Source organism: Gordonia sp. NPDC003950, from assembly GCF_053605205.1.
Map to the genome: position 1 here is coordinate 1 of NZ_JBSGIT010000028.1, position 57,671 is coordinate 57,671.

The following is a 57,671-nucleotide window of genomic DNA, read 5'->3' on the forward strand; positions in this document are numbered from 1 at the left end:
ACGGGCACTTTCCTGACCGCCGATGGGCAGTCCTTATTGGCCGTCAGCGGGCACTTTCGTGACCGCCCATGGGCAGTTTTTCATGTCCGCTGACAGGCCGCACGTGCGCTCACCGAGCAGAGGTTCAACTTGATCAAATCGCGCACAGTCGCCGGCCTTGTGCATCTCAAGTACGGGCCGCGCCGCGAACCGCTGGTCAAGCTCATCATCGCGATGGCGTTCGCCGTCGTGAACGTCCGCGAGATCGAGCGATTCGAAGCGTCGAATCGTGACCGCCCTGAATCAATCGCCGCGAAATGGCGCCGGCTCGAAGCGGACCTCGGACAGGCGCCGATCCGAATGCCCAACCGCACATGACCTACTGACGACAGCAACATGACTGAGGGCGGCCCGATGCCCGGGCCGTCCTCAGTCATGTCTTCGGCCCCGGGAAACCAATCGAAGACTAGCCGCCTATCTAGGTGCCAGAACTCTGTGAGCGGCTCTGCGCTGGGCGAACCGCAGTTCAGTTTCTATGACCCCGCCCGGCGCCATCTCCGCTACGACCAATCCAGGCCCGCGGCCTGCACGCAAAGATCGCGTGTCCAACGGCAGAAAACTCGTCGGAGATTCGGCACAAACTAGCCGGATTCCAGCCCAGGAAATACTACCGCTGCAGGCATGATGAACTGGTCACCACGAGCAGCTCAGCTCACCCCAACGCGGTCGGCTCTCGCCGCCGCGATTTCTCTTCATTCGCGCATGCTTTGCAATAGCTGCGTGCACGCGGGAGTGCCGCGTCGACGAGAACCACCCGCGCCAGTCGATGATTCGTCAGTGGCAAGGATGTCAGGCGACTCACCGGCCGAGTCAGGCTTGCGCGCCTACGAGATGCTCACCGAAGAACGCGAAGACGCGCTCGTACGCATCCGCCGTGGCCGTGGCGTCGTAACCGAATCCGACGATCCGGGCGATCGGCTGCCCGGGCATCTGATTGGCAAAACTGTGGCCCACGCCCTGGTACACCTTGACGTCGTTGGCGATTCCCTTGCGGTCCAGGGTCGTTCGGAGGCGCTTGCCGTTGCCGATGTTGAGCGGATCACGGCTGCCGAAGCTCGCGACGATCGGGCACGCCCCCTCCACCAGCGTGTCGTAACGCGGAAGGATCGACGGATAGAACGGCGCCGACGCACCAAAACCTTTCGGTGACACGAGAAGTGCGAATCCGCCGCCCATGCAGAACCCGGCGACGCCGATCTGTCCGGTGCAGTCGTTTGTCAGGGCGGCGAGGTGATCGCGGGCGGCAAGGATGTCGTCGACGGACCGGCCGTTGCCGGCAATCAGATCCCGCATCACCGACCGTATGCACCTCACGCGTCCGCCCCGCGAATACATATCGGGCGCGATCGCCAGATAGCCGGCATCGGCGAAACGCCGGGCCGTGTCGCGGAGGTCGTCGGTGACGCCGAGAGCGTCATGCACGATCACCACGCCGGGCCACGGGCCCGGCGTCGACGGTGTCGCCAGCACCGCGTCGATGCTGCCGTTCGGGGTGGTCACCTGTGTGTCCGGCATGCACTGTCTCCCTACGCCGAGGTTTGGTCCGTGCTCGCCGATCGTAACCGGCACACCACCCCGGAGTGGTCACTCAGTGCCCCACCGTCGTCGCGTCCCGGCCAGGTCCGCATCCCCACACAGTCGAGCGTCGACGCGATGTGATCGATCAGCGGCCCGTGCTCGACGTCCCCGGCCGTGTGAACGGTGAACGGCGCCAACACCTGAGACAGACGCTCGGCGACGCGGACGGGTTGCCGACCGCGCGGAATCCGTTGATTGAAGTCGCCGGCCATGATCACCGGCACGTCGGGCTCACACCCGGCCACGATCTCCGCGATCTGGTCGCAGCACTCCAGATGCTCGGACCAGTTGGGGGTGTCCTTGCGGCCGGTGGTGACGTGCGCGCTCATCCACGGGATGCAGACGCCGAGTATCTGGACGAGTCCGATCGGTGTCGTTGTCCGCGCGGCCACCACCCGTCCGTTGCCCGCCCCTCGATCACACCGGACGACGTCGGTCAGCGGCCACCGCGACCACAACAGCGTCTTGCGTCGATGAACCGGAGCGTCGTAACCCCAGTCGGTACCGGCATCGACCGCGTGACCACCGTCGGGAAGCAACCAGTGTTGCCCCTCCGTGATCACCAGGATGTCCGCGTCGAGGTCGGCGATGTGGGCCTTCACCCGGACTCCGCGTCCGGAGTGCGGCGCCCACTGCGTGTTCCACGAGGCCACGGCGATATCGGTCATCACACGAGACAACACCACGCACCGCGGCCCTTCAATCACCCCGAGATTTAGGAGTGCCTCACCTATAGTCTGCTTGACAGATATCGGTAAGTCAGCGGAACCGCCAGGTGGTGCACGTGAGCGTCGACACCGCGGAACCTGCGGCGCGGCCATCCGCGCTCTCATCCCCGGGCGCCCGGCTGGGGTCGTTGTCGCACGCGGCGATCCTGCTCATCCTGATCGGCGTCGCCGTCGGCCTCACCTTCGTCGGCTTCTTCGTCGGATCCGGTGACTACACGATCGCCGACGCCTGGCACGCCCTGTTCAACACCGGTGACCCGACGACGCTGGAGGTCATCCGCAACAACCGGGTGCCGCGGACCCTGCTCGCCCTGCTCGTCGGTATCGCCCTCGGCGCGGCCGGCACCATCATGCAGGGCCTGACCCGCAACCCCCTCGCCGATCCGGGCATCCTCGGCGTCAACTCCGGCGCCTACTTCGCGATGGTCGTCGCCACCGTCGCGTTCGGCGTCACCGGCACCACCGGCTACATGGTGGCGGGTGTGATCGGCGCCTTTGTCGCGGCGACCGTCGTGTACTTCGTCGGCTCCCGCGGCATGTCCGGGACCAGCCCGGAAAAACTTGTCCTCACCGGTGTCGCCGCCGGTTCCATCTTCAGCGGCATCGGCTTCGGACTCACGATGATCCACCCGAAGTCCTTCGACACCATCCGCTCCTGGCAGGTCGGTACCCTTGACGGCCGCGGCTGGCCGGAGGTGTCGGCAGTCTGGATCCCGATCCTCGCCGCCGCGGCGCTCTCGATGATCCTGATCCCGTACCTCAACGGACTGGCCCTCGGCGACGATCGCGCCCAGGCCCTCGGTATCCCGGTGCGCCGTGTCCGCCTGGCCGGGTTCGTCCTGCTGACCGTGCTGTGCGGCACCGCCACCGCGGCCCTGGGCCCGATCACCTTCGTCGGTCTGATGGTCCCGCACGTCGTCCGGATCCTCTTCGGCCCGGACAACCGGTGGCTGTTGCCCGTGAGCATGATCGTCGGCCCCATCGTGATGGTCGGTTCCGACCTCGTCGCCCGCGTCGCCACCGCCAGTGAGCTGCCCGTCGGCATGGTCACCGCCTTCATCGGTGCACCCGTCCTGATCGCGCTGGTCCGCAAAAAAGGAGGCACCGGCGAATGACGATCAAGGAGCCCGCACCCGAAACAGAGGCGACATCAACCGAGTCCGCGCGATGGCCGCGACGCGTCCGGTTCATCCGAGTCGCCGGGCTGAGCCTCAAGGTCGACATGGCGGCCCTGGCCATTTCCGTCTTCTTCGTCCTCGCGGCCTTGGTGGTCGCGGTGTTCTCGATGGGTGTCAGCACCACCGACAGCCCGAGCCTCGGCTTCGTCCAGACACTGAAAGTGCTTGCCGGACAGGTCTCCGGCGCACCCGCCGACCTCGTGGCGGCCGCCCTGCCCACCGTGGTCATCGCCATGGTCGGTGGCGCCGCACTCGCCCTGTCCGGGGCCATCTTCCAGACCATCACCCGAAACCCGTTGGGCAGTCCCGACATCATCGGATTCACCACCGGCGCCTACACCGGTGCGCTCATCGCGATGCTGGTGATGAACCTCGACTACACCGGTGCCACCCTCGGCGCCCTCATCGGTTCGTTGCTCACCGCCGCCGCCGTCTACTTCCTCGGCATGCGTGGCGGCACCAGCGGATACCGCTTCGTCGTCGTCGGCATCGGTATCAACGCGATGCTGGTCGCGTTCAACGGCTACCTCATCGCGACGGCCAACCTGCAGAACGCGGCGTCCGCGGCCGCCTGGGGGATGGGCAACCTGCACGACATCCGCATGTCCGACACCCTGCCGGTCATCATCGGCCTGATCATTCTCGTGCCGTTCCTCATCGTGGTCGCGCCGCACATGCGGATGTTCGAACTCGGCGCCGACTCCGCCCAGTCCAAGGGCGTCGACGTCAACCGCACCCAGGTGATCCTGCTGGTCCTCGGCGTCGGATTCGCCGCCGTCATCACCGCCATCGCCGGCCCCATCGCGTTCGTCGCGCTGGTGGCCCCTCAACTCGCGGCCCGGATCTCGCCGAGTCCCGGCATCCCGCTGGTGACCTCGGCGGCGGTCGGTGCGGCGCTGCTGGTCAGCTGCGACGCCATCGCCCGCACCATCCTCGCGCCCACTGTGCAACTGCCCGTCGGCGTCGTCACCACCTCCCTCGGCGGGGTGTACCTGCTCGGCTTGCTCATCGCCCAGTCACGAAAGGCCCGGCCATGACCGCAGAACCGGCCGCACAACCGACCACCGCCGCGGCCACCGGGCGGCTCACCGGCGAGAACCTCGTCGTCGGCTACGGCGAACACACCATCATCGACGGCCTCGACGTCGTCGTCCCCGACGGATCGTTCACCGTCATCGTCGGCCCCAACGCCTGCGGCAAATCCACCCTGCTGCGCGCGTTGTCCCGGCTGCTCGCCCCGACCGGCGGTGCGGTCCTCCTCGACGAGAAGAACGTGAAGTCGTTCGGCGGCAAGGAGTTCGCCCGCGAGGTCGGGCTACTGCCGCAGCAGTCCATCGCGCCCGAGGGCATCACCATCATCGATCTGGTGTCGCGCGGACGGTTCCCGTACCAGACGATGTTCCGGCAGTGGACCGACGACGATCAGGCGGCCGTCGACTTCGCGCTCAAGGTCACCCGCCTCACCGACCTGTCCCAGCGGCAGGTGCAGGCCCTGTCCGGCGGTCAGCGCCAACGGGTCTGGATCGCGATGGCCCTGGCGCAGCAGACACCGATCCTGTTGCTCGACGAGCCGACCACCTACCTCGACCTCGCCCATCAACTCGAGGTGCTCGAACTGTGCACCACGCTCAACGGCAGTGGCACCACACTTGTCGCGGTCCTGCACGACCTCAACCAGGCCGCGCGGTATGCCACCCACATCATCGCCATGCGCAGCGGCGAGATCATCGCACAGGGACCACCGGGCGAGGTGATCACCGCGGCAATGGTGGAACGCACCTTCGGGGTGCGATCCCGCATCATCGACGACCCGGAAACCGGTACGCCGCTGGTCATTCCACTCGGCGAGGGCGCGGTGTCCTTCGACGAGGTGCCCGGGGACACCGCGAATCTGCGTGCCAAATCCTGACATTCGTACCACCACATCGATCAGAGGAGATCACATGTTCCCATCACCACGACGGCTGCTGAGCCTGCTGGGAATCGTGCTCGCGGCACTGTTCGTCGTGACCGGCTGTGTGCAATCGGATTCGACCGAGAATCAGGTGTACTCGAATCCGTCGGAAACCCCGGACCTCGGCCTGCCGGACAATCCGCGCGTGGTGGCCCTGGGCTGGTCGGACGGCGAGATCGCGCTGAGCCTCGGTGTGAAACCGGTCGCCATCTACGACTGGATGTCCTTCGGCGAGGCCAACAAGGGTGTCGGATCGTGGGCGAGCGCCGAATTCGGGGACTCGACGCCGACGATCATCTCCGCCGCCAGCGCCGGCGACTTCAACTATCAGCAGATCAAAGAACTCAACCCGGATCTGATTCTCAACGTCCGCGCCAAGGCCGACTCCAAGGTCACCGACAGCCTCAAGGCGATCGCCCCGGTGGTCACCGCCCCCGAGGGAACCCCGGATTACGCGATCAACTGGAAGCTGCAAACCCAACTGATCGCCAACGCGCTCGGCAAGTCCAGTGAGGGCGAGCGACAGATCGCCGAGACCACCGACCTGCAATCGCAGATCCGTTCGCAGGACCCGAACTTCGCCGGCAAGACCTTCGTCTGGGGTACCAAGTTCGGTACCGCCTACGGCGCCTACCTGCCTGGTGACGCCCGCTTCGACACCATCGCCGAACTGGGCTTCGTCGAGTTCGGGCCGGTGAAGTCGCTGCAGGCACAAGGCTTCTTCGCCAGCGTCCCGGTGGAGAAGGTGTCCTCCCTCGATTCTCAGGTCGCGGTCTTTTCCACCATCGGTATGCCGTTGGCCGACCTACAGAACGACAATCTGATCAATTCGCTGCCGGTGGTGCGCGACGGCCGGGCGATCGAGCTGGGGGAGACCGACCCGATCGCGCAGGCCATGTCGGCCGGCACACCGGAATCGTTGCGATTCGCGCTCAACGGACTCACACCGCAGCTGGCGGCGGCAGCGGCGAAGGTGCAGTAGGGCGCATCACCGTCCCGGTGGCGGCGGGCCACCGGGAGGGGTGTCCTTCGACGCCACACCGGGCCGGGCGATGAAGTCGGTCGCCGACGGGTCGGCTCGCTGATGCGTCGGGGTGGCACCGGTTGCCGGGCGCGCGGTCGCCGGGCCCGCGGGAGAACGTTCGCTGCGGTGCGTCGTCCACCCATTTGTCTGCGGTGGTCGCGAGGCCGTCGGTGCCGCCGGGGCGGGCGGATATGCGGGAGGCGGAGGCGGCATGGTGGTGGCCGACGGCCCGACCGCGGGTGCCGGTATCGGCGGCAGCGGGGCCGGTGTCGGGGCAGCGGGCGTCGGGGGCGCCGGCGTGGGGGCGGACACCGGCGGACCGGCAGCCGGGGAACTCGGCGCCGGCGAGATGGGTGTCGGCGAGAGGGGTGCCGGTGAACCGGGAGTACGTGACCGATCGACCAGCATCTGCGCCAGGATCATGTGGGCGAGCGCCTCGACCTGCGGTCGTTCGACGGCCGCCGCGGGTGCCGCCGAACTCTGGCCGCCGAAGCTGCGAATCCGCAACCCGACCGATCCCGCGGTGACGATCATGATCACACCTGCGATCCCGAAGAGCAGAAACATCACGAAACCGACCCCATGCCCCGCGCCGACGATTCCGGGGAGGATCAGCATCAGCAATCCCAGCAGAATCGAGCAGGTTCCCCAGAACAGTCCCCGCGACGACGTGTGATTGCCGGCCGCGACATCGGAAATAGTGTTCAGCGGAACCGAATTCGTGTACCCGCCATGCGGTATCACCGCGAACAGGGTATGCGGTTCGGACATGTACACCCGCTGATCGGTCAGGATCACCGTCACCTTGAGGTGCCGGAGGATCAGGCGAGGCGTGAACTCGGCATGGTGGATGACGCGTTCGCCGGGCAGTGGGGTGAAGACGGGAACCGACACGGGGCCTCCAGAAGTGCGATCGATGGAGATGTACTCCGGTGGCAGGGAGCGCCCGTAGAAGTATCACCCGTGGATCGGTCGTCCGCGCGATGATTCCTTCGATCGGAGGAACGCCCGACGAGTCCTCTCAGCCTCCGTGCGACGCCGCCCGATCGGGGCCACACGAGTAGTCCGCTACTCACATTCGGTGCAGGTCAGGCCACGTCCCACAAAGAGATGAGTGAGTGGTGCGCCCGAGCGTGACCGCCTCCTACGGTGGGTGCACCCAGCCACACCGAACCCGAGAGACATCATGAGACCACCCCAGCAGCACCAGGGATTCCCGTCGTACCCACTTCCCGGACGCCCAGTTCCCGGACGAGCCGTCCACCCGGCTCACGCCCACGGGGCCCAGCACAGTCGGTTCCAGAGCGGTGAGCCGACGGTCGTCGTCTCCCGAACTGCTTCCCACGGCCCGATGGCCCCGCGATTCGACGCCCCACATCCGGCCGACCAGATCCCGGCTGCGCGCGGCCACCATCTTCCGCCGTCGGCACCCGGTCTCACCGACGCGTCGCAACCTCAGGCACCGGCAGTGGTGTCGCGAGCCGTCGGCGTGATCGCGTGGGGGATCGTCGGCGCGGGCCTGCTGACCGCGGTCGCCGCCTTCCTGCCCTGGGTCAGCGGCCTGATCACCGTCAACGGGATCGGCACCTCCGACGTCGGTGCCACCGACGGGATCATCACCCTGGTGCTCGGCGCCCTCGCCGCCGTACTCGGCATGGTGAGTGCCCTGATCCGGAAGCGATCGGCGATCCACCCGATCGCCGGCATCGTCGCACTGCTCGCGGGCGTGCTCACCGTCATCGTCGCGGTCGTCGACATCGGCAGCGTCGGAGATCTCGCCGCCCTCGGCGTGCACGTCGGGATCGGCCTGTGGTTGACGGCGCTCGCCGGGGTCGTCCTGACGCTCGTCGGGATCGGCGCCATCGTCAAACGACGGTGATCATTGCCGAACGGCGGTGATTCTTCCCGCACCGAACCCTCGGCATAGCGCGCCCACTTTGTTAGCGTGGCCTAAGTCGCTTCGGCGACCGACCACTGCAACGAAGATGGGGGCGTCATGTCACGTGGGTTCGGCGGAGCGGTCATGCGCGCGTTCGGTGCGCGCGACCATCTCGTCACGGTGACCGGAACCGAACATCGAACCTCGCACTGCATTCGGGTCCGATTCACCTCCGACACCCTCTTCGACGAGGCGCTCGCCGGCCCGACGTCGTGGGTCCGCGGCTGGTTCCCCGACGGCCAGGGACGCGAGCATCAGCGCGGCTACACCTTCTCCGAGGCCGACGCCGACGCCGGGACCTTCGCGATCGACTTCGTCCTGCACGAGCCGTCCGGTCCGGCGGCGCAGTGGGCCCGGCAGGCCGAGTCCGGGCAGACGTTGTCGGTGATGTACATGAGTTCCACCCCGTTCGAGGTGCCCGAGGAGAACCGGCCCGCCGGATATCTGCTCATCGGCGATTCCGCATCCGTCCCGGCGATCAACTCGATCATCGCCGCGGTCCCCGACGACATCCCCATCGAGGCCTACCTCGAACAACACGACCCGGCCGACCGCGACCTCGCCATCGTCACCCATCCGCGGCTGCGCCTGCGGTGGGTCGGTCGTGCCGACGCCACCTCACTCGCCACGTCACTGGAGAATCGTGACTGGTCCAACTGGTACGTGTGGGCCGGACCGGAATCGGCCTCGCTGAAGGAGATCCGAAAGCGCCTCAAGGAATTCGGCTTTCCCCGGTCCGAGATCCACGCGCAGGCCTACTGGGCCCGCGGCAAGGCGATGGGCACCGACCGCGGTCCGGAACAACAGGGCCCCGACACCAATGCTGAGTCCGTCGGCGGCGACGTCGTCGTGACGCCGGTGGTCGCAGCGGACGGCGCACCGGGGGCGTCGGCCGAGGCCGTCGCGGAGCTACCTGCACCCGAACCCGCGGCTGCGCAACCGGCGGCACAGCAGGGTCAGTGGCGTGCGGCGGCAGCCGGCCGACTCCTCGCGCCACTGCGGCCCACGCTGATGCTGGCCGGCGTGCTGCAGCTGATCGTCACCCTGGTGCAGCTCGCCCCGTACGTGCTGCTCGTCGAACTCGCCCGGCGGTTGCTGACGGACGCCGACACCTCACAACTGTGGTTCATCGGCCTGCTCGCGTTGAGCCTGCTGGGGGTGGGGGTGCTCCTGGAGACGGCGTTGCTGTTCTGGCTCCACACGGTCGACGCCCGGTTCAATCGTGATCTGCGACAGAGTCTTCTGACCAAACTCGCCCGAATTCCGCTGGGCTGGTTCACCTCCCGCACCGCGGGCTCCATCAAGAGCCTCGTCGCCGACAACACGCTCTCACTGCATTACCTGGTGACCCATGCCGTCATCGACGCGGTGTCCGCGGTCGTCGCCCCGATCGCGGTGCTCGTGTACCTGTTCACCGTGGACTGGGGACTGGCCCTGATCCTGCTGATCCCGGTGCTGGGATACCTGATCACGCTGTACCGCATGGTCATCCAGTCCGCCGCCAAGATCCCGGTCTCGCAGACCTGGGTGGAACGGATGAACGGTGAGGCCTCGTCCTACCTGGAGGCGCAGCCGGTGATCCGGGTGTTCGGTGGCGTGATGGCCTCACGGTTCACCGAGCAGCTCAACGCCTACATCGAATTCCTGGAGGACTGGCAGCGTCCATTCATCAAGGCCAAGACGGTGATGGACCTCATCACCCGTCCCACCACCTTCCTGTGGCTCATCGCCGCCGTCGGAACCGGATTCGTCATCTGGGGCTGGATCACCCCGATTGACCTCATCCCATTCCTGTTGCTGGGCACCACCTTCGGGGCGCGCCTACTCGGCATCAGTTACGGCCTCGCCGGGCTGCGCAGCGGCGTGATCGCCGCCCGCGACATCCAGAACGCGCTCGACGAGCCCGAGCTCGCCACGCTCGATCAGATCCCACCGACGGCAGAGTCCGCCGCCGATCACGACGTCGTCTTCGACGGTGTCGACTTCTCCTATCGCCCCGGCATCCCGGTCCTCACCGACATCTCCCTCACCCTCGCGCCGGGCACGGTGACGGCGCTGGTCGGCCCGTCCGGGTCCGGCAAATCGACACTCGCCGCGCTGCTCGCGAGGTTCCACGACATCGACGACGGCACCATCACGATCGGTGGGCGCGACATCCGGACGATGGACGCCGACGAGCTGTACCGCCTGCTGGGGTTCGTCTTCCAGGACACCCAGCTGGTGGCCGGCACCGTCGCCGAGAACATCGCACTCGCCGAACTCGACGCGACCCGCGAACAGATCGAACGGGCCGCGCGCGCCGCCAACATCGACGACCGCATCCGCGCCATGTCCAACGGATATGACACTCTGCTCGGACCGGACGCCGCACTGTCCGGTGGTGAACGTCAACGACTTACCATCGCCCGCGCGTTGCTCGCCGACCCGCCGGTCCTCATCCTCGACGAGGCCACCGCCTTCGCCGACCCCGAGTCGGAGTACCTCGTGCAGCAATCATTGAGCAGGCTCGCCGTCGGACGCACCGTGCTCGTCATCGCCCACCGGCTGCACACCATCTCCGACGCCGACCGCATCGTCGTCCTCGACGGTGGTCGCATCGCCGAGTCCGGTACCCACGACGAACTGATGGGATCGGCGGGCCGCTACCGAGCGCTCGTCGACGCGTCATCACAGGCAGGGGCAATCCGATGATCCGCACCGTCATCTTGCTGCTTCCACCGGGGTCACGTTCGCGGGTGCGACTTTTCACGCTGCTGACGATTCTGTCGGTGATCGTGCGTGCGGTCGGTGTGGTGATCCTGGTGCCACTGGTGAGCGCACTGATCGACGGCCGCCACGGCGCCGCCCTGGCCTGGGTAGGGGCGTTGACGGTGGCGACGATCCTCGGATGGGTCATCGACTGGGCCGGATCCCGGGTGTCCTACGACCTCGGCTTCACCCTGCTCGACCGCGGGCAACGCACCGTCGCGCATCGGCTCTCGCGCACGCAGCTGACCTGGTTCAGTGCCGACCGCACCGCCGACGCCCGGCAGGCCATCGCCGCCACCGGCCCCGACCTGGTCGGTGTGGTCGTCTACATGGTGGTGCCGCTCATCGGGGTGATCCTGCTGCCGATCGTCATCGGGCTCGCCCTGCTGCCGATCGCCTGGCAGCTGGGTCTGGTGGCGCTGGCCGGTGTGCCGCTGCTGTTGGCGGCGCTGTGGGGTAGTGAGGCGATCAGTCGCCGCGCCGACCGGGCGGCCGACGCGGCGAATGTCGCGGTGACCGAGCGGGTCGTCGAATTCGCCCGCACCCAAACCGCATTGCGTGCCGCCCGTCGTGCCGATCCGGCTCGCGGTCTGGCCGGTGCCGCCGTCGCCGAGCAGCACGGCGCCACCCTGCGCTTGTTGCTCATGCAGATTCCCGGGCAGGTGCTGTTCAGCATCGCCGCGCAGGTGTCACTGTTCGCGTTGGCCGGAACCGCCGCATGGCTGACCGTGAACAGAACGTTGTCGGCGGCCGAGGCGGTCGCGCTCATCGTCGTCGCGGTGCGATACCTCGAACCGTTCACCGCGCTCGGCGAACTCGCCGGCGGACTGGAGACGATCCGGCTCACCCTGAACCGGATCCGCACGGTCCTCGACGCCCCGACCAACGCCGAGGGCGCACAGAGCCATCCGACACCGAGCACCGCACCACGAATCACCCTCGAGGGCGTCGGTTTTCACTACGGCGACCCCGAGCAGCCGGTCATCGACAACCTCGACCTGGTGATCGAACCCGGCTCCACGACGGCCATCGTCGGACCGTCCGGTTCCGGTAAGTCGACGATCCTCGGCCTGATCGCCGGCCTGTATCAGCCGACCTCAGGCCGCATCCTGTTCGACGACGTCGACGCCGCCGACCTCGATCAAGATGCGCGTCAGGCACTCTCCAGCGTGGTCTTCCAACGCCCCTATCTGATCGAGGGCAGTATCTCGGCGAACATCAACGCCGGCGATCCCACCGCGGATGGCAACGCGGTGGACGCCGCGGCGCGACTCGCACGGGTTGACGAGATCATCGGACGCCTACCCGACGGTGCGGAATCGGCAGTGGGGGAGGGTGGTTCGGTGCTCTCGGGCGGTGAGCGTCAACGCATCAGCATCGCTCGTGCGTTGCTGAAGCCGGCGCCGGTCCTGCTCATCGACGAGGCCACAAGCGCACTCGACAACGAGAACGAACGAGCCGTCGTCGACGCACTGTCGGCGGAGGACCGTCCCCGCACGCGCGTGATCGTCGCCCACCGACAAGCCGGAATCCGCCACGCCGACCGGGTGGTCGTCCTCGACCGCGGCCGCATCATCGAAGACGGTACCCCCACCGAACTCCTCGCCGCCGGTGGGCTTTTCGCTCGCTTCGCCGAACACCAGGCCGCCACCACACGCTGGAAACTCACCGACGTGACAACCTGAGCGGCCCGCCGCGCCGCTCCCGTTGAGGGAGACCTCCGCCACCCGACAGCACCTCGCGGCCCGCACCGCGAAGGTGGTCAACGCCCGCATCTGTGCTCGGGATCCGCGTCGCCGCGGTCAGCAGGGGGTCGCGCCGCGGTCAGCAGGGGGTCGGGGCGTTCGCCGAGATCCAGGGCCTGCCCGGCACGCACCTGGCGTGCGAATGCGGACTCGATGACTGCGGTTGCGATGCCTCGACCTCGACAAGCTCGGCCGGCGGACACGCCGCAAGCTCGCACGAGGCGACCGGCGGATGGGGTGCTTCGTCGGATGGACCGATTCGTCAGGCGGGGTGGGTCGCGTTGACCGGCGGAGTTCACGCCCGCCGCGCGTCCCACACCCGCTCGGCCTCCCGCTTCCCGATCACCTTGGCCAGCGGGATCCGGTCGATCTGGTCGACCGTCAGGACCGACTCGGGTCGCCCGATTCGGGACAGGTCCGCCGGCGACGGCTGTTGCACGTCGGCGGCGGCTTCGCAGAAGTCCCAGCCGGTGATGCTGTCGTGTACCCAGGTCCGGTCGTCCGCGGCGCGTTGATGATCCTCGGACACGAACCAATTCGCCACCAGCACTGCAGAATCCGGCAGCAGTGTCCACAACTTGATCCGGTCGATCCGTGGACGGGCATCCGGGCGGGAGATCGCCAGCCAGTGCACCGACTCGTCGTCCCGATCCAGAATCTGCCAGTACCGCCATTTGATGTCCACCACACGGCCAGCGTATTCACCTCAGCATCTGGCACGCTGACTCGCATGCCCCCGCACGTGCCCATCCCCGACAACCCGGTGATCTTCGAGATCAACACCTGGCCGTGGCTGACCGGACTGGCCGCGACACTGGGCCGGCCGGTCACCCTCGCCACCGTGCCGGAAACCGTCTGGGATTCCCTCGCTGCCGGGCCGGTCGACGTCGTGTGGTTCATGGGAGTGTGGCAGCGCAGTCCGGCGGGTGTTGCGATCGCCCTCGCCGACGAACCGCTCATGCAGTCCTTCCGCGCCGCCCTGCCCGACCTCACCGACGCCGACGTCGTCGGATCTCCCTACTGCATCCGGGATTACACCGTCGACGCCCACCTCGGTGGCCCCGACGGTCTCGCCGCCGCCCGCCGAGCCCTCGCCGACAGGGGCATCGCGCTGCTCCTGGACTTCGTCCCCAACCACCTCGCCACCGACCATCACTGGACCGTCGATCACCCGGAACGCTTCATCGCCGGAACCGATGCCGACATCGACGCACATCCGACGGAATTCGTCCGCGTCGGCACCCACGTGCTGGCCAACGGCCGCGATCCCTACTTCGCGCCGTGGCGAGACGTGGTGCAGATCAATGCCTTTCACCCCGCTGCGCGGCACGGAGCCATCGACATCCTGCGCCGTGTCGCCGATCAGTGCGACGGCGTGCGCTGCGACATGGCCATGCTGATGTGCACCGACATCTTCGCGCGGACGTGGTCGGGCCGGGCAGGCGAGGCCCCCGCCACCGAGTATTGGGCCGAGCTCATCCCCACCATCCGTGCCGACCATCCGGAGTTTCGGTTCATCGCCGAAGCATATTGGGGCACAGAGGGATTACTTCGCGAGCAGGGCTTCGACCAGTGCTATGACAAGGCGTTCACCGACGCCCTCGAACACCACCCGCGTGACATTCCCCGAATGATCGCCGACGCGTCCGACCGTGACGGCAAGGTGCACTTCATCGAGAATCACGACGAACCCCGAGCGCAGGCGGTATTCGGCCAACGTCACCGGACCGCGGCGATCACCGCGCTCACCCAACCCGGCGCGCGCCTGGTCTACGACGGTCAGGCCGACGGCCGCACCATCCGCCTGCCCGTCCAGCTACGCCGCGAACCCGACCACACCCCCGACACCGAACTCCGGGAGTTCTACCGGCGACTTCTCATGATCCTGTCCGAAACAACGCTGCACACAGGAGATTTCACCGCGCTGCAGGTTCTGGGCTGGCCCGACGATCCCCCCGGTCCGGGGTTGGCCGCCTGGTCGTGGACCGGACCGGGCACCCGCCGGCTGTTCGTGGTGAACCTCGACGACGCACCCGGAGTGGGTCGTGTGCACACCGCGTGGCCCGATCTCGCCGGGACCGCGGCCACACTCGTCGACCCGATCCACGAAGAGTCATTCGACCGTCCCGCCGATCCCGATCAGAACATCTTCGTCATGCTCGCCCCCTGGGCCGCGCATGTCCTGCGCGTCCACATCGAGAGCTGAACTCAGCCCCCACCAAACACACACCGCACGAGCACTCGGCAGGCCCCGGAAACAGAACTGTGATGCCCACCACGTGGGTGTACAGTCGTGCACACAAGCCACGCCGAGGGGAGCCCGATGAACCTTCTCCGCTGGAGCAAGCGGCCCGCGGCAGATGTCAGTGCCAAGAAACCGCAGGTCAACATCGTGCGGGGGCTGGTGGCACGCGCCACCACGCCGCTGCTGCCGGACGACTATCTGCACCTGATCAACCCGCTGTGGTCGGCGCGTGAGCTGCGGGGGCGCATCGTCGACGTCCGCAAGGAAACCGACGTCTCGGCCACCGTCACCATCAAGACGGGCTGGGGTTTCCCCGCCGACTACAAGGCCGGGCAGTATGTCGGTATCGGACTGGAGGTCGACGGCCGCTGGCACTGGCGCTCGTACTCGCTGACCTCGTTCGGGACCAACACCGACAACACCATCTCCATCACGGTCAAGGCCAACCCCGACGGCTTCTTGTCCACCCACCTCGTCGACGGCGTCGCACCCGGCACCGTCATCCGGCTGGCAGCTCCGAAGGGTGACTTCCACCTTCCGGACCCGGTGCCCGACTCGATCCTGTTCCTCACCGCAGGCAGCGGCATCACCCCGGTGATGGGCATGTTGCGCGCGATGCGCGCCCACAGCCAAAGCCCCGACACCGTGCACATCCACTCCGCACCCACCCGCGACGAGGTGATCTTCCTCGACGAACTCACCGATCTGCACGAGCAGGTGCCCACCTACGAACTCCAACTCCAACTCACCCGCGAGGATGGCAAGTTCTCGCTCGCCGACCTCGACGCCCAGGTTCCCGACTGGCGGGAACGGACCTGCTGGGCGTGCGGCCCGGTGGCCTTCCTCGACGACGTCGAATCCACCTACGAGGACGCCGGACTGCGCAAGCAACTGCACGTCGAACGATTCGCCATTGCCCGCACCGACGTCGGCGGCGAAGGTGGCACCGTCACCTTCTCGAAGTCCGGCAAGACTGCCGAGATCGACGGCGCCACAACCCTTCTGGTAGCGGGGGAGAACCTGGGGATCCAGATGCCGTTCGGTTGCCGGATGGGCATCTGCCAGACCTGCGTGGTACCGCTGGTGCAAGGCTATGCCCGCGACCTGCGCAACGGCGAGGAACGCCGCGAAGGGGAGCGCGTGCAGACCTGCGTCAGCTCTGTGTCGGGTGAGTGCACCCTCGACCTGTAGACCTCACCGAGGTGACGGTCCAGCCCACGGCCGTCGCGCCTCATCGTCCACCGAACCAGACCCGAGGAGTCACATGGCGATCACCGACATCGACGAATACGCCCACCTCACCGAGGCCGACGTGGAAGCACTCGGCGCCGAACTCGACGCCATCCGCCGCGACATCGAGGAGTCCCGCGGAGATGCCGACGCACGATACATCAAGCGCATCATCACCATTCAACGATCCCTCGCCGCCGGCGGGCGTGTCGCCCTGCTGTTCAGCAACCGGAAACCGGCCTGGCTGCTGGGCACCGCGATGCTCGGCGTCGCCAAGATCGTCGAGAACATGGAACTCGGCCACAACGTCATGCACGGCCAATGGGATTGGATGAACGACCCCGAGATCCACTCGTCGTCGTGGGAATGGGACACCACCTGCCCGAGCGTGCAGTGGAAACACTCGCACAACTTCGTGCACCACAAGTACACCAACGTGGTCGGCATGGACGACGACGTGGGCTACGGCATCCTGCGCGTCACCCGCGATCAACCGTGGGAATGGTGGAACATCGGCAACCCGGTCTACAACCTGACCCTCGGTACCTTCTTCGAATACGGTGTCGCACTGCATCATCTGGAGACGGAGAAGCTCCGCAGCAAGGAGAAGAGCTGGCGGCAGGCGGCCAAGGACCTGCGCATCATCGGACGCAAGGTCGGCAAGCAGGCGGCCAAGGACTACCTGATCTTCCCCGCACTGTCCGGGCCGAACTGGCGTACCACGATCACCGCGAACTTCACCGCCAACATCATCCGCAACTACTGGTCGTACATGGTGATCTTCTGTGGTCACTTCCCCGACGGCGCCGAGAAGTTCACCGTCGCCGAGTACGAGGAAGAGGATCAGCCGCGCTGGTATCTACGACAGATGTTGGGATCGGCCAACTTTCGGGCCGGCACCATGATGCGGTTCATGAGCGGCAACCTCAGTCATCAGATCGAGCATCACCTGTTTCCGGATCTGCCGAGCAATCGGTACGAGGAGATCGGTGTGCGGGTGCGGGAACTGTGCGACAAGTACGACCTGCCCTACACCACCGGAAGTCTGCTGCATCAGTACGGCCAGTCGTTCCGCACGATCCTCAAACTCGCCCTGCCCAATGCATTGCTGAAGGCGACGTCCGACGATGCCCCGGAAACCGCGTCGGAGTTGCGTTTCGCCGTACTCGACGGGATGAAACTGCACTTCGGTGTCGATCCGGACACCGGAAAGCGGCGCGGACTGCGAACGGCGTTGCGCGAATTGAAGAATGCTCCGTTGCACAGCACGCCGACATAACCTGGGGTGATGATCACCGGCGCCCACGTCGTCATCTCCAGCACCGACGCCGAGGCCGATCGCGCGTTCCTGCGTGACGTCCTCGGCTGGTCTCACGTCGACGCCGGCGGCGGATGGCTGATCTTCGCGCTGCCACCGGCCGAGGTCGCGGTGCATCCCGCCGAGTCGGCCGCCCACGAGCTCTATCTGATGTGCGACGACGTCGAGGCCACGATCGCCGATCTCGCCGGTCAGGGCATCACCTGCGGTCCGGTCAGCGATCAGGGGTGGGGGTTGCTCACCGGCATCCCGCTGCCCGGCGGTGGGACGGTCGGACTCTACGAGCCGCGGCACCCGATCGCCGCCCATCCCTGATCGGGCCCTGGACCGGCAGTGCACCGGTGACAGGCGAGCTCACAACATGTGCACCTTGCGGTAGATCTTCGCCGCCGCGGGGGTGAGCAGCCCCACCTCGTCGAGGAACTCCATCAGGTGGGCACACCCTGTGCGCACCATCGACTGGAAGTGATGATTGCGCCGCATCTCGGCGATCGCCCGGTGATGGTCGAGGCCGGCATCCTTGTAGGCCTGCGGCCGAACGAGACTGGTGAAGATGTACGACGCGGACAGCGCGATGTAGAAGGCGCTCCACCGTCGGCGGACCGGACCGACGTCTCGCATCGCCGCGCGCACCTGTTCACGCGCGAACTTCATGTGCCGTGACTCCTCGAGCACATGGATCTCGTTGACCGTGCGGATGAACGGCAGCACGCGTTCGTCGCGCATGCAGCCCCGCTGGAACACGTCCAGGATCTCCTCGGCCACCAGGATTCCGGTGTAGGCGACCTCGTCGGACACCGTCGCCATGAACAGTTTCCCGAACCTACCCAAGCGTGGATGCGGTTTGTAGGACGTTCCGACCATCTTCTCGCTCGCCCTGGCGAACATGATCGAATGTCGGCACTCGTCGGCGATCTCGGTGAGTGCGAACTGGAACTCGGGCGTGTGATAGTCGCCGAGGTACTGATCGCGGATCACCACGGCCTGCAGCATCATCTCGAACCAGATGCCGATGGACATGATGGACGCGAACTCGTGGCGGGTGAGCGTGACGCGTTGGTCCTCGCTCAATTCGTCCCAGTAGGGCGTGCCGTAGAGCGTGGACCATTCCGGGCTGCAGCCGTACTTGGTGGGGTCCATCGGCTCCGACCAGTCGATTTCGGTCATCGCGTTGCGTGACAACCGCGCGGCCGAGTCCAGGAGCCGGGCGGAGACCTCGTCGGAACCGATGTCCACTCGGGACGTGGGAGTGACAGTCATGCCACAATGACACCACCTACCGTACCATTGGTCAATGGCGAAGAATGATCCGGTCTTCCCCCGGCTATCGGCGGCCGACGGTCAGCGGCCGGTAGGTGCCGAGAGCCAGCCCGATCACCGCGGCGATCCCCACCGCCGTCATGATCTGCCGCGGCTCCGGGTAGGAGGTCCCGACCAGGATCGCGCTGCTGATGACGGTGAACACCCACGCCAGCGCGCGCAACGCGATCGCACCGCGCGGCGCGGGAGTCGCCGCGTACGGATCGGGCAGCAGGGCACCGAGCCCGATCACGATGAGCACCGAGATGACGATGTCGCTGGGACGATGCCAGCCGTCGGCGATCAGGCCGAAGGTGATCACCGACGCCCACGTTCCGCCGAGCGCGATCACGAACGGCCGCAGCCACTTCGGTGACGCAGCGATCAACACGACCACACACGAGGTCACCGCGGCGGCGTGGCCGCTGGGTGCGGAGTTCGACGTCTCGAGGATCCAGTCATGCAATTGTGGGCGGATCAGCACGACGTCGCGCAACACGCGTGCGATCACGGCGATGAGCAGGGGAAAGAGCAGAAGCGTCGCGGTTGTCGCGATCGACCGGCCCCAGCGCACCCGCCCGGTGAGCGCCGGTAGCGACGAGCCGACGATCACCAGCACGGCAGCGGCGAACCACACCCGGACGTCGGTCACCACGGCCACCGTCACCGGATAGGGCACGTGCGCCACCGCCGACGACCGCCGCACCGCGTCGAGGACGTACTGGTCGACGATCTGTCCCCACGACGTCCACACCGCCACCCAGTAGACGGCCCCCGCGAGGGCGAGCGCCACCACCGCGACGACGACGGCACCCCACAACCGCGACGGCCTGGCGTCGTCGTGACGGGGTTCCGCCTCGGGCGGCGCGGCCAGGACACTCATATGTCCACGGTAGGTCAGGTTTCTGGGAAGACCCTGGGCGACAAGCCGAGCACCGGAAAGAGGTGCAGATCTCACCTCAGGAAACATGTTTCGTATGAATCAACACCGCGGTAATGCTTGCGTAACAGTCCGCGGGTCTACTAACAGGCAACAAGTTTCCTCTAGTGATCCAAACCGGGTCGCAGACCGATGAAAAGGAGAACACCCATGACCGTCGACGCCACGAGTGCACTGGCCTTCCGGGTCACCAGCGACGCCTGGACGAACCTGCCGAAGATGCCCGACGCAGACTACCCCGGTACCGAGGGCTTCATCGGCGACGTGTACGAGAATCCCGACGGCAGCGAGATGTGCTCGGGCTACTTCGAACTGCGCCACACCGACGCCCCCCTCTACTACGAATACGAGTACGACGAGATGAAGGTCGTGCTCGAGGGTGAGTTCCTGCTGGAGAACAAGGAAACCGGTCAGAAGACCGTCGCCAAGGCCAAGGACGCCATCTTCTTCCCCAAGGGCTCCAAGATCTACTTCTCCACCCCGAGCTACGCGCTGGCCTTCTACGCCGGACACCGCGACTCCACCCCGCTCTGAACCATGACCTCCGAGCTCTCCGCCGGCACCGCCGCGCAACTCCCGTTCACCAGCCTGCCGGTGTGGGCGCGGCCCGCCCCGGATGACCCGCAGCGGGCGACGACCACGGGGCCGACCGTCACCGGCACGTCCTACGTGCTCGTGGGAGTGGGCGATGCCGCCCACGACGCGCAGGATCGCCGGGTTCCGGCGTTGCCTGCCCGGGCATCGATCAGCCGGATCCGAGCCGAGGATGCCGCAGACGCCGCCGAGCGCCTGCAGCAGGCGCTGGCGACCGCAACCGTCGGGGTGCGGGTGCTCATCGCCGGACCGGTCGGCGCGTGCCTCAAGGTGCGTGCCGCGGCGGTGGCGGCGGGACTCGAGGACGACGAGATCAGTGTCGACGTGGTCGGATCCGGGCCGATCGACGTGTTCTGCTCCCACTGCCGCACCGTCACCACCGCCGACGCCGGAATGGATGACCTCGTCGACTGCGCCGGATGTGGCCGAGAACTCCTCGTCTACTACCACGTGTCCCGGCGTAAGGGTGCCTTCCTCGGTTTCATGGCCGACGCCGAATCGATTCCGGACCCCACCACACCGACCTCCCAGGAGCTACCGGTATGACCACCGCCGCAGAACCTGCCGTGGACAGCCCGTCCCGCATGGCAGACGACGGCACCATGACGCTGACCGTCACCTCGATCACGCAGTCCGCGAGTGACATTCGGACGTTCACCTTCGCCGCCTCGGACGGCGCGACGCTGCCGGGCTTTGTCCCCGGCAGCCATCTGGTGGTGCAGGCCGGCGAGCACGCCAACGCCTACAGCCTCGTCTCCGACGGCACCGCACCCACCGAATACGCCATCTCGGTACTGCGGGTCGCCGACGGCAACGGCGGATCACGCTGGATGCACGACGTCCTCACCGAGGGCGATGACATCGCGGTTCATCTGCCGCGCAACGCCTTCGCGCCGATCGCCCGCGCCGCCAAACATCTGCTGATCGCCGGCGGTATCGGCGTCACCCCGATGGTGTCGCACCTGCGGGCCGCCCGGCGGTGGCATCGCGCCACCCAGGTGCTCTACACCCACCGCGCCGACAATGCCGCCCACCTCGACGACATCACCGCGCTGACCGACGGTACCTGCGAACTCTTCACCGCCCGAGACACTTTCATCACCCGACTTGACGAGGTTCTCCGCGATCAGCCGATCGGCACCCACCTCTACGTCTGCGGCCCGGGCCCGATGATCGACGCCGTCGTCGACGCGGCCACCGCGGCCGGCTGGCCCGACTCGCGAATCCACTTCGAGCGCTTCGGTATCGACGCCCTCGATGCCGGTGACCCGTTCCGCGTGCACCTGTCGGGCAGCGACACCACCGTCGATGTGCCGTCCGGCACCAGCATGCTCACCGCGATCGAGAACGCCGGTGTGGCCGTTCCCAATCGATGCCGTCAGGGTGTGTGCGGCGAATGCCGCATCCCGCTGTCCGGCGGCACCCCGATCCACCGCGACCTGTACCTCACCGACGAGGAGAAGACCGCGGGAGACTGCGTGATGCCATGCGTCTCCCGTGCCGATGCCGGCGCCATCCTGGAGATCCCCCTGTGACCACCGAACTCGTGACACCCTCAGCCGCCACCGCGGAACTCATCGCCGGGTTCCCTTTTCCCTTTCCCGAGGACCGCTACCGCTACAGCACCAATGTGGAACCCGCCGGTGCGCCGACCACCACCCCGGCCGGTCAGTGGGGCGCCACCCTCGTCGACATCGACTCCGAGTACCACCACGAACTCCGTTCGCGCGCTGAGGTTCTCGCCTCCGATCCGACTCGTCACGCGATCCTGCCGCATATGGTGCCCGCCGCCTGGGACGCGATGCTGACGTTGATGCGGGAGCTGTCGACGGCCTACCCGGCCGAGATGCATCTGGACGCCACCGGTCCCGACACGTGGCACTGGTGCAACGATCTGCTCGGCATCGACCTCGACTTCACCTACGGCGACCCCGTCACCCTGCCGGACGAACCGTTGCGCTACATCGCCTCCCAGGTGCAGGAAGACATCGCGCTGCTCGACCAGCGCGACGGACAGCTGTTCGTCGACGCCGGCGTGATCACCTTCGCCGCCGACTGGAGCTTCGGCTTCGACGTCGGGATGAGCTTCCTGGAGATCCACGGCCCGGTGCCGCGGGTGAAGAAGCTCGGCGTCGTCACCCGCGCCCACGAATTCCTCAAGCGACTCCAGCCGCACGAACCGTACCGTCGTACCAACTGGACGTTGACCATCGGACGCCGACTCGACGTGTCCACCGAGATCTATCCCGAGTGGGGCCCGGATCGCGAACGCATCCAGCACGTCGATGACGCCGAGTTCGGCAAGCTCGTCCACCTGCGGGTGGAGGTTCAGCACCTCATCCGGCTACCCGATTCGGGTGCGCTGATGTTCCTGATCCGCACCTACATGCTTGCCCTGGAGGATCTCGCCACCATCGAACCGTGGCGGCGTCGCGCCGCCGAGGTGATCGCCGAATTGCCGGACGACATGGCCGATTACAAGGGCATCATCAAGTACCGGGAGCGTGCCGCGGCATGGCTGCGCACCGCCGAGCCGACCGTCCCCGTCGCCCAGGGTCTGCCGGACTGGCCCGCCACACCGCCCGCCGTCGACACCGATGCCGCGGAGTTCCTGATCGTCGCCGTCGGACACGACGACCACGCGTCGCACGTGGCCCGCACCTGGATCAACCAGGCATCCGAGGTCGGCCCGACCCGCATGCTCGTGCTCGATTCCCTCACCGACACCGCCGACGCCGACACCCTTCGGCAGGCGTTGGGGCAGGGCGTCACCGGAACCCGGATCATGGTGACCGGTGGGCAGTTCGACGTGATGACGGCTCTGGCCATCGCCCGCGGGGCCGGTGCGATCGCCGACGAACTCACCGCCTTCGTCACCCACACCGACGATCTGCCGATGTACTGCGCCCACTGCACCACCACGGCGCGCGTCGAGGGTCGTCCCGGCCAGGTCGTCACCTGCCCGGGTTGCGGAACCACGGTCGAGATCCACGAGCATCATTCCTCCTCCCGCGGAAGCTTTCTGGCCTCCGCCGCCGAAGCCCGGGAACTGTCATGACCATCATCGACGAGCCCGGCCCGTCCGCCGAACTGCTCAGCGGGCATCGGCATCCTGGCTATCGCACCGATGTCCGTCCGATGCGTGTCATCGAGAAACGCTCGCTGACAGCGGATATCACGCACTTCCGGTTCGTGCCGACCGACGATCCGTCGACCGGCGCGGTCTCGCCGATGCTGACGCCGTTCCAGCCGGGAAGTCACGTCATCGTCTCCACCGGAGACGGACACCGCAACGCCTACTCTCTCGTCGACGACGGACTCTATCCCACCGACTACGGCATCTCGGTGCTCCGACGAGGAGCCGGCGGTGGCTCGGACTGGTTGCACGACACCATCTCCGAGGGTGACATCGTCGAGATCGAAGGTCCCCGTGCGATGTTCGCACCGATCCTCGATCAGCGTCACGCCCTATTGGTGGCCGGCGGCATCGGGATCACCCCGATCCTGTCGCACGCACGGGCCATCGCCCGCGATGCGGCGATCACCGGCGTCGGCGCCGAGATCATCTACTCGTATCGGCCGGGCGCGGCCGCCCACCTCGAGGACCTGCGCACACTGGCCGCACACGAGGCGATCACCCTCCACGAGGCGACCGGCGTCGAGGAGACGATCGCCACCCTGCGTGCACGACTTGCCGTGCAGCCCCTGGGCACCCACGCCTACGCCTGCGGTCCGGCGGCCCTGCTGGAGACCTATCAACTCCTCGCCACCGAGGCCGGATGGCCCGCGGCCCGCGTGCATCTGGAGCGATTCACCGCACCTGAACAGGATCCCGGCGACCCGTTCTCCGTGCGTGTGGCCTCCACCGGCGAGCGGATCGACGTTCCGTCGGGTGTCTCCCTGCTGGAGAGGCTGCTCGAACACGACGTGGCCGTCCCCAATCTGTGCCGGCAGGGCGTGTGCGGCGAGTGCCGCATCACGGTCCGCTCCGGACCGATCCTGCACCGCGACTTCGTCCTCACCGACGAGGAGAAGGCCTGCGGCGACGCGATGATGAGCTGTGTGTCGCGCGCCGTTCCCACCACCGACACCACGACCGACTGCGATCTCGAGGTGGACCTATGACACTGACGACACCCGCCCGCACCGCCAAAGAGCTGACCCCGGCGGCGCAACATTATCTGTCCCAACCCGTCGATCATCTCGCCAACATCCCGTGGCCCTTCCCCGACGAACTCGAGGAGTTCTCCTACACCGTCAACGTCGAACCCGCACGCGTTCCACGACGCACCCGCGGCGGCGAGTGGGGCCGCAACCTGGTGGATCTCGGTGGGGCGGAATACCTCACGTACATGACCGAGCGTCGGCGGATTCTCGACGACGACCCGTCCCGGGTGCGCATCCGCCCGGGCATGGATGTGGCGTGCTGGGATCTGCTGCTCTACTACCTGCGCGACCTCGCGGCCGTCCACCCGGGCGTGATGCACCTCGAGGAGCTGCCCGGCCGCCGATTCCATTGGCGTAACGACCTTCTGGGCACCGATCAGGAGTTCGTGCTCGGCGACCTCACGACGCTGCCGTATCACCCGATGGAGTTTCTGGCCCGTGAGGTACCCGACGATCTGCTGCTGATCGTCGAACGCGACGGCCGACTGTACTTCGACGCGGGCATTGTCACCTTCGCCGCCGCCTGGTCGGTGGCCTTCGACGTCGGCATGGACATGGATGAGATCCACGCTCCGGTACCGGGTCTGATCCGCAAGGGCATCGTCGCGCGTGCCGAGCAATTCCTCCGCCGACTCCCCGCCGACCAGGTGTATCGGCGCGTCAACTGGACGTTGTCGGCATCGGATTCACACCTTCTCGACGTCAGTCTCGAAAAGCTGCCGGCGTGGGGTCGTGATATCCCGCAGATGGTCGCCGACGGCGACTACTCCCGCGCCCGCCTGCGCATCGAACTCGAACACTTCGTGCGGCTGCCCACCTCCGGCGCGGTGACCTTCAACATCCGCACGTTCATGGCGTCGCTCGCCGACGTCCGGCGCATCCCGGAGTGGGCCACACAGCTGGCCACGGTCATCGAGAACCTCGACGACGACATCGCCGCCTACAAGGGATTTCTGGACTACCGCGACGACGTCGTCGCCTACCTACGCGGGTAAACCACCCATCAGCGCAACTGCGTAACCACTTCTACTGCAAGGAAAGTCATGGATGTCCTCGCCGCGCACGCGGATCTCGCCTGGATGCTCGCCGCATTCGCATTTCTAGTCCTGATGATCCCCGGACTCGGGCTCTACTACGGCGGCATGCTGGGCGGACGCAACGTCCTCAACATGATGTCGATGGTGTTCGCGACCCTCGGCATCACCTGCGTCATCTACGTCCTCTACGGTTACGGCCTGGTGTCCGGGCCGTCGGTGAAGGGATGGGGAATCATCGGCAACCCCGCCGACTACATCGGTCTGGGCAATCACCTCACCGACGACGGCTCTGGCGGCATCCAGGTGCTCTACATCGCGGCCTGGTTCATCATGTTCGCCGCGATCACCGTGGCCATCGTCGCCAGTGGTGCCGCCGGCCGAATGAAGTTCAGTGCCTGGCTGGTGTTCGTCCCGATCTGGCTGACCCTGGTGTACTTCCCGGTGGCGCACTGGGTGTTCGCCGCCGACTCCGACGCGGGCGCCGGTGGCTTCCTGCTGAACAAGATCCACATCCACGATTTCGCGGGCGGCACCGCGGTGCATATGAACTCCGGAGTGGCGGCGCTCGCTCTGGCCATGGTCCTGGGAGCGCGACGTCGTCGCGCCGAACGCCCCCACAATGTTCCGTTGGTCCTGCTCGGCGGTGGTCTGCTCTGGTTCGGCTGGTTCGGGTTCAACGGCAGCTGCGCGGGTGGTGCGAACTTTCTGACCCAGTACGTCGTCCTCAACACCCTGCTCGCGGGCGGCGCCGGAATGCTCGGCTTCTGGGCCATCGAGAAGTGGCGGGAAGGTCACGTGACCGGTCTGGGTTCCATCACCGGTGCCATTGCCGGGCTCGTCGGTATCACCCCGTCGGCCAACACGATGACACCGATCGGAGCCCTCCTCGTCGGTCTCATCGCCGCCGGTGTGGTCGCGTTCTTCCTCAGTTTCAAGCCGAAGTTCAAGGTCGATGACAGCCTGGACGCCTTCGTCGTGCACGGCATCGGCGGCATCGTCGGCACCGTGTGCATCGTGTTGTTCGCCGCGGGCAGCGCCCCGGCCGGCATCACCGGCATCCTGTTCGGCGGCGACGCGGACATCGTCTGGCGTGAGCTCGCCGGCATCGTCATCACCTGCAGCTTCTCCTTCGTGATGACCTGGCTGATTGCCAAGGCTCTCGACAAGACGATCGGTCTGCGCGTCGACCCGGAGACCGAGACGCAGGGCCTGGACTCGACCATCCACGCCGAATCCGCCTACGAGATCCCCGCGGCCGGCGTCGGACACGGTGGACTGTCGGGCATGTCAACCGTCCAGGCGTCACGATCGGTCGAGAAGAAGCTCGCCGAATCGGTCGACGACGACCTCGCCGACTCCCGCGCCTGATAATCACGGACAGCGCTCCTCGCATCCCGCCGGTCGGGGTGCGGGGAGCGCTGTCCTTCCCGCTGGTCGAGGCCATCCTTTCCACTGGTCTGAGGTGCGAGGAGCGCTGGTGACGAGTCTCGAGACCTCTTGTGCCGAGAGCATTCCGGGCTCCGACGGCTGCGTAACCGACCGAGGTGTTGCACCAGTCGGGCGGTGGCGTCGCGAACCTCTCGTCCATCTTGCGTGCCGGCTGCGGATCATTGGTTCCGATGTAGCCGGCGAATGCACGTGGTGCGAGCACCGCGCACTTGGCGACGCCGTCCTCGACGCCGGGCAGCTGAATACTGGGGTCAGCTGTCGCACTGCCTATTCCGGCGCCCGTGGCCGGCGCGCTCCGGCAGACAACGATTTCTCATGCTCGCCCCTTCGTGTCCATCCCCTACGCGTTGGGGCATTCGCGCAGTGCTCGGCGTCCCTTGTCCGCCCCGATACCCGCCTCTCACAACCGCGAAACACGATCGCAACAAACCGGAGGTCTACTACAAGTAGACAAAAGTTCATCCGAGTAGACATTCTGGTAACACCCCACCCGACCGGAGCATCGCAATGACTGATACCAACCACGATCTCGCCGCCCTCTGCCAGGCCAGCGGAACCAAGTTCATCCTCGCGATGTTCGTCGACCTGCGCGGCAAGGCCTGCGCCAAGCTGGTGCCGGTCGAGGCCATCGACGAACTGGCCACCGACGGAGTGGGATTCGCGGGCTACGCGGTCGGCGCCATCGGTCAGGAGCCGCGCGATCCGGACCTGGTCGCCGTTCCGGATCCGAGCTCATTCCTGCCGATCCCGTTCATCAAGGAAGGCCTCGCGCTCGTCCACTGCGACCCGCACGTCGAGGGCAAGCCGTGGCCGTTCGCGCCGCGCAACATCCTCAAGGCCCTGATCGCGCAGGCCGACGACGCCGGCTTCGAGCCGTGGGTCGGCGCCGAGGTCGAGTACTTCCTGCTCAAGCGTGCCGCCGACGGCTCGCTGGTCACCGCCGACGACGCCGACGACTCCGATCAGCCCTGCTACGACGTGCGCGGCCTCACCCGGATGTACGAACATCTCACCGCGGTGTCCACCGCGATGAACCAACTCGGCTGGGGCAACTACGCCAACGACCACGAGGACGGCAACGGACAGTTCGAGCAGAACTTCGCCTACTCCGACGCCCTGACCACCGCCGACCGCGTCATCACGCTGCGCTACCTGCTGTCGGTCATCGCCGCCGAAAGCGGGATGGTCGCCACGTTCATGCCCAAGCCGTTCGCCGAACGCACCGGTTCCGGCTTGCACCTGCATCTGTCGCTGACCGCCAACGGCCGGCCGGTCTTCCCGACGGAGTTCGACGACGAGCGCGGCCTCGGAATCTCCGATACCGCCTACGGCTTCGTCGCCGGAGTCCTCGAGCACGCCTCCGCGCTGCAATCGGTGATGGCCCCGACGGTCAACTCCTACAAGCGAACCGGCGCGACCGCCACCCGATCGGGAGCATCGTGGGCACCTCGCGTCCCGACCTACGGCGGCAATGACCGTACCCACTACATCCGCATCCCCGACGACCAGCGGGTCGAGTTGCGCGGCGGCGACGGTTCGGCCAATCCGTACCTCGCGATCGCCTCGGCCCTCGGCGCCGGACTCGACGGGATCAAGCGGAGCCTCGACCCGGGCGCGCTGGGCTCCGGACCCGATCACATGAGTCCGCTTCCCCTGACCCTCCTGCACGCGGTCGAGGCACTCGAAGCCGATCCCGTCGTGACCGCGTCGCTCGACGCCGCCATGCCCGAGGAGTGGCCTGCCGACAAGCTCAGCGTCTCAACCTACTTCAGCAAGCTCAAGCGCGAGGAGTTCTTCGCCTGGCATTCGGCGGTCTCCCCCTGGGAGATCGATCAATACCTCACCGCGTTCTGACCTCGCCTCCCCACCACCGTCATCACCCACCAGAAAGGACCACACCATGTGCGGAATCGTCGGGTTGCATCTGCGCAACCCGGATCTGTATCCCCGACTCGGCGAGCTGCTCGCCACCATGCTCGGCGAAATGCAGGACCGCGGAGCCGATTCGGCCGGTATCGCCGTCTACGGCAACAACGACTGGGCACCGGCCGGCCACGGCTGCGTCAGCCTGCTCGATCTCGATGTCGACGCCGCCGATGCCGCTGCGGCACTGAGCGAGTCGCTGGGCAGCCCGGTCTCGGCCCGCCACGTCGACAACACCCTGGTGATCAGCGCCGAACTGCAGTCCGAAGAGCTCTTGGCCGCCGCCCGCGCCGCCTACCCGGAAGCCCTCGTCGCCGGCTTCGGTTCCGACCTCACCGTGCTGAAAGGCGTTGGCGCACCCCGAGATCTGACCACGCGCTGGGATCTCGCCTCGGCCCGGGGTTGGCAGGGTGTCGGACACACCCGCATGGCCACCGAGTCGGCCGTCACCCCCGCCGGCGCCCACCCCTACGCCGTCGGACCCGAACAGTGCCTGGTGCACAACGGATCGTTCTCCAACCACGCGACCATCCGTCGCGAACTCCGCGCCGCCGGAGTCGAATTCGACAGCGAGAACGACACCGAGGTCGGCGCCCGATTCGTCGCACACCAGCTCGCGCAGGGCAAGGACGTCGAGACCGCCCTCAAAGAGGTGTGCGCCACCTTCGACGGCTTCTACACCCTGGTCGTCTCCAACCGCGACTCGTTCGCGGTGGTGCGCGACGCCATCGCCTGCAAGCCCGCCGTCATCGCCGAGACCGACGACTGGGTAGCCATGGCCAGTGAATACCGCGCCCTGGCAGACCTGCCGGGCGTCGAGAACGCTCGAATCTGGGAACCGGAACCGGAGGTCGTGTACGCATGGACACGCTGAACACCGACACGCAGGTCTTCGACCTGGCCACCACCGCGCTGCGTGAGGTCAATTCGACTCTGCACAAAGAGATCTCGGGAGAGTTCGAGATCAACAACCCGGCCGGCGCACACAGCGTGGCAGCCGGTGTCAACGCCCCCGTCAAAATCACCGTCAACGGCCATGTCGGCTACTACGCGGCCGGCATGAACCAGCAGGCCGAGATCGTCATCAACGGTAACGCCGGCACCGGTGTCGCCGAGAACATGATGAGCGGCACGGTCGTCGTCAAGGGCAACGCCTCGCAGTCGGCCGGTGCCACCGCGCACGGCGGACTGCTCGTCATCGAGGGCGACGCGGCCGCACGCTGCGGCATCTCGATGAAGGGCGTCGACATCGTCGTCGGCGGAAACGTCGGCCACAACAGTGCATTCATGGCGCAGGCCGGCCGGATGGTCGTGCGCGGCAACGCCGGTGCCGGACTGGGAGATTCGATCTACGAGACCCGGATGTACGTGCGCGGCACCGTCGAAGGCCTGGGCGCGGACTGCATCGCCAAGCCGATGGAGGCCGAGCATCTCGAGGAGCTCGCCGGTCTGCTCAAGGCCGCCGGCTTCAAGGATGACGACCCGAAGACGTACACCCGCTACGGCTCGGCACGCAAGCTGTACCACTTCCACAGCGACCACTCGTCGGCGTACTGAGCCCGGCGTTCCGAGCCCGACGTTCCGAGCCCGACGTTCCGAGCCCGACGTACCGCGACCGGCCTACGGAACCGCACGACGCCACGGCGCCCCCACCACCGCCTCATCCACCTCCACCAGGAGCCCGCCATGACCGAACTCACCAACGAGCAACGCGGACTGCGTGAGTCCGCGACGTTCGACCGCACCACCATCGCCGCCATCCAGCGTGCCGCCGACACCGGCATCTACGACATCCGCGGCTGGGGCGCCAAGCGCAAACTTCCCCACTTCGACGACCTGCTGTTTCTCGGCGCGTCGATGTCGCGCTACCCGCTCGAGGGCTACCGCGAGCGCTGCGACACCGATGTCGTCCTCGGATCGCGTAACGCCAAGTACCCCTTGCATCTCGACACCCCGGTCACCATCGCGGGTATGAGCTTCGGTGCACTGTCCGCCGGTGCCAAGGAGGCACTGGGCCGCGGTGCCTCCGAGGTGGGTACCTCCACCACCACCGGTGACGGCGGGATGACCCCTGAAGAACGCGGGCAGTCGAAGAACCTCGTCTACCAGTACCTCCCATCGCGCTACGGGATGAACCCCGACGATCTCCGCAAGGCCGACGCGATCGAGGTCGTGCTGGGTCAGGGCGCCAAGCCGGGTGGCGGCGGAATGCTGCTGGGGCAGAAGATCTCCGAGCGTGTGGCCGCCATGCGGACGCTGCCCCAGGGCATCGATCAGCGCAGCGCCTCGCGCCACCCGGACTGGACCGGCCCCGATGACCTCGCCATCAAGATCAACGAGCTGCGCGAGATCACCGACTGGGAGAAGCCCATCTACATCAAGGTGGGCGCCACCCGCACCTACTACGACGTGAAACTCGCGGTGCACGCCGGCGCCGACGTCGTGGTGGTCGACGGCATGCAGGGCGGCACCGCCGCCACCCAGGACGTGTTCATCGAGCACGTCGGCATCCCGACGCTGGCCGCCATTCCGCAAGCGGTGCAGGCACTTCAGGAGCTCGGGGTGCATCGCAAGGGGGCGAGTGGAGCGGCGGGGGACGGTGGAGTGCAGCTCATCGTCTCCGGCGGCATCCGTAACGGTGCCGACGTCGCCAAGGCGATGGCACTCGGCGCCGACGCCGTCGCGATCGGCACCGCCGCCCTGATCGCACTCGGCGACAACGATCCTCGCTGGTCGGCGGAGTACGAGGCGCTCGGTTCGGCCGCCGGCTTCTACGACGACTTCCAGGATGGCAAGGATCCGGCGGGCATCTCCACGCAGGACCCGGAGCTGTCGGCACGCTTCGATCCGATCGAGGGTGGTCGTCGCCTGGCCAACTTCCTGCGCGTCATGACCATGGAGGCCCAGACCATCGCCCGCGCCTGTGGCAAGGCACACCTGCAGCACCTCGAGCCCGAGGACCTCGTCGCCATCACCATGGAGGCCGCCGCTATGGCGCGCGTTCCCCTCGCCGGAACCTCCTGGATTCCCGGAGCGGGAGCAGGACTGTGAGTCAGAGCGCATCCGTCGTCATCATCGGTGGCGGCCTGGAAGGGGCCGCCACCGCATGGGCCCTGGCGCAGCGAGGCATCTCCGATGTCGTTGTGTGCGAACGTGATACTGTCGGCGGCGGCATGACCGGCAAGTCGTCGGGCATCGTCCGCTGCCACTACGGGGTCAGCTCGCTGGCCGCGATGGCCGCCGTCGGCCTCGAGGTGTTCGAGAAGGCCGAGGAGATCTTCGGCACCGACATCGGGTTCCGGCAGACCGGCTACGTCGTCGGCGTGGGCGAACCCAACGTCGAGAACCTCCGTAAGAGCATGGCCGCGCAACGTGAGGTCGGGGTGCAGACCGAGGAGATCGGTCGCGACGAGGTGGCCACGATGTGGCCGGCCGCCGATCTCGAACCGTTCGCGGCGTTCGGCTGGGAGGAACGGGGCGGATACGGCGACGCCTATCAGACCGCGCAGGCCTTCGCCGCGTCCGCGCGCGCCGGCGGTGTCCGAATTCGTCAGGGCACCAGCGTGTCCGGGCTGCTCGTCGACGGTGATCGGGTCACCGGGGTGACCCTGGCCGACGGCGACACCATTTCCGCCGACACCGTCGTCGTCGCGACCGGTGTGTGGACCCGCCCATTCCTGCAGGCCTACGGCATCGACGTGCCGATCGAGGTGCACCGCGAGCAGATCGTGATGATCCACCCCGGCGTCGAGATCGGCGACGTCCCGGTGTTCTCCGACCTCGTGTCGCTGCAGTACGTCCGCCCCGACGTACGTGGTGAGATCCTGTTCGGAAACAGCGATCTGCAGGAGTTGGAGATCGCCGACCCGGACGGCTACCTCAACCGCGCCGACGAGACCTTCCTCGATCTGACCGTCGATAAGGTGGGCACCCGCTTCCCGGACTTCACCGAGGCGGCCATCACCTCCAGCTACGCCGGTTGCTACGACGTCACGCCGGACTGGAACCCGATCATCTCCCGCGGTCCGCTCGACGGACTCGTGATCGCCGCCGGGTTCAGCGGCCACGGGTTCAAGATCTCGCCGGCCGTGGGTCGTCTCGTCGCCGACCTCGTCGTCGACGGCCGCAGCAGCGACCCGCGGATTCCCGAAGCCGATTTCCGGTTCACGCGGTTCGCGGAGAACGACCTGCTCAAGACCTGTTTCCCGTATGTCGGGGCGGGCGAGATGAGGTGAGTGCGTGTGCGCACTGAGCCGCGGTGAGCGCGGCGACGGTGTGGTCGCCGAGCTCCCGCGGTTCCTTGTGGCCGACTCGTCAGGGTCACTGTCAGTGGACGACGTTTCCCGATATGCTGTCGGGATGGATCAGAGCGACGACGCGATCACCGTCGATCCGGAGACCACCGACGCCGACTCGGGGTCATCGGCAGCTGCGCTGATCCGCAACCAGTCGGGAACCGCGCGTGATCGCACTCCGGATCAGTCCGTCGAGGAACTCGAACTCGAGACCGCGATCGCCACGAACGTCCGCCGGTTGCGTCAGCAGCTGGGGCTCACGGTGGGGGAGATGGCCATTCGCGTCGGCATCTCCAAGGCGATGTTGTCGAAGATCGAGAACGCGCAGACCTCCTGCAGCCTGGCCACACTGGCCCGACTGGCGACGGCCTTCGACATCTCGGTGACCTCACTGTTCCGTGGCGCCGATGTCGAACGCTCGGCCGTATTCGTGAAGTCGGGGGAGGGTTCGCGAATCGTGCGCGCCGGGTCACGCGAAGGCCACGACTACGAACTGCTGGGGTCACTCCGCGGCGAGCACAAACGCCTGGAATGCCTGATGGTCACCCTCAACGAGGACTCCGTCACCCAGCCGCTCTTCCAGCATCCGGGCACCGAATTCCTGTACATGATCGAAGGCGTCATGGAGTACGCCCACAGTCGGTCGGTGTATCGCCTGTCGCCGGGTGATTCGATGCAACTCGACGGCGAGGCCCCGCACGGTCCGGTCGCGCTCATCGAACTCCCGGTGCGCTTCCTGTCGGTCATCGCGTTCCCCGACTCCGCGGTCTGACGCTTCCCACCGCCTGCCTCGACCCGCGGCCCGGCCGGCGGCAACGGGCAATCCGTCCTTCACTCGGCAGGACGGGGAAGTCCGTCAGCCCGCAGAGTCATCCGTTGTCTCCGATAATCCGTTGTGTCCGCCCGCCCGGACATGTCACAGTGAGTCGCCCCGAAAACCTCGCTCCCGCAAGGAGGACTGACCCACTGGAGACTCCGATGATCCCGGACGGCCCGATGTCCGACGCCGACGTGCCCGCGGCCGCCCCCGCCGCCCGCGGCGCGACGCTGGCGGATCTGCTTGCCGCAGAGGACTACTGGGTACGCAAGACCGTGACGTTCCTCGGCCGGCTCCTGTCGGAGACGAGCGATACTCGGGCGCAGGGATTCTCGGAGTTCCTCGCCGAGCATCTGGGTCATCGTCGGCACGAACTGGTGGCGCATATGCTTCCGCTGGCGTCGGCCACCGTGGTGGCCGCCGGCCTGGTGCTCGCCGACCTGATCGAGGAGGGCCGGCCTCGGATCGGTCCGGACGAGGACGACGGTCCACCGAGCTGGGCTCATCATCGGGTCGGGCCGTCGGAGTACTCGGCGCCGGCCGACGCCACCTTGATCTTCCTCGGCGACAACCCCTTCGGTGACACCCCACTCGCGATCGCCTGCTCGGTCAACACGGACCGTCCGAGCTCGAGCCTCACCGTGCTCGTCGCCCCGGGGCACGACGATGTGGCACGCGCGGCGATGTCGGAGATCCGGCGTCGCATCGCTGAGCGCAACCCGCTGCGCGGCCGGGTGCTGTCGGTCGGACAACAGTATGGTGCCCTGACATTCAGTGTTCTGGAATCCATCTCGGTCGGCCGGGAGCAGGTGTCGGTTCCCGAATCGGTGTGGCGAGAAATCGATCTGGCCGTCGACGCGGTGACCGAACGCAGCGACGCGCTGCGCGCCGCCGGCCTCTCCTCCAGCTATGGCGTGCTGATCGCCGGGCGGCCGGGGGTCGGCAAGACCGCGGTCTCACGCGTGGTGGCAACCGAACTCGCCGGTGACTTCACGATCCTGATCCCGACGGCCTCGGCCGCATCACACGTGCTCGCCGAGATCTACGAACAGGCAGCGACTTTCGGTCCGTCGGTGATCATTCTGGACGACATCGACCTGTACGTGCGCCGCCGCGGTGACGGCGACGACGTCGGGCTCGGTGCATTGCTCGCCGCCCTCGACGGTGCGGCCAAGTCCGATCGTGTCCTCACCTTGGCCACGACCAACGATCCTCGCGCCCTGGACGGCGCGGCCACCCGAGCGGCACGCTTCGACAGCATCATCGAACTCGATGCGCCGTCGGATGCGGCTGCCGCCACCATCGTGCGTGGGCTCCTCGACAAGGTGCCGGGTTCCGACGTCGACGTCGAGCGGGTGATCGCGGCATTTCCGGACGGACGCAACGGAGCCGACATCGTCGAGACGGTCCGACGCGCCATCCTGCTCGCCGGAGCGCCCGTCACGACGGGCTCGCTGCTGTCGGTGATCGATCGGCAGGAGTACGCCTCGTCTCTGCCGATGGGCACGTATCTGTGAGCGGGTCCGGCACGGAAATCGATCGCAGCGCGAGGGAAATCGTGCCGGTGGCAACCACGTTGGCCGGCAGTTCGGCGTGCACCGTGCGGCGGTGACCGTTGAGGTCGACGACGGTCACGTCCATCATCCGCGCGCCCGCCAGCGTATTGCCCGGAAACGCCAGGTCCGCGACGGCGGTGGGCAGCGGCACGGCCGCGTCGACATGAAGGATCGCCCGGCCGCCGGTGATCTGGGCGGAGCGCACCCGGGTCACCAGCACCGGGAACCACTGTGTTGGCGCACATAGTGATTGGCACACCGGCTGACCGTCGTCGTCAAGGTAGAACGCGAGCTTGCGGCGGCATGACTCCTCGCGCAGGTCGAGTTCGCCGACGCGAATGTCGGCTCCCGTCGAGGTCATCGGGAGCGGCCAGGTCAGGGGATCGAACGAGCGGGTCACCAGAACCCCTTTCAGCGAGGGCAGTAGATCGAACAGACTCACCGTTCCGGTAATCCCCTCGCCGTAAGCCCTCGACGCGACAAGAGTTCGTCAAAACTCATCGGTCGGTGACCCCCCTCACATGCGCAATCCCGACAGCAGTCTGACAGCGCACGGCCATCGTGCGGGCAGACCGGCCGGTCATCGTGGAGCACGTCAGAGAGAAACGCACACAGCCGATCTCACCCCGAGTACCGAGAAGGAGCTCCCCATGGCCGCACCGCGCCGCACCACCAATCAAGCCCACGCCACGCGTCGTCGCCGCGTTCGTCGCTACGACCCGCGCAGTCGTCAATGGCTGTGGATGTGGGTGTGATCCGACGCCGGACCCCGCCGATGTGATGACCCCGAAGTGATGACCCCGATGTGATGACCCCACCCGATCTCGGGTGGGGTCATCGTCGTCGAAACGCTCAGAGGCGCAACCTCACCCGGCCGAGGCCGCCACGATCATCAGAATGAATATGATCAGCAACAGGAACATGCTCACCGCAAAGATCGCGATGGTCGCGCCCATGCCGTTGTACTTCTGCGGTGCGGGGCCCAGCGATCCGCCGCTGAACACCCACACCGGCGCGCGGTATTCGAGTTCCACCGGCTGACCGGGATGGACCATGACCGGCAGATCCGCCGGCCCGATGCGCGGCGGCAGCAGGTAGGGCACATGCACGTGCAGGTGATGCTGGCCGGGTGGTAGCGGGATCTCGTTGCGGCCCCACGAGGTCACCGGCAACTCGTGCCCGTCGATGGCGATCTTCGGCTTGAAGAATGCCAGCATCCACGACAGCGGGAAGTACTTGGTGGTCAGCGCGATTCCTTGCTGCTGACCCGCGACTCCCTGGGGTCCGGGATGGGCCGGCGGGGCGGCGTGACCGGCCGCCGGATAAGACTGCTGCGCGGGCTGTTGCGCGGGAGCGCCGTAACCGGCCGGCGCCGCGCCATATGCGGGGGATGCCGGTGGCTGTCCGTACTCCTGCCCGGGCTGCCTGTACTGGGGTTGCCCGTGCTGGGGCTGTCCGTGCTGTGGTTGACCGTACTGAGGCTGTCCGTACTGGGGCGGCGGCCCGTACTGCGGTTGTCCCTGCTGGGGTTGACCGTACTGGGGTTGACCGTACTGGGGCTGGCCATACGGGGACTGGCCCTGCGGTGGTTGCGGACTGTTCACGGTTGTTCCCCGCTCCTGTGTGATACCTCGAGCGCGGACCCGGCACCCGGCCCGCAGTGGACCCAATGTAGCGCGCAGCGCGTCGAACTCAACCCGGACGCTGGAACTGCCGGAATTGTCGTGTCACCAGGGTCATTCGGAAGACCCACCACGGAAGACCCACCACGGAAGACCCACCACGGAAGGCCGCGAGTGCGTCGGGTCAGGGCGACGCCTGCGCCGCGCGGAAGGCGGCAACCACCTCGGCGGAGATCCGGCCCCGATCGGACACGGCGATCCCCGCCGCCCGTGCCCACGACCGCACGACGGCCGGAGCGGGCGGGCGATCCGCGCCGGAGGCGTCAACCAGGGACGCAGCCGCCGTCTCACTCAGCGCCGTCTCACTCAGCGCCGTCTCACTCAGCGCCGTCTCACTCAGCGCCGTCTCCGACGACTCCGCGGTCCGGTGCAGACGCCACTCGCTCAGGCACGCACCGAACCAGCGGTACAACCACTCCTGCGCCAACGCGCGCGTCTCACAGAAGACGATGGGTACGGATGGAAACCGGGCCTGCGCCTCGCCGACCGCATCGGCCACCGCGGACGCCGACACGTGTTCGAGTTTGAACAGGGCCGAGTACCCGGAGTCGACGATCACCGCCCCGCGGGGTTGTGCAGAGAGGTCGGCGAGCACGTAGGTGAGCTTGCCCGACAACAGGCTTGACGCGAGATCGTCGATGCTCTTGCGTTCGGCGGTGGCCACCAGCGCGTCGTCGTCGAACACGGCGTAGTCACCCACCGGCAGGCTGCGGCGAACCACCTGGGCCTGCTGCGCGGAGAATTTGTAGGCATAGCGTTCCCGGGTGTCGACGACGATGTCGAGCGCCAGGCCGTGCGCCCGAGCGGTCGGCGTGGTGACGTTCGGCCGCGCCTGCTTCGCAGTGCGGCGGGACTGCCAGAACACCATCTCGCGTCCCCGCGCGCGGGTGAGGACGAACTGGGAGCGGTTCTCGCGACCACGATCGAGGACGAGGTCGATCGCTGCACCACGCCGCGTGATGGACCGGATGGCGACCCGTTCGATGATCTCGGCGTCGTCGGGCCACCCGACCACGCGGTGGCAATACACCTTGGACGTGCGCGGCCAGGTCTCGCGTGTCTTCAGCACGATTCCGTCGTCACCGAGCGGCAGCCGCACGAGGTAGGGCAGCGTGGTGCCTTCCTCCGGGTTGTGCGCGATCAGCAGTTCGTCGGACATCGCCTCCAGCATGCCTCACACAACACCCGCCGACCTGCCTCGACGCGACGCCGGGCACACCGGATACCTCACCGGCAACTCCTTAGGCTAACCTAAGCACTCGTTGGACCCAGTGCCAGTGCGTCGAGTGATCTCCTCGACCTCGCGCCGACGATGACGAAGGGGGGACCTGCCACGTGCTTCGCAAATGGGTGGTGGTCTTGAGTGTGTTGCTGATCGGGTTGATCCCATTCGTGGGTACGCCCACCGCGTCGGCCGCCCCGCAGCCGACCATCACCGCCAAGCCCGGTGCCGGCACGGTGATCAGCTCCACCGACATCACCGACCAGCCCGATGCGCGCATGACCGGCGCCACGAAGGTCATCGCCGTCACCTACCTCTCCGAGAACGCCCAGGGCGACCTCGTCCCGGTGAAGGCCACGGTGTCGATCCCCGAGACCAACCCGCACGGCCGGTACCGCATCTTCGCGTGGGCCCACGGCACCGCCGGACTCGGCGACGAGTGCACCGTGACCGACCGGATGGGTGTGCGCATCAACGGCAAGGAACGCTGGCACGACTGGATGGGACCGTGGTTGAGTGACGGCTACGTCATCGTCGCCTCCGAGTACGCAGGTGTCGGCGGACCCGGTGTGCACGCCTACTCCGACGGACAGATGCAGGGCAAGAACGTCATCGACTCCGTCCGCGCCGCGCGCACCGTGGTCGAGCGGTACGGCGACGGAAACACCGCCGGCACCGGATACCTCACGTCGGGTGGCTCGCAGGGCGGGCAGAGCGCCATCTTCGCCGGCCATCTCGCCCCGACCTACGCACCGGAACTGCGCAATGTGGGTGTCAGTGCCCAGTCGGTGCCCGTCGACATCGCCGAGATGCTGGCGGTTGTCGCGCCCGGCGTGCCCCCGGTCGCCATCCCCGACTACGTCACCTACGTCTCCTATGTGCTGGCCGGCCTCAAGGTGTCGCGTCCCGACATCGACGTCGACTCCTACCTGACGCCGCTGGGCAAGCGACTCGTCGACCAGGCCGCCACCGCCTGCTACCCCGAGTTCAGCCCGGCGACAAGCCAATACAACGTCGGTCAGATGGTGTCCCGGCCGCTGTCGGAAAGACCGCTGCTCGACGCGGTCCGTGCCAACTCCAACGTTCCCGACTCGGGGTATGAGGCCCCGATGCTGATCCAGCAGGGGTTGCTCGACCCGATTGCACCGGCCGCGTTCACCTCGGCGTGGGTGGATCGTGCGCGGGCCAACGGTGCCCGCATCGACTACCGGACATACCCGGGGGCCACGCACGGTCTCGGTGCCTACGCGGAAACCGAGGCACACAAGTGGGCCGACACGCTGGCCTGGCCGACGAACTGACTTGCTGAACGAACTGACGCCGCGGGTGGGAGACCCGCGGCGTCAGCCCGGACGACGTGCCGTCAGCCGTCAGTGCGCCGTCGGATGCTGGTCGGTGCCACGTTCGGCGACGTGATCACCGGTCAAGGCGATCACCCGCAGTGCCGCACGAAGTTGGCGTGCGGTCGCCGCCCACGCCTCCCATTCGGCGCGGCATTCACCTTCGCGGGAGTCGGCGCCGGCGATCGCGGCATTGTCGGCGGCGTGAGTCCAGATCATGTATTGCTCCTCGGCGATGCCGAGGTGGTCGAGGATGGCGGTGGCGTCGTGGTCGCAGATCGCGGCCACCTGTTCCGGTTCGAGCGGGCATTGTTCGCTGTCGAGTTCGATGAGCCTGATGAGCGCTTCGGGGAGGTCGGCGTCGAGCAGGCTCCCGTCGGTGTCGGCGGACCCGGACCCACCCGTCAAAGACCCGGTGTCGGCGGGGATCGTGTCGTCGCCGGCCAACGCCGCCTGGACCTGGGCACGGCCGAAGTCCATGAAGTTCAGCCACTGAGCTATCCCGGCCGCCAGGTTCTGGCGGGAGAAGGCGGAGACCTCGACGGTGAGCACCGCGACCATGCATCGGTCATGCATGATCAGCTTGATCCCCGTGAACGGCAGGGTGCTGGTCGCGATGAACTCGTAGGCCCGCCCGAGGTCGGCGGCGGAGTCGACGACCGTGCCGAAGAACTCGACCGTGGGGCGATCGGTGAGGATGCGCAGCCACGAGGAGGTCTCGCCCGTCGGCATCGGGATGTCACCGTCGGGGTCGACGACCACCGGACGGCCCGACATCGATTCCAGTGCCGCGTGCACCATGGCGCGCAGGTCGCTGTGGTTGTGGGCGATGGTGACCACCTCGCGGGCCCATTCGCGGGGAGCGGCGTGCGGGTCGTCGAGGAAGGTGGGATGTAGGACATCCCAGACCTCGCGGAATGTGGCGATCACTCGGGCGGCGAGGTCGTCGGCATCGTCGCGGGTGGCGGTGGATCGGAAGTGGTGGTCGCCGGTCCGAGTCCAGCCGAGCACCCCGAGACCCCAGATCTGCTCGGTCCGTGTCTCCGGATGCGAGTGCAGGTCCCCGGAGTTGATGGTCGCGCAGATCCGGTCGTCGTCGGTGACGGTGAACTCGACGACGCCGTGGGCGCCCTCGGGGATGGAGTGGTTCTGTTCGGCGAGCACCGAAGCACCCGGCGCGAGGTGGGCCAGGCGGTCGGCGAGCTCGACGCGGTACTCGCTCCAGGCCGCTCCGATGGTGCCGTCGAAATCGCCCATGTCGTTTCCCTTCGGACCTGTTGCTAAAGCGAGGCTACGGTCTGACCGGGAACCCTGGAGGGTTGCGACGCAGGATCCCACTGTTTGTATGACCCTTACGTCGGGGACATCGCGGCGAGCGTCAACCGTCGAAGACTCGACGACCCGGCCGGATGGCACCTCACCCGGCCGGGTCGATGTCGCTGCGCAGGTGTCCGGTGATCTCGTCGATCTTGGCGCCGGTGGTGGGGGCGAACGACGAATCGTCGAATCGTGGCCGGCCGTCGACCTCGAGCTGATAGCGGGTGAGCTGATCACGCACCGGGTCCTTCATTTCCGCCAGGACGAGTTTCATGTCCTGGGATCGGAGGAAGTCGTCGAGTTCCACCAACTCGTCGACGGCGGTCGAGTCGATCTCGGTGATCGGTTCGGCGGCGATGATGACGGTGCGCACGCTGCGTCCGTCGGCGAGCGCGGCGACGACCCGGGACCGGACGTAGTCGTCGAACATTCCGCCGTTGGCGAAGAACAGCGGGGCGTCGAAGCGGATGATGACGACGCCGTCGATGGGTTCGGCGTCCGGATGCCGGGTGAGGTCGTGGTAGCCCCGCAGGCCGGGTACGCGGCCGAGTTCGGTGCGATACGGCCGCCACGCCAGGTTGACGAACGCCACCAGCGACAGCACCACGGCGACGATGATGCCCTGGAGCACGCCGACCAGCGCCACGCCGAGGAAGGCGACGACGCTCAGCGCCCCGTCGACCCGGTTGATGCGGAACAACGCCGCGGTGCCGCGGATGTCGACGAGTGAGACGGCCGCGGAGATGACCACCGCCGCCAGTGCCGCTGACGGCAGGTAGGCGGTGACATTCGGGGCCACCAGAATGAAGACGACGATCAGCACCGCGCCGACGAGGGATGCCAATTGTGTTCGCGCGCCTGCCTGTTCGGCGACCGGGGTGCGCGACGACGACGCGGAGACGGCGAAACCACCGAGGAATCCACCGGCGATGTTCGCCGCGCCGACCGCACCCATCTCCTGATTGGGATTGACCGCGGTGCCGGCGCGGGCGGCGAAGGTCCGCGACAGCACGCTCGTGTCGGCGAAGGCGATGAGCGCGATGCCGGCGGCCGGTCCGAGCAGGGACAGGGCGTCGTGCCAACTCACCCCACCCAGGTGCGGCGACGGTAGTCCACGGGGCATCGCACCGGCCACCGGAAGACGGTCCTGCCATCCGAAGGCCGCGACGACGATGATCGCGCCGACGACGGCGACGAGTACTCCGGGAATGGACTTGCGCCAGCGTTTGAGGCCGAAGATCACCGCCAGACAGACGATGCCGATGACCGCGGGCAACCACTCGATCTCGGAATGCGTCACCGCGTACACGATGTCGCGGACCTGCTCGATCGCCGAATCTCCCTCGATGCTGAAGCCGAGGAGTTTGGGGAGTTGGCTCAGCAGCACGATGAGCGCGATGCCGTTGAGGTAGCCGATGCGGATGGGTTTGCTCAGCAGGTCGGTGACGAATCCGAGCCGCAGCAGCGCTGCGACCACCAGCACCAGGCCGACCTCGATTGCCAGCACTCCGGCCAGGGCGATCCGGTCCTCGTCGACGACGGCGAGGGGGATGATGGCCGCGGCGATGATCGGGGCGAGCGAGGAGTCGGGCCCCAACACCAGGATGCGGGAGGGTCCGACGAACGCGTAGACCAGCAGCGGGACGATCGTCGCGTAGAGGCCGGTGACCGGTGGGAGCCCGGCGACCTCGGCGTAGCCCATGCCGGCCGGGATCAGCAGGGCGGTCACCACGATCCCGGCGACGAGGTCACCTCGAAGCCACGACCGTTCGTAATGCAGCAGGGTGTGCAGACCCGGGAAGAGTCGAGCGAGCCCCGACAGTGATGCCATGTCGAGGATTATCGGTCCTCGCCGTGTCGAGTGGACGACGTTTCTCGTCGAGTCTGCGCTGTCCCGCGTCGAGTGTGCGCCGGCCGGTCGATCAGACCGGGCTCAGACCCACCAACCGGCACAGGCGGTGCTCATCGATCACGTGGATGGTCTGGCCACGGCGTTTGCGTTCACGCACCGAGAACAGTTTTCGTCCCTCGAATCCGCCGACTGCGCTGTCGATGTGATGTGCCCGCACCAACACCGACGTGTCGTCGCTGACCGCCGACTGCACGACGCCGCCGGCGTCCTCGATGAGATCGCGGAGTTCGTCCTGGGTGCCGGTCTCGAATCGGCCGGTGACCACCACCCGCTGATCGCGGAGCGACGCGGGGCCACGTGTGCCGCCCATGTCGACGGTGCGCAGTGTTCCGATGGCTTCGAGCGCGGCGGTGCCGTCGACGTAGCGCAGGCCCCGTGCCGCCGTCGCATGCCAGATCCAGCATGTGAGGTCGTCGGGAGCGCGCAGATCACGGATCCTGGACACGTCATCGTTGGTCCAGTCCCGCCCGGTGAGCAGGGTGCAGGCCAGTAGCCCGACCTGATAGATGTCGAGCCAGGTACCCCAATGCCGGTATTGGTCGACGTCGGCCGGCATGTAGGCGGGGGTGTAGGCGTCCAGCGACGATCCGCCGGGGGTCAACGAATGCTTGGCGATCCCGAAATCGCCGAGCGCCAGATGCCCGTCGCGCAGGAATACGTTGGTGGGCTTGATGTCCCGGTGGGTCACCCCCGCCGCATGCATCAGTTTGAGCACCCCGAGCAGATCGCGCAGTTCGCGGCGCACTCGCGCCGGCGGCCAGCCGTTCCACGTGGGATCGTCGACGAGATCGCCGACCGTGCCCTCCCGCATCAGCTCGGACACGATCACGTAGCGGGTCACCCCGCGCGAGCCGGTGCCGAAGGCGAACGAGTCGACGATCTCGACGACCTCGCGGCGTCCGGCGAGCAGGTTTCCCATATGTGCCTCGCCGTGCCAGTCCGCGGCACTGGCACACACTTTCACGCAGACGTGCCGGATCACCCGATCGCTGGTTTGCGCCAGTCGGGCAGCTCGGTACACGACGCCGAAACCACCGCCGTCGAGCGCGCCGTCGATGCGATAGCGGTGACCGGTATCGCCGGTGATGATCTGGCCCACGCGAAGCGGCTGCCGTGCTCCTGCCACCGCTCCACGGTACGACTCGGGGACGGTGAGGCGTGCCGTGCGGTCCGTCGCGTGGCCGCACCTCGGGGCGACCCCGGCCGACCCGACGGGAGTGACAATGACGACGCACGCTTTCCGGGCTCTTCCCAGATGAGGGTGTAGGTCGGCGGCGCGTCGGTCCGCAGGTGGACGTCGAGGTCTCCCGACGATGGAGGTTCCTACGCCATCCATCCGGAAGACCTCGACGTGACCGACGCTACCCCGCCGGCCGGCTTCGGCCGCCCTGACCTGACCGCCTTCGCGTCTCATCCCAATCGACCCTGATCGAGTCTGCTGACCCCCTCGACGAGAACGCAGCGACATCACAGCCACCCAACCCCGACTGTCCGGGAAGCCGGGACACGTCACATGGCCTGTGCTGCGGGCGTGTCGAGTGGGTCGTCCAGGGGCGACGCAGGAGCGTCGACGCGACGTGCTGAGAGGTGGTTCCAGTCGAGCACTAGGACACCGGCTACAGGCATGGCGATAGGTCAGGAACGGCGTCGCTCCCTGCGCAGGAGGGAGCGCAGAGTCTCGGCGTTCGCGTAGCCGACCCGTAGCGCGATCTCGGCGGAGGTGAGGTCCGTGGTTGCTGAGAGGTGCCGAGCTCGTTCGATGCGAAGCCGTTGGACGAAGCCGAGCGGAGTGAGGTTGAGCGCCGCACGGACTCGTCTTTCGAGGGTGCGCCGGCTGGTGCCGAGCGACTGCGCGACGAAGGCGACGTTGAACGGTTCGTCCAGGCGGGTGCGCACGAAGCGTTCGAACTCGACGACGATCGGGTCCTCGTGCCGGAGCTGTTCGTAGGCGACGAAGGCCGCCTGCGACGGACGCTCGTCGATGATGAGGAGCTTGGCGACATGTTGGGCCAGGTCGGGGCTGATCGATCGCACGAGTGAGAGCGCGAGGTCGATGTGGGCGAACGCGGCGCCGGCGGTGACGAGGTTCCCGTCGACCACGACCATGGTGTCGAGATCGAGGGCGACGGTCGGATAGCGCTTCAGGAACTCCGGCCCCAGGAACCAGCTGGTCGTCGCCCGCCGATGATGCATCCGTCCGGTCTCGGCGACAGCGAACACGCCGGTGCACGCCGCGGCGATCCGGGTGGTCGCGTCGTCGAGGCGCCCGAGCGAGGCGATGACCGAACGAGCATCTCGGCTCTGGAGGGCGTCGTTGGTAGCGGCGGCCGTGAGGGTTCCAAGCGCAGGGACGACGACCACGTCGAACTCTGCGGACTCCGACAGCGGGTGGTCCACCGACAGGGTCATCGATGCCGTCGTGGTCACTCTCCGTTTCGGTCCGAGGATGGCGAGTTCGATCGGGTCGATCCGCGGGTCGACATCGCCGCGGGCTCCGTCGGCCACCCGCACGATGTCGATGACCGACGCGACAGCCGAACCGAAGCAGCCGTCGATCGCGATCAGTCCGATACGCATGGCGCAAACAATAGCAATACTGCCGTATACGCCACTTCTCACATGCCCTTGCTCGTCATACGCTGAACTCGCTTCACCAAGAAACCTCGACACTTTGGAGAACCCCTCATGTCCACACCCGCGTCACTTCCGTATGCCTTCGTCGCCAAGATCGTCGCGGCCGATGGACAGCACGACGCGCTCGCCGATCTGCTCGCCGGCGCTGTCGCGCTCGCCAACGAAGAAGTAGGAACGATTGTCTGGTTCGCGGTCAGGACCCACGCCGACACCTTCTGGATCTTCGATGCATTCCCCGACGAGGCCGCTCGCGACGCCCACGCCAACGGCGCCATCGTCGCAGCCCTGATGGCCAACCAGCACCTCCTCGGCGCAGCACCCGAGATCCTGGCGGCCGACGTCCTCGCGTCCAAGCTCCCGTAGTCCGCCAACGCACGAGACGACCGCGCCCCGCCGAGCCGTCGCCAGGTCGCGACGCAACGCAACGCCACGCTGCGTTGCCGAGCGGTGCGAGGCCTATCGGCACACGGACAGGATGCCGGCCGCGAGCGCTCAGCCGGCGAGGGGTCCGTCGCAGAGGAGAGCGACGTCGGTGTCGGGCAGAGCCGTGAGGCCAGCGCATCGCGCGACCACCAGAACCGAACCGCCCCTGTCCTGCGTTTCCGCAGGTCAGGGGCTGTTCGCCGGAGCCGCCTGTCGGAATCGAACCGACGACCTAATCACGTCGGCTTTGCGTCTATCGCTTGATGTGCGCACTGGGCGAACGAGCCACTGATTTGCGCAAACGCCGAGCGTGGGGGACGCCGCCATCCGGTGGTGACCGACGACGACCGACCAGTACCGACCGTTTCACCGGAGCTTGCGGCGGCGTCGAAGCCATCCATCCGAAAGACCTCGACGTGTCCGACGCTACCCCGCCGGCCCGGCTTCGGCCGCCCTGACCTGACAGCCTTCGCTCGACTCGACGGCCTCGGTCTGAGCGTGACCGGACAACGACTTGAACCGGATCGTGCGGTCCTCGCGTGCCGCGTGGTGGAACCAGATCAGTGGTGCCGACGGTGCGGCAGCGAAGGCGCTGCTCGTGACACCGTGATCCGGCGGTTGGCCCACGAGCCGCTGGGCTGGCGACCGACCGTGCTGGAAGTTGTAGTGCGCCGCTACCGCTGTGCCGACTGCGGACACGTGTGGCGCCAAGACACCAGCGCCGCGGCGGAGCCACGCGCGAAGCTCTCGCGCACCGGGCTGCGATGGGCGCTGGAAGGGATCGTGGTCGCACACCTCACCGTCGCCCGTGTCGCCGAGGGACTCGGGGTCGCGTGGGACACCGCCAACAACGCGTGATCCCACCCTCGTTGCGATCACCGCTCCGACGGTCGGCTCGTTCTGGGTCGCCCCGGACCCGGGCTCCGCGCCCTTTGTCGCCGTGGGATCCACTGTGGCCAAGAGCGATCAGCTGGCCATCGTCGAGGTGATGAAGCTGATGAGTCCGGTGGTCTCCGAGGTCGCCGGTGAAGTGGTGGCGGTACAGGCGAACAACGCCGAGATGGTGGAGTTCGGCCAGACCCTGTTCCTGATCCGGCCCTCATGAGTACCCCGCAAGCACTGTATGAGCGGCCGGTGACGGTGCCGGCCGGGACCCCGGTCGGGTCGGTGATCCGCCGGGTCCTGGTCGCCAACCGTGGCGAGATCGCAGTTCAGGTGATCCGTGCCTGCCGAGCCCTGGGCATCGAGGCCATCGCGGTGACCTCCGAGGCCGACCGGGACTCGATGGCGGCCATGCTTGCCGATCGCAGTATCTGCATCGGTCCGGCCGCCGCCGGTGCGAGCTACCTCAACATGGACGCCGTTCTCTCCGCCGCGCTCGGAACCGGCTGCGACGCAGTCCATCCGGGATACGGTTTCCTGTCCGAGAATCCCGAGTTCGCCCGGCGCTGTGTGGCCGAAGGTCTGATCTTCATCGGTCCGGCACCGCAGATCGTCGCCGGAACCGGAGACAAGGCGGCGGCGCGCGAAATCGCCCGCGACGCCGGGGTTCCGGTGCTATCGGGCTCCGACATCACCGACAGCCCCGACGCCGCAGTCGAGGCCGCCGAGCGGATCGGCTTTCCGGCACTGATCAAGGCCGTCGCCGGCGGCGGTGGCCGCGGCATGAAGGTGGTCGGTGACGCCGCCGAACTCCGGCGGATGCTGCCCACCGCCATCGCCGAGGCGACCACGGCCTTCGGTGACGGTCGCATCTACGTCGAGAAGTTCATCGGCCGCGCACGTCACATCGAGGTACAGGTCGTCGGTGACAAACACGGAGCCGTCGCCCACGTCGGTGAACGGGACTGCAGTGCGCAGCGCCGCCATCAGAAGGTGATCGAGGAGTCGCCTGCACCGAATCTCCCCGATGCCGTACGTGATGCCATTCATGATGCAGCCGTGAGCTTTTCGCGTGCCGTCGAACTCGACAGCGCCGGGACCGTCGAGTTCGTGTACGACGCAGACACCCAGGAGTTCGCATTCCTGGAGTTCAATGCCCGTATCCAGGTGGAGCACCCGGTCAGCGAACTGGTATCCGGTGTCGATCTCGTGGCCGAGCAGATTCGGGTGGCCGCCGGGCTCCCGCTGTCCTTCACACAGGAGCAGATCGCTGCATCCGGACATGCAGTGGAGGCCCGGGTGATGGCCGAATCGCCGGAACGCGGGTTCATCCCGATGCCGGGCACCGTGACCCGATGGGAGCCGCCGAGTGGATACGGTCTACGCGTCGACTCGCACTGTCGCGCGGGAACGGTGATCAGCCCGTACTACGACTCGATGATCGCCAAGATCATCGCCCACGCGCCGACCCGCGATGCCGCCATCGACAAGCTACTCGCAGCGCTGGTCGAACTCGGCGTCGACGGCGTGTCCACCACCGTGGACTTCAACCCGATTCCTGTTGGACACCAGCATCTTCCGAGACGGACAGATCACCACCCGCTGGATCGACACCACCGGCGCCGACGAGTATCGCGCCACTCTTGAGGAGACGACATGAGTACCTATCTCGATTGCGCCGACCGTTCGGTCGGTGGTCGGCGAACCATCGACATCGTCGACCAGACACTGCGCGACGGACCCCAGAGCTGGTGGGGGATGCGGATGACCAAGTCGATCGGCCTGCCGATCGCCGGCGAACTCGATCGCACAGGATTTCACACCATCGACCTGGTGGGCAGTTCGATCTTCGAGGTGCTGGTACGCCACTGCAAGGAAGACCCGTGGGATCAGCTGATCTCACTGTCGAAGGCAATGCCCAACACCACCGTTCGGGCCGGCACCCGCAGCAACGGCATCGTCACCTTCGGCCTCACCGCCGACTCGGTGATGCATCTGTGGGTGGAACGGCTGTGCGCCCACGGCATCGGGAGCTTCTGGATCTATGACGGCCTGTTCAACACCGACAAGATCGGTCGCCTGATCAAGGTTGCGCAATCCAACGGGGCGCAGGCACTGCCGTGCATCCTCTACGCCGACAGTCCCTTCCACACCGATGAGTACTACGCGGCACGGACGAGGGAGCTGGTGGCACTCGGCGCCGACGGCATCGAACTCGAGGACGCGGCGGGTCTGCTCACCCCCGAACGCACCCGCACGCTCATCGCCGCCATCAAGAAGGAGGCTGGAAACCTCCCTGTCGAAGCGCACTTCCACTCCAACAACGCTCTGTCGCCACTGAACTATCTGGAGGCCGTGCTCGCCGGTGCCGACCGCGTGCACACCGCGAGCCGGCCGTTGGCGGCGGGTGTGTCGTTGCCGTCGACCGAGAACACGATCGCCAACCTGCGCTATGCGGGCTTTGACGTCGCCATCGACGATGGCCATCTTGCCCCGGTGGAGGAGCACCTGGTGAATGTGGCAGGCCTGGAGGAGATCCCGGTGGGAGCGCCCGCGGAGTTCTCATTGTTCCAGTACCGGCATCAGTTACCCGGTGGAATGGCCGGAACCTTCAAGGCGCAGCTCAAGGATCGTGGAATGGAGAACCGGTTCGAGGAGGTCCTCGACGAGATGTCGCTGATCCGCAAAGAACTCGGCTACCCGGTGATGGCGACCCCGTTCTCCCAGCTCGTCGGAACCCAGGCGGTGCTCAATGTGGTCACCGGAAAACGGTATTCGGTGGTGCCCCACGAAGTTCTGTTGTACGTCAACGGATTCTACGGCGATTCGGTCGCCCCGATCGATCCGAACATCCTGGACAGGATCATGGACAGTCCGAAGGCCAAGACCTACGAGGATTGGCAGCCGCCGCAACCCGAACTGTCCGAACTCCGAAAGAAGTTCGGCAAGGACATCTCCGACGACGAACTGATCTGCGTCTGCTGGTGCCCGAACACGACATCGACGTCATGCGCGCAACACCGCAACGCACCATCGATTACGGACTGACCAGCCGCGAGGTCGCCAACATCAAGAAACTCATCAGTACGTCGTGGGCGCGTACCTGCACATCGAGTCCGGAGGATTCGAACTGACCCTGCACGGAGATCACTGATGGCGCAGGTGGCACGGTCCCAGTTGACCGACCGCCCGAACAAGCGGCGTGCCGGGGCCGACGCGGGCGGCCTCTCGGTGGCCGAATCCCGTCCGCAGTTCGTCGACGGAATACTGCGCGGCGCCCGCTGCACGAGATGCCGGCACGCCCTGCCGCAGACTGACGTGCCCTGGTGCCCGGTGTGTTTTGGCGAGATCGAACCCGCCGGATTCGCTCCCGCGGGAACCGTCTGGGCGGCGACGACGGTGCGGATGCCGGTGGGGCGCTGGTCGCCGCCGTTCGCGCTCGCCTACGTCGACGTCGACGACGGTCCACGCGTACTGGTGCACGTATCCGCCGACCCTGCGCCACATGCCGGCGGCCGGGTGTCCTTCGACGGCCGCGGCGGCGACCTCGTCGAACTGGGTGTGGCGGCCCCCACCGACCCCGAGGAGTCCGAGAAGTGACGATCAACGCGGCCGTATGGGGTGTCGGCACCTCTGACTTCGGTGTGTTCGCCGATCGGCGAGTGGAGACATTGGCCTGGACGGCGGTCGCCGAGGCGATCACCGATGCCGGCATCACCCCCGATCAGATCGACGCGATCATCGTGGGTTCGGTGTTCGGCCCACCCGGCGTCGCCACCCGCATCCAGCGAGGTCTGGGCATCGGGGCCGCTCCGATGTGAACCATCGAAAATGCCTGTGCCAGTGGCACAGCCGCCTTCCACGAGGCGGTGACCGCCGTCCGTCACGGCCGATTCAGGTGTGTCCTGGTGATCGGCGTGGACCAGCTCTCGACACTGTTCACCGGTGCGATCGTCCCCGAGGCATCCGACCCCGAGGGGGCCACCGGGCTACCGCTGCCCGGGTTGTACGCGCTGACCGCCGCACGCTACGTGGACGTGCACGGGCTGACCCTCGAACAACTCGCACAGGTCGCGGTCAAGAACAAGACCAACGGGATGGACAACGAACGCGCGCACCTGCGCCGCGAACCACCGACCGTGGAGAAGGTGCTGGACTCACGGCCGATCGCCGATCCGCTGACCATGCTGCAATGCTGCCCGATCACCGACGGTGCCGGAGCGCTGATCATCGGGGCAGGGCGTCGGACCAATCGTGATGTGGCGGTCGAATCCTCGGCGATGGTCTCCGGCAAACCGTGGGATCAGCGTCATGAGGATGTCTGGGGTTTCCGCAGCGTCGAGCGTGCCGGCGCGGCCGCCCTCGAGGAGGCCGGACGCATGATCGAGGAGATCGACGTCTTCGAGATCCACGACGCCTTCACGATCGGTGAGATCACCACTCTGGAAGCACTCGGGGTGGCCGACGTCGGGAAAGGTGGTGACCTCGCGGTGTCCGGGCATACCCCCCGTGATGGTCGTCAACCGGTCAACCCCAGCGGGGGACTGCTGTCACGGGGCCATCCACTCGGGGCGACCGGCACCGCGCAGCTGGCCGAAGTCGTGTGGCAGTTGCGCGGTGACGCCGGTCCTCGGCAGGTGTCCAGCCACGCCGTGGGAATGGTCGAAACCATGGGCGGTGGCGCCGCCGGCATGGACGGAAACGCCTGCGTCGTCACGATCCTGTCCATCTAGGACCTGTCTCGCAAATCCTTCGCAGAAGAATTGGGAGACACGCCCCAGTCGAGAAAGAGAGAGCAATGACCGACACCCAATCCTCGGATGCCGTGGCGAAAGCCGTACCACCGGAAGGGCTTCTGGGATTCCGGGAGGTGTCCGGGCTCCGGTCCGGAGACGGGCGAGTGGTGGCCCCGGACAACTGTTCCGCAGTGCCACAGTACAATTCGTCGACGATTCGGGAGCGGCGGCACTCGTCGCCGACACCGGCCTGAAGCAGATCATCGACCTCCGGCTGGACTACGAGGCGGCACGGGAGGGAAGCGGGGGCTTCACCACCACCGATGTCGCCATCACCAACGTCCCGTTCGCCATCCGCAAGCCGGTCGCCGAGGGCTCGGCGGTGGCCCCGATGACCGACCCGGATCCTCTGGTCGGCGCCTACCTCGGCTATCTGGCGGCGCCCGGCGCGTTCAAGCGGATCGTCGACGCGCTCCTGGCAGACGAGGGCACCCCGGCACTGATTCACTGCACCATGGGCAAGGACCGCACCGGTGTCGCCGTGGCGCTGATCCTGGATGCAATCGGAGTGCTGCGCGCCGACATCGTCACCGACTACTCGGCTCGCGCCGAGGACATTCCGTTGATGGTCGATCGTCTGGCCCGGATGGAGACCTACGGTGAGGCGGTCAAGGTGTACCCGCCGCAGGCCTTGCGGGTGGACGGTGCGACCCTGCTGCGATTCCTCGCCTGGCTGGACATCGACCACGGCGGTTCGGCCGCATGGCTCAATTCGGTGGGTGTCGACGACGACGCACTCGACTCGCTCGCCGATCGGCTACTGATGGCCGGCGACGGCCCGGCGACGACGCAGATCCTGCGCTCGGCCCGGGTGCCGCTGCCCGCGGAAGCGGCCTGGGGGATCGTCGGCGACGTCGCGGGTGTACATCGGTGGGTTCCGGGTCTGGCCGCAACGGCAGTCGAAAATGATGTTCGAACTGCGACTTTCGACGATGGAGGTCAAGCGCACGAACTGATCGTCGCGCACGACGACGCGCGCCGCTCCTACACCCACCGCTACCTCGACGGCCCCATCCCGCTCGATTCGTACGAGTCCACCATCACCGTGGGCCCCGACCACGACGGCACCGGCTCGATCGTGGTATGGAACGCGGCGCTGCAGGCGACCCCGGAGGTCGTCGCCGCGGTGGCGGGTCGGTACGACGCGGGGTTGGCGAAGCTGCAGGAGTGAACGCGCGTGCGACGGCATGGGCTCGGATACCTGGTGTCCGAGCCCATGCCGTCGAGATCATGCGACCACAGAAGCTGCGTCAGCCCTTCAGCGCCCGGTAGAACGCCGTCTCGAACTCCATGTACTTGGTGAACGACGTCGGATCGCCGAACGGCAGGATCTGGGTGGCCCAGTATCCGCCATAGCCGTTCTCACGGTCGATCCAGTAGAAGAGGTTCGCCAACCCCGCCCATCCGAGCGCGCCTGCCGGCCGTCCGGTCGGAGCCTCCTCGTTGTTGATCATGAACGGCAACGACCACGACTTCGACTGCCCGGGAAAGAATTCGGCATCGTTGGACAGTGACGGGATGACACCGGGCAGCATCGTCACCGGCAGATCACCGAGATGATTGCGCACGGCCATCTCGACGGTGTCCTTGCGCAGCACCCGGCCGTGCTCTCCGGCGCCGTCATTGAGCCACATGCGGATGAACTTCATGTAGTCGCCGACGGTGCCGTAGAGGCCGTGACCACCGAAGTCGATCTCCGGCGGTGACGGCAGCTCGAAGTCCATCGGCGTCAGCGACCCGTCGGCGTTGCGGGCGTGCATCTCGGCGAGTCGGGAACGGAAGTCGTCGCGCAGGACGAAGCTCATGTTCTCGATGCCGAGTGGGCCGAAGATCCGCTCGGCGAAGACGTCGCCGAGTCGTTGCCCGCGAAGACGTTCCACCACCTGACCGACCCAGTCGATGTTGGTGCCGTACTGCCACCGCTCACCCGGATCGAACAGCAGAGGCGTGGTCAGCGCCGCCTTCGACGCGGTGATGACGCTGGGCTGCCCCTTCTCCCCGGCGAGTCGCGCGTACTTCTCGTCGAAGAAGTCGTAGCCAAATCCTCCTGTGTGGGTGAGGAGTTGGCGTGTCGTCGGGTAGGACCGCGGGGCCCGCAGGATCGGTTCGCCGTCGGCGTCGAAACCCTCGATCACCTGCAGATCGCCGATCTCGGGTGCGTAATCCGATGCGGGACGGTCGAGGTCGAGCAGTCCTTCTTCGACGAGTTGGAGCGCGGCGGTCGCCGTGATGGCCTTGGTGGTGGAGAAGATCGCGAACACGTCGTCGGTGGTGATCTCCGCGTCGCCGCCGAGCCGGCGCTGTCCGGCGGCGCCCTCGTACACGGTGCCGTCGCGGTCGGTGACCATTGCCACGACGCCGGCGACCGGTTGCTCGGCGTCGACCGCGGACCGGAGTACCCCGTCGGCGGCGCGCTGAAACACTGCCTTGTCGAAAGCTGTTGCTGTGGTGGACATATCAATGAACCTTTCGTGGGTTTCCTGGAGTGTGGCCGGTCATCAGGACAGTGCGAAGCCCTTGTAGCCGGCGGCCGCGGCCTCGAGCGTGGCGGCCCGGTAGGCGCCCACGCCGCCGACGTAGGACAACACCCGCCGCGGCTTGCCGGGCACGTTGGAGCCGGTGTACCAGGAGTTGGTCTTGGAGATGAGGTTGGCGTCGGCGAGTTCGTCGTGGTGTGTCACCCAGGCCTCCTCGCCCTCCTCGGTCGGCTCGATGACGGTCTTGTCGTGGGCGCGCATGTACGCGATGGCGTCGGCGATCCACTCGGTCTGCTGTTGCAGGCAGGTGGTCATGTTGCACAGGGCGGCCGACGGTGCGAGCGGCACCGCGGTGGTCAGCATGTTGGGGTAGCCGTGCACCATCAGGCCCATCGTGGTGCGGATGTCGCGGCCCCAGTCCTCGGCGAGGGATCGGCCGCCGCGGCCACGGATGTCGATGCGGGTCAGGGCGCCGGTCCCGGCGTCGAAGCCGGTCGCCATGACGATGACGTCGAGTTCGTAGACGGTGCCGTCGGCCAGGACGATGCCCTCGGGCGCGATCCGTGTGATCGGGTTGTTCTTGACCGGGACGGCGTCGACGTTGTCGCGGTGGAAGACCTCGAGGAAGTTGGTCTCCAGCGGAACGCGGTGGGTGCCGAAACCGTAGTCGGTGGGGATCAGGAGTTTCTCGAGTTCCGGGTCCTGCAGCCGGGCCCGCATCTTCTGCCGCACGAACTCCGAGATCTCCTCACTGACTTCCTCGTCGGAGAACATCTCGGCGAACGATGCCAGCCACAGCTTGAGTGAGCCGTTCTCGTAGTCGTCCTCGAGCCGGGCCAGGCGCTGCTCGGGGGTGAGGTCGTCCCACGCGTCGGTGAAGTCGTACTCGAAACCGGTGAAGGTGTTGGGCAGATTCTGCTGGAACTCGGGCAACCGCGACTTGTACCAGGCGACCTCGTCGGGGCCGTAGCTCGGATTCTTCATCGGCAACGCGTACTGCGGAGTGCGGATGAAGACGTCGAGGTGCCCCACCTCGTCGGCGATGGTCTGAATGACCTGAATGCCGGTGGCACCGTTACCGATGACGCCGACGCGTTTGCCGGCGAGGTCGACGCCGTCGCGCGGCCAGCGCGCGGTGTGGAAGATCTGTCCCGCGAAGTCCTGCTGGCCCGGGAACATGTCGGACATCGGTGCCGAGAGCATCCCGCAGCAGGTGATCAGGTACTGGGTGTCGATGGTTTCACCGGAGTCGGTGGTCACGGTCCATCGGTTGGTGTCCTCGTCGAACTCGGCGCGCTCGATCGTGGTGTTGAACGAGATGTCTCGCCGAAGGTCGAGTGCGTCGGCGACATAGTTGAGCCACTGCTCGATCTCGGCCTGACCGGGGAATCGCTGGCTCCAACTCCAGCCGTTGTAGAGGTCCTCGTCGAAGAGGTACTGGTAGATGTAGGCTTCGGAGTCGAACTTCGCGCCGGGGTAGCGGTTCCAGTACCAGGTGCCACCCACACCGGATGCGGTGTCGTAGGCGCGGACCCGCAGGCCCTGTTCGCGGAGTTGATGCAGTTCGTACAGTCCGGCGACGCCGGCTCCGATCACCATCGCGTCGAGTGTCGTATCGGCCATTGTTTCCTCCAGTGAGTGTGAGAACGATCACGTGAGCACCGATGGTTGACCTGTCTCACACCTCGGCCATGTCCCAAATTGGGACGTTCAACCTGTCCGATCGGCGGTGGTCGAGCGGCCGGCGGGAGGGAATAATCGGGTGTGGCATGTGTCACATGAGGTGTGTGGCCGCGACGAGAGGAGCCGAGTGGCCGACCCGCGAGACCAGCAACTGCGAATCGCAGCCGCTCGCGCAGACTTCCTGGAGTACGGACCCGAGGGCGCGGCCGGAGTGGGCGACGTGGTCGCGGCCTCCTGGGCGCGCAGTCGCTCCGCGGGGCTGGACGCCGACCGCTATCGGGTGAAGTACCACGACGACATCGATTTCGATTCCCGGCTCTCGCGGTGTGCTCGCCCCGTCCTGGAACGGCTCGCCGACGACATGTCCGACGTCCCGGTGACCATCGCGTTGACGGATGCGCGTGCGCGGATCGTGGAGCGCCGCGACTGTTCCGCCGCGGTCGGCCGCGTCCTCGACCGCGTCGATTTCGATCGGGGTTTCTCCTTCGAGGAGAGTGGTGTCGGGACCAACGGGGTGGGCACGGTGTTCGAGGTGGGAGCGCCGGTCAGCGTCGTGGGGTCCGAGCACTTCAATCAGTCCCTGGTGCAGTTCGCGTGCACCGGCGCCCCGATCCTGGATCCGATGACGGGCCGGGTCGCCGGGGTGCTGGACGTGAGCACGCTGGTGCAGAGCTGGAACGGTCTGGTGGAGGCGCTCGTACGGTCCGCTGCCGCCGACATCGGCCGCAACCTGTTGCTCGATCGCAGTCAGCCGACGCGCGCGTTGTTCGAGTTGTACCTGCGGGCGAGTGCCCGATCCGGGCAGGCCGTGATGGCGGTCGGCGAGACGGTGATGGTCAACGAATCGGCCCGGGCACTACTCGGTCCCGAGGAACAGAACACCATCGGCCAGTACGCACAGTTCCTGATGACCAAGCAGGAGAACGCCATTCACACGGTCACCCTCGACAACGGTCGGCTTATCCGGATGCGGGCATCCCACGTCGGCGCCGGTGACTCCGCGGGGGTGGTGCTGCTGCTCGACGAGGTGCGCACCACGGTGACGCCGTCCCGTGGTGACCGTGCGGTGACCGCAGGACCCGCGGCGCCGTCGGACGCCGGTGCCGGGCGGCCGCACCGGATGCGTAGTCCCGCGTGGGTGACGGCCTATCGGGATGTGGCCCGGGCGCTCGCCGACGGCGAGGCGACGATCGTCATCGGCGAACCCGGGTCGGGGCGCCGGTCCATTCTCATCGAGGCCTACCAGAACGCCGACACCACACATCCGGTGGTCGTCGTGGACACCGAGGCGCCGCATGACATCGAGACCCTCACGCGCGCGGTCACGGCATCGCCGGGTGGGCTGATGGTGATCCGTCACCTCGAGCGGCTGTCCACCGAGGCGCTGCCCGGCGTGCGCACACTACTCGAGGCGGCGGATCGGTCAGGGACCGTCGTCGGTGCGACCATCGACACGTTGCATGACGACGCGGTCGGCCCGTACACCGATCTGCTAGGCCG

The 57,671-nt window shown here is 67.0% G+C and carries 49 protein-coding genes and 2 pseudogenes (1 of these 51 running past the window's edge); 36 read left to right on the forward strand and 15 right to left on the reverse strand.

Annotated features, from left to right (window positions below; all coding sequences use genetic code 11):
- Window positions 1-129 precede the first annotated feature (129 nt).
- Window positions 130-357: a hypothetical protein gene (locus tag ACWETB_RS20570; RefSeq protein WP_452213297.1), complete on the forward strand. Its 228-nt coding sequence runs from the start codon at window positions 130-132 to the stop codon at window positions 355-357.
- Window positions 358-849: 492 nt separating this feature from the next.
- Here the strand turns inward: ACWETB_RS20570 and ACWETB_RS20575 are convergent, their stop codons facing one another.
- A complete protein-coding gene (locus ACWETB_RS20575; protein ID WP_452213299.1) occupies window positions 850-1,554 on the reverse strand; it encodes a dienelactone hydrolase family protein in 705 nt (234 codons plus the stop codon).
- An 11-nt stretch (window positions 1,555-1,565) separates the two neighbouring features.
- Window positions 1,566-2,285 (reverse strand): endonuclease/exonuclease/phosphatase family protein, encoded by a 720-nt coding sequence (locus tag ACWETB_RS20580; RefSeq protein WP_452213301.1) that lies wholly within the window; start codon window positions 2,283-2,285, stop codon window positions 1,566-1,568.
- Between the two features lie 116 nt (window positions 2,286-2,401).
- On the opposite strand from ACWETB_RS20580, the gene ACWETB_RS20585 reads away from it, so the two are divergent.
- Genes ACWETB_RS20585 through ACWETB_RS20600 form a run of 4 tightly spaced genes read left to right on the forward strand, consistent with a single transcriptional unit; the run spans window position 2,402 to window position 6,459 of the window.
- A complete protein-coding gene (locus ACWETB_RS20585) occupies window positions 2,402-3,460 on the forward strand; it encodes a FecCD family ABC transporter permease (protein ID WP_452213303.1) in 1,059 nt (352 codons plus the stop codon).
- Complete coding sequence (locus tag ACWETB_RS20590; protein WP_452213305.1) at window positions 3,457-4,560, forward strand: FecCD family ABC transporter permease; 1,104 nt, start codon at window positions 3,457-3,459, stop codon at window positions 4,558-4,560. Before ACWETB_RS20585 ends, ACWETB_RS20590 begins: the two co-directional genes overlap by 4 nt.
- Window positions 4,557-5,432 carry an ABC transporter ATP-binding protein gene (locus tag ACWETB_RS20595; protein WP_452213307.1) on the forward strand — a complete coding sequence of 292 codons (876 nt, stop codon included), beginning with the start codon at window positions 4,557-4,559 and terminating at the stop codon, window positions 5,430-5,432. The genes ACWETB_RS20590 and ACWETB_RS20595 overlap by 4 nt, the downstream gene beginning before the upstream one ends.
- A gap of 34 nt (window positions 5,433-5,466) precedes the next feature.
- Window positions 5,467-6,459, forward strand: a complete 993-nt coding sequence (locus tag ACWETB_RS20600; protein WP_452213309.1) for an ABC transporter substrate-binding protein — start codon at window positions 5,467-5,469, stop codon at window positions 6,457-6,459.
- Between the two features lie 6 nt (window positions 6,460-6,465).
- On the opposite strand, the gene ACWETB_RS20605 is transcribed toward ACWETB_RS20600, so the two are convergent.
- Window positions 6,466-7,395 (reverse strand): hypothetical protein, encoded by a 930-nt coding sequence (locus ACWETB_RS20605; protein WP_452213311.1) that lies wholly within the window; start codon window positions 7,393-7,395, stop codon window positions 6,466-6,468.
- A 457-nt stretch (window positions 7,396-7,852) separates the two neighbouring features.
- Here ACWETB_RS20605 and ACWETB_RS20610 point away from each other — a divergent pair, with 457 nt between their 5' ends.
- The 3 genes from ACWETB_RS20610 to ACWETB_RS20620 all read left to right on the forward strand — a co-directional run bounded on the left by ACWETB_RS20610 (window position 7,853) and on the right by ACWETB_RS20620 (window position 12,873).
- Window positions 7,853-8,380, forward strand: coding sequence for a hypothetical protein (locus ACWETB_RS20610; protein WP_452213313.1), 528 nt, complete (start codon window positions 7,853-7,855; stop codon window positions 8,378-8,380).
- A gap of 117 nt (window positions 8,381-8,497) precedes the next feature.
- The gene (locus ACWETB_RS20615; protein WP_452213315.1) at window positions 8,498-11,131 is read left to right on the forward strand and encodes an ABC transporter ATP-binding protein/permease; all 2,634 of its coding nucleotides are present in this window, start codon (window positions 8,498-8,500) and stop codon (window positions 11,129-11,131) included.
- Window positions 11,128-12,873 carry an ABC transporter ATP-binding protein gene (locus ACWETB_RS20620; RefSeq protein ID WP_452213317.1) on the forward strand — a complete coding sequence of 582 codons (1,746 nt, stop codon included), beginning with the start codon at window positions 11,128-11,130 and terminating at the stop codon, window positions 12,871-12,873. The genes ACWETB_RS20615 and ACWETB_RS20620 overlap by 4 nt, the downstream gene beginning before the upstream one ends.
- A 355-nt stretch (window positions 12,874-13,228) precedes the next feature.
- On the opposite strand, the gene ACWETB_RS20625 is transcribed toward ACWETB_RS20620, so the two are convergent.
- Complete coding sequence (locus tag ACWETB_RS20625) at window positions 13,229-13,621, reverse strand: hypothetical protein (protein ID WP_449743327.1); 393 nt, start codon at window positions 13,619-13,621, stop codon at window positions 13,229-13,231.
- A gap of 42 nt (window positions 13,622-13,663) precedes the next feature.
- On the opposite strand from ACWETB_RS20625, the gene ACWETB_RS20630 reads away from it, so the two are divergent.
- The 4 genes from ACWETB_RS20630 (at window position 13,664) to ACWETB_RS20645 (ending at window position 18,041) form a co-directional block, all read left to right on the forward strand.
- A complete protein-coding gene (locus tag ACWETB_RS20630; RefSeq protein WP_452213320.1) occupies window positions 13,664-15,139 on the forward strand; it encodes an alpha-amylase family glycosyl hydrolase in 1,476 nt (491 codons plus the stop codon).
- A 117-nt stretch (window positions 15,140-15,256) separates the two neighbouring features.
- Window positions 15,257-16,369 (forward strand): ferredoxin reductase, encoded by a 1,113-nt coding sequence (locus ACWETB_RS20635; protein WP_449743325.1) that lies wholly within the window; start codon window positions 15,257-15,259, stop codon window positions 16,367-16,369.
- Between the two features lie 73 nt (window positions 16,370-16,442).
- Window positions 16,443-17,687 (forward strand): fatty acid desaturase family protein, encoded by a 1,245-nt coding sequence (locus tag ACWETB_RS20640; protein WP_449743324.1) that lies wholly within the window; start codon window positions 16,443-16,445, stop codon window positions 17,685-17,687.
- Window positions 17,688-17,696: 9 nt separating this feature from the next.
- On the forward strand, window positions 17,697-18,041 hold the full coding sequence (locus ACWETB_RS20645) for a VOC family protein (protein WP_449743323.1): 345 nt from the start codon (window positions 17,697-17,699) through the stop codon (window positions 18,039-18,041).
- A 39-nt stretch (window positions 18,042-18,080) separates the two neighbouring features.
- Here the strand turns inward: ACWETB_RS20645 and ACWETB_RS20650 are convergent, their stop codons facing one another.
- Both ACWETB_RS20650 and ACWETB_RS20655 read right to left on the reverse strand, forming a co-directional pair.
- The gene (locus ACWETB_RS20650) at window positions 18,081-18,986 is read right to left on the reverse strand and encodes an AurF N-oxygenase family protein (RefSeq protein WP_452213323.1); all 906 of its coding nucleotides are present in this window, start codon (window positions 18,984-18,986) and stop codon (window positions 18,081-18,083) included.
- A gap of 64 nt (window positions 18,987-19,050) precedes the next feature.
- A complete protein-coding gene (locus ACWETB_RS20655) occupies window positions 19,051-19,908 on the reverse strand; it encodes a phosphatase PAP2 family protein (RefSeq protein ID WP_452213325.1) in 858 nt (285 codons plus the stop codon).
- Window positions 19,909-20,115: 207 nt separating this feature from the next.
- Between ACWETB_RS20655 and ACWETB_RS20660 the strand changes: the two genes are divergently transcribed.
- The 14 genes from ACWETB_RS20660 to ACWETB_RS20725 all read left to right on the forward strand — a co-directional run bounded on the left by ACWETB_RS20660 (window position 20,116) and on the right by ACWETB_RS20725 (window position 35,764).
- On the forward strand, window positions 20,116-20,499 hold the full coding sequence (locus ACWETB_RS20660; protein WP_452213327.1) for an ethanolamine utilization protein: 384 nt from the start codon (window positions 20,116-20,118) through the stop codon (window positions 20,497-20,499).
- Window positions 20,500-20,502: 3 nt separating this feature from the next.
- On the forward strand, window positions 20,503-21,105 hold the full coding sequence (locus ACWETB_RS20665) for a dimethylamine monooxygenase subunit DmmA family protein (RefSeq protein ID WP_348805370.1): 603 nt from the start codon (window positions 20,503-20,505) through the stop codon (window positions 21,103-21,105).
- A complete protein-coding gene (locus ACWETB_RS20670; protein WP_452213329.1) occupies window positions 21,102-22,094 on the forward strand; it encodes a PDR/VanB family oxidoreductase in 993 nt (330 codons plus the stop codon). The genes ACWETB_RS20665 and ACWETB_RS20670 overlap by 4 nt, the downstream gene beginning before the upstream one ends.
- Window positions 22,091-23,617 (forward strand): heme-dependent oxidative N-demethylase subunit alpha family protein, encoded by a 1,527-nt coding sequence (locus ACWETB_RS20675; protein ID WP_452213331.1) that lies wholly within the window; start codon window positions 22,091-22,093, stop codon window positions 23,615-23,617. Before ACWETB_RS20670 ends, ACWETB_RS20675 begins: the two co-directional genes overlap by 4 nt.
- On the forward strand, window positions 23,614-24,684 hold the full coding sequence (locus ACWETB_RS20680) for a PDR/VanB family oxidoreductase (RefSeq protein WP_449743316.1): 1,071 nt from the start codon (window positions 23,614-23,616) through the stop codon (window positions 24,682-24,684). Before ACWETB_RS20675 ends, ACWETB_RS20680 begins: the two co-directional genes overlap by 4 nt.
- Complete coding sequence (locus ACWETB_RS20685) at window positions 24,681-25,721, forward strand: heme-dependent oxidative N-demethylase family protein (protein WP_449743315.1); 1,041 nt, start codon at window positions 24,681-24,683, stop codon at window positions 25,719-25,721. The genes ACWETB_RS20680 and ACWETB_RS20685 overlap by 4 nt, the downstream gene beginning before the upstream one ends.
- A 48-nt stretch (window positions 25,722-25,769) precedes the next feature.
- Window positions 25,770-27,131, forward strand: coding sequence for an ammonium transporter (locus ACWETB_RS20690; RefSeq protein ID WP_452213333.1), 1,362 nt, complete (start codon window positions 25,770-25,772; stop codon window positions 27,129-27,131).
- A 588-nt stretch (window positions 27,132-27,719) separates the two neighbouring features.
- Window positions 27,720-29,066, forward strand: a complete 1,347-nt coding sequence (gene glnT, locus ACWETB_RS20695; RefSeq protein ID WP_452213335.1) for a type III glutamate--ammonia ligase — start codon at window positions 27,720-27,722, stop codon at window positions 29,064-29,066.
- 46 nt (window positions 29,067-29,112) lie between these two features.
- Window positions 29,113-30,009 (forward strand): glutamine amidotransferase, encoded by an 897-nt coding sequence (locus ACWETB_RS20700; RefSeq protein WP_449743312.1) that lies wholly within the window; start codon window positions 29,113-29,115, stop codon window positions 30,007-30,009.
- Window positions 29,997-30,692: a GltB/FmdC/FwdC-like GXGXG domain-containing protein gene (locus tag ACWETB_RS20705; protein WP_449743311.1), complete on the forward strand. Its 696-nt coding sequence runs from the start codon at window positions 29,997-29,999 to the stop codon at window positions 30,690-30,692. Before ACWETB_RS20700 ends, ACWETB_RS20705 begins: the two co-directional genes overlap by 13 nt.
- A gap of 129 nt (window positions 30,693-30,821) precedes the next feature.
- Window positions 30,822-32,186, forward strand: a complete 1,365-nt coding sequence (locus ACWETB_RS20710) for an FMN-binding glutamate synthase family protein (protein WP_449743310.1) — start codon at window positions 30,822-30,824, stop codon at window positions 32,184-32,186.
- The gene (locus tag ACWETB_RS20715; protein WP_452213338.1) at window positions 32,183-33,370 is read left to right on the forward strand and encodes an NAD(P)/FAD-dependent oxidoreductase; all 1,188 of its coding nucleotides are present in this window, start codon (window positions 32,183-32,185) and stop codon (window positions 33,368-33,370) included. Before ACWETB_RS20710 ends, ACWETB_RS20715 begins: the two co-directional genes overlap by 4 nt.
- A 124-nt stretch (window positions 33,371-33,494) precedes the next feature.
- Window positions 33,495-34,202 carry a helix-turn-helix domain-containing protein gene (locus ACWETB_RS20720; protein WP_449743308.1) on the forward strand — a complete coding sequence of 236 codons (708 nt, stop codon included), beginning with the start codon at window positions 33,495-33,497 and terminating at the stop codon, window positions 34,200-34,202.
- Between the two features lie 206 nt (window positions 34,203-34,408).
- The gene (locus ACWETB_RS20725; RefSeq protein WP_449743307.1) at window positions 34,409-35,764 is read left to right on the forward strand and encodes an AAA family ATPase; all 1,356 of its coding nucleotides are present in this window, start codon (window positions 34,409-34,411) and stop codon (window positions 35,762-35,764) included.
- On the opposite strand, the gene ACWETB_RS20730 is transcribed toward ACWETB_RS20725, so the two are convergent.
- The 3 genes from ACWETB_RS20730 to ACWETB_RS20740 form a co-directional block, all read right to left on the reverse strand.
- Window positions 35,688-36,245 carry a hypothetical protein gene (locus ACWETB_RS20730; RefSeq protein WP_449743306.1) on the reverse strand — a complete coding sequence of 186 codons (558 nt, stop codon included), beginning with the start codon at window positions 36,243-36,245 and terminating at the stop codon, window positions 35,688-35,690. The genes ACWETB_RS20725 and ACWETB_RS20730 overlap by 77 nt on opposite strands.
- 424 nt (window positions 36,246-36,669) lie before the next feature.
- Window positions 36,670-37,407 (reverse strand): hypothetical protein, encoded by a 738-nt coding sequence (locus ACWETB_RS20735; RefSeq protein ID WP_449743305.1) that lies wholly within the window; start codon window positions 37,405-37,407, stop codon window positions 36,670-36,672.
- Between the two features lie 202 nt (window positions 37,408-37,609).
- A complete protein-coding gene (locus ACWETB_RS20740) occupies window positions 37,610-38,644 on the reverse strand; it encodes an ERCC4 domain-containing protein (protein ID WP_452213341.1) in 1,035 nt (344 codons plus the stop codon).
- A gap of 176 nt (window positions 38,645-38,820) precedes the next feature.
- On the opposite strand from ACWETB_RS20740, the gene ACWETB_RS20745 reads away from it, so the two are divergent.
- Entirely contained in the window at window positions 38,821-40,008 is a 1,188-nt protein-coding gene (locus ACWETB_RS20745; RefSeq protein ID WP_452213343.1) for a lipase family protein, read from the forward strand.
- Window positions 40,009-40,077: 69 nt separating this feature from the next.
- Here ACWETB_RS20745 and ACWETB_RS20750 read toward each other — a convergent pair whose 3' ends face one another.
- From ACWETB_RS20750 to ACWETB_RS20765, 4 genes are all read right to left on the reverse strand, one after another.
- The gene (locus ACWETB_RS20750; protein WP_452213345.1) at window positions 40,078-41,304 is read right to left on the reverse strand and encodes a TY-Chap domain-containing protein; all 1,227 of its coding nucleotides are present in this window, start codon (window positions 41,302-41,304) and stop codon (window positions 40,078-40,080) included.
- Window positions 41,305-41,464: 160 nt separating this feature from the next.
- Window positions 41,465-43,195 (reverse strand): SulP family inorganic anion transporter, encoded by a 1,731-nt coding sequence (locus tag ACWETB_RS20755; protein ID WP_348807622.1) that lies wholly within the window; start codon window positions 43,193-43,195, stop codon window positions 41,465-41,467.
- Between the two features lie 91 nt (window positions 43,196-43,286).
- Window positions 43,287-44,402 (reverse strand): protein kinase domain-containing protein, encoded by a 1,116-nt coding sequence (locus ACWETB_RS20760; RefSeq protein WP_449743301.1) that lies wholly within the window; start codon window positions 44,400-44,402, stop codon window positions 43,287-43,289.
- Window positions 44,403-44,911: 509 nt separating this feature from the next.
- Complete coding sequence (locus tag ACWETB_RS20765; protein WP_452213348.1) at window positions 44,912-45,853, reverse strand: GlxA family transcriptional regulator; 942 nt, start codon at window positions 45,851-45,853, stop codon at window positions 44,912-44,914.
- A gap of 108 nt (window positions 45,854-45,961) precedes the next feature.
- Between ACWETB_RS20765 and ACWETB_RS20770 the strand changes: the two genes are divergently transcribed.
- The 8 genes and pseudogenes from ACWETB_RS20770 to ACWETB_RS20805 all read left to right on the forward strand — a co-directional run bounded on the left by ACWETB_RS20770 (window position 45,962) and on the right by ACWETB_RS20805 (window position 53,182).
- Window positions 45,962-46,273, forward strand: a complete 312-nt coding sequence (locus ACWETB_RS20770; RefSeq protein WP_003941073.1) for a putative quinol monooxygenase — start codon at window positions 45,962-45,964, stop codon at window positions 46,271-46,273.
- Window positions 46,274-46,749: 476 nt separating this feature from the next.
- Window positions 46,750-47,188 (forward strand): annotated as a pseudogene (locus ACWETB_RS20775) (ISL3 family transposase); the annotation flags it as partial.
- Window positions 47,142-47,438: an acetyl-CoA carboxylase biotin carboxyl carrier protein gene (locus tag ACWETB_RS20780; protein ID WP_449743299.1), complete on the forward strand. Its 297-nt coding sequence runs from the start codon at window positions 47,142-47,144 to the stop codon at window positions 47,436-47,438. The pseudogene ACWETB_RS20775 and the gene ACWETB_RS20780, both read left to right, overlap by 47 nt.
- The gene (locus ACWETB_RS20785) at window positions 47,435-48,862 is read left to right on the forward strand and encodes an acetyl-CoA carboxylase biotin carboxylase subunit (RefSeq protein ID WP_449743298.1); all 1,428 of its coding nucleotides are present in this window, start codon (window positions 47,435-47,437) and stop codon (window positions 48,860-48,862) included. The genes ACWETB_RS20780 and ACWETB_RS20785 overlap by 4 nt, the downstream gene beginning before the upstream one ends.
- 9 nt (window positions 48,863-48,871) lie before the next feature.
- Window positions 48,872-50,263 (forward strand): carboxyltransferase, encoded by a 1,392-nt coding sequence (locus tag ACWETB_RS20790; RefSeq protein ID WP_452213351.1) that lies wholly within the window; start codon window positions 48,872-48,874, stop codon window positions 50,261-50,263.
- A 105-nt stretch (window positions 50,264-50,368) separates the two neighbouring features.
- Window positions 50,369-50,815 (forward strand): Zn-ribbon domain-containing OB-fold protein, encoded by a 447-nt coding sequence (locus ACWETB_RS20795; protein WP_452213353.1) that lies wholly within the window; start codon window positions 50,369-50,371, stop codon window positions 50,813-50,815.
- A pseudogene (locus ACWETB_RS20800) lies at window positions 50,812-51,948 on the forward strand (thiolase family protein). The gene ACWETB_RS20795 and the pseudogene ACWETB_RS20800 overlap by 4 nt, the downstream one beginning before the upstream one ends.
- Window positions 51,893-53,182, forward strand: a complete 1,290-nt coding sequence (locus tag ACWETB_RS20805; RefSeq protein WP_452213355.1) for a tyrosine-protein phosphatase — start codon at window positions 51,893-51,895, stop codon at window positions 53,180-53,182. Before ACWETB_RS20800 ends, ACWETB_RS20805 begins: the two are co-directional and overlap by 56 nt.
- Window positions 53,183-53,261: 79 nt before the next feature.
- Here ACWETB_RS20805 and ACWETB_RS20810 read toward each other — a convergent pair whose 3' ends face one another.
- Together ACWETB_RS20810 and ACWETB_RS20815 are read right to left on the reverse strand one after the other, a co-directional pair.
- Window positions 53,262-54,467, reverse strand: a complete 1,206-nt coding sequence (locus ACWETB_RS20810; protein WP_449743294.1) for a serine hydrolase domain-containing protein — start codon at window positions 54,465-54,467, stop codon at window positions 53,262-53,264.
- A 42-nt stretch (window positions 54,468-54,509) separates the two neighbouring features.
- Window positions 54,510-56,111 (reverse strand): flavin-containing monooxygenase, encoded by a 1,602-nt coding sequence (locus ACWETB_RS20815; protein WP_348807625.1) that lies wholly within the window; start codon window positions 56,109-56,111, stop codon window positions 54,510-54,512.
- A 187-nt stretch (window positions 56,112-56,298) separates the two neighbouring features.
- Between ACWETB_RS20815 and ACWETB_RS20820 the strand changes: the two genes are divergently transcribed.
- Window positions 56,299-57,671 carry the 5' portion of a sigma-54-dependent Fis family transcriptional regulator gene (locus tag ACWETB_RS20820; protein ID WP_348807626.1) on the forward strand. It continues 415 nt past the right edge of the window, so 1,373 of the gene's 1,788 nt are visible here — the first part of the coding sequence; the start codon lies at window positions 56,299-56,301; its stop codon lies beyond the right edge, outside the window.

Coding starts and splice junctions, on each gene's coding strand:
- ACWETB_RS20575 (WP_452213299.1), bottom strand. CDS start 1,554: ATGCCGGACACACAGGTGACCACCCCGAACGGCAGCATCGACGCGGTG.
- ACWETB_RS20580 (WP_452213301.1), bottom strand. CDS start 2,285: ATGACCGATATCGCCGTGGCCTCGTGGAACACGCAGTGGGCGCCGCAC.
- ACWETB_RS20590 (WP_452213305.1), top strand. CDS start 3,457: ATGACGATCAAGGAGCCCGCACCCGAAACAGAGGCGACATCAACCGAG.
- ACWETB_RS20595 (WP_452213307.1), top strand. CDS start 4,557: ATGACCGCAGAACCGGCCGCACAACCGACCACCGCCGCGGCCACCGGG.
- ACWETB_RS20600 (WP_452213309.1), top strand. CDS start 5,467: ATGTTCCCATCACCACGACGGCTGCTGAGCCTGCTGGGAATCGTGCTC.
- ACWETB_RS20610 (WP_452213313.1), top strand. CDS start 7,853: ATGGCCCCGCGATTCGACGCCCCACATCCGGCCGACCAGATCCCGGCT.
- ACWETB_RS20615 (WP_452213315.1), top strand. CDS start 8,498: ATGTCACGTGGGTTCGGCGGAGCGGTCATGCGCGCGTTCGGTGCGCGC.
- ACWETB_RS20620 (WP_452213317.1), top strand. CDS start 11,128: ATGATCCGCACCGTCATCTTGCTGCTTCCACCGGGGTCACGTTCGCGG.
- ACWETB_RS20630 (WP_452213320.1), top strand. CDS start 13,664: ATGCCCCCGCACGTGCCCATCCCCGACAACCCGGTGATCTTCGAGATC.
- ACWETB_RS20635 (WP_449743325.1), top strand. CDS start 15,257: ATGAACCTTCTCCGCTGGAGCAAGCGGCCCGCGGCAGATGTCAGTGCC.
- ACWETB_RS20640 (WP_449743324.1), top strand. CDS start 16,443: ATGGCGATCACCGACATCGACGAATACGCCCACCTCACCGAGGCCGAC.
- ACWETB_RS20645 (WP_449743323.1), top strand. CDS start 17,697: ATGATCACCGGCGCCCACGTCGTCATCTCCAGCACCGACGCCGAGGCC.
- ACWETB_RS20650 (WP_452213323.1), bottom strand. CDS start 18,986: ATGACTGTCACTCCCACGTCCCGAGTGGACATCGGTTCCGACGAGGTC.
- ACWETB_RS20655 (WP_452213325.1), bottom strand. CDS start 19,908: ATGAGTGTCCTGGCCGCGCCGCCCGAGGCGGAACCCCGTCACGACGAC.
- ACWETB_RS20660 (WP_452213327.1), top strand. CDS start 20,116: ATGACCGTCGACGCCACGAGTGCACTGGCCTTCCGGGTCACCAGCGAC.
- ACWETB_RS20665 (WP_348805370.1), top strand. CDS start 20,503: ATGACCTCCGAGCTCTCCGCCGGCACCGCCGCGCAACTCCCGTTCACC.
- ACWETB_RS20670 (WP_452213329.1), top strand. CDS start 21,102: ATGACCACCGCCGCAGAACCTGCCGTGGACAGCCCGTCCCGCATGGCA.
- ACWETB_RS20680 (WP_449743316.1), top strand. CDS start 23,614: ATGACCATCATCGACGAGCCCGGCCCGTCCGCCGAACTGCTCAGCGGG.
- ACWETB_RS20685 (WP_449743315.1), top strand. CDS start 24,681: ATGACACTGACGACACCCGCCCGCACCGCCAAAGAGCTGACCCCGGCG.
- ACWETB_RS20690 (WP_452213333.1), top strand. CDS start 25,770: ATGGATGTCCTCGCCGCGCACGCGGATCTCGCCTGGATGCTCGCCGCA.
- glnT (WP_452213335.1), top strand. CDS start 27,720: ATGACTGATACCAACCACGATCTCGCCGCCCTCTGCCAGGCCAGCGGA.
- ACWETB_RS20700 (WP_449743312.1), top strand. CDS start 29,113: ATGTGCGGAATCGTCGGGTTGCATCTGCGCAACCCGGATCTGTATCCC.
- ACWETB_RS20705 (WP_449743311.1), top strand. CDS start 29,997: ATGGACACGCTGAACACCGACACGCAGGTCTTCGACCTGGCCACCACC.
- ACWETB_RS20710 (WP_449743310.1), top strand. CDS start 30,822: ATGACCGAACTCACCAACGAGCAACGCGGACTGCGTGAGTCCGCGACG.
- ACWETB_RS20720 (WP_449743308.1), top strand. CDS start 33,495: ATGGATCAGAGCGACGACGCGATCACCGTCGATCCGGAGACCACCGAC.
- ACWETB_RS20725 (WP_449743307.1), top strand. CDS start 34,409: ATGATCCCGGACGGCCCGATGTCCGACGCCGACGTGCCCGCGGCCGCC.
- ACWETB_RS20740 (WP_452213341.1), bottom strand. CDS start 38,644: ATGTCCGACGAACTGCTGATCGCGCACAACCCGGAGGAAGGCACCACG.
- ACWETB_RS20750 (WP_452213345.1), bottom strand. CDS start 41,304: ATGGGCGATTTCGACGGCACCATCGGAGCGGCCTGGAGCGAGTACCGC.
- ACWETB_RS20755 (WP_348807622.1), bottom strand. CDS start 43,195: ATGGCATCACTGTCGGGGCTCGCTCGACTCTTCCCGGGTCTGCACACC.
- ACWETB_RS20765 (WP_452213348.1), bottom strand. CDS start 45,853: ATGCGTATCGGACTGATCGCGATCGACGGCTGCTTCGGTTCGGCTGTC.
- ACWETB_RS20770 (WP_003941073.1), top strand. CDS start 45,962: ATGTCCACACCCGCGTCACTTCCGTATGCCTTCGTCGCCAAGATCGTC.
- ACWETB_RS20785 (WP_449743298.1), top strand. CDS start 47,435: ATGAGTACCCCGCAAGCACTGTATGAGCGGCCGGTGACGGTGCCGGCC.
- ACWETB_RS20790 (WP_452213351.1), top strand. CDS start 48,872: ATGAGTACCTATCTCGATTGCGCCGACCGTTCGGTCGGTGGTCGGCGA.
- ACWETB_RS20795 (WP_452213353.1), top strand. CDS start 50,369: ATGGCGCAGGTGGCACGGTCCCAGTTGACCGACCGCCCGAACAAGCGG.
- ACWETB_RS20810 (WP_449743294.1), bottom strand. CDS start 54,467: ATGTCCACCACAGCAACAGCTTTCGACAAGGCAGTGTTTCAGCGCGCC.
- ACWETB_RS20815 (WP_348807625.1), bottom strand. CDS start 56,111: ATGGCCGATACGACACTCGACGCGATGGTGATCGGAGCCGGCGTCGCC.